The organism is Kitasatospora sp. NPDC059747 (assembly GCF_042732955.1).
Taxonomy (GTDB): Bacteria; Actinomycetota; Actinomycetes; order Streptomycetales; family Streptomycetaceae; genus Kitasatospora.
Genome location: NZ_JBHWGV010000004.1, coordinates 56,391 through 112,784 on the forward strand (window position 1 = coordinate 56,391; position 56,394 = coordinate 112,784).

57 protein-coding genes (1 of these 57 cut by a window edge) are annotated in these 56,394 nt (G+C 70.2%); 48 read left to right on the forward strand and 9 right to left on the reverse strand.

Translation table 11 applies throughout. The features are described 5' to 3' along the window. Positions 1-765: 765 nt before the first annotated feature. The 10 genes from rpoB to ACFV4G_RS03050 all read left to right on the forward strand — a co-directional run bounded on the left by rpoB (position 766) and on the right by ACFV4G_RS03050 (position 16,385). Positions 766-4,242, forward strand: a complete 3,477-nt coding sequence (rpoB, locus tag ACFV4G_RS03005; RefSeq protein ID WP_329930352.1) for a DNA-directed RNA polymerase subunit beta — start codon at positions 766-768, stop codon at positions 4,240-4,242. Between the two features lie 99 nt (positions 4,243-4,341). Continuing rightward, entirely contained in the window at positions 4,342-8,235 is a 3,894-nt protein-coding gene (locus ACFV4G_RS03010) for a DNA-directed RNA polymerase subunit beta' (protein WP_380435857.1), read from the forward strand. Between the two features lie 182 nt (positions 8,236-8,417). After that, positions 8,418-9,095, forward strand: coding sequence for a DUF4097 family beta strand repeat-containing protein (locus ACFV4G_RS03015; RefSeq protein WP_380435859.1), 678 nt, complete (start codon positions 8,418-8,420; stop codon positions 9,093-9,095). 169 nt (positions 9,096-9,264) lie between these two features. Further along, complete coding sequence (locus ACFV4G_RS03020; protein WP_380435861.1) at positions 9,265-10,401, forward strand: sensor histidine kinase; 1,137 nt, start codon at positions 9,265-9,267, stop codon at positions 10,399-10,401. Beyond that, positions 10,398-11,078 (forward strand): response regulator, encoded by a 681-nt coding sequence (locus tag ACFV4G_RS03025; RefSeq protein WP_380435863.1) that lies wholly within the window; start codon positions 10,398-10,400, stop codon positions 11,076-11,078. Before ACFV4G_RS03020 ends, ACFV4G_RS03025 begins: the two co-directional genes overlap by 4 nt. Positions 11,079-11,209: 131 nt before the next feature. Further along, a complete protein-coding gene (locus tag ACFV4G_RS03030) occupies positions 11,210-11,839 on the forward strand; it encodes a hypothetical protein (protein WP_380435865.1) in 630 nt (209 codons plus the stop codon). A 128-nt stretch (positions 11,840-11,967) separates the two neighbouring features. Continuing rightward, positions 11,968-12,705, forward strand: coding sequence for an NAD-dependent deacetylase (locus ACFV4G_RS03035; RefSeq protein WP_380435867.1), 738 nt, complete (start codon positions 11,968-11,970; stop codon positions 12,703-12,705). A gap of 70 nt (positions 12,706-12,775) precedes the next feature. Next, a complete protein-coding gene (locus tag ACFV4G_RS03040; RefSeq protein ID WP_380435869.1) occupies positions 12,776-13,990 on the forward strand; it encodes a cytochrome P450 in 1,215 nt (404 codons plus the stop codon). A 19-nt stretch (positions 13,991-14,009) separates the two neighbouring features. Then, positions 14,010-15,008: an ADP-ribosylglycohydrolase family protein gene (locus ACFV4G_RS03045; RefSeq protein ID WP_380435871.1), complete on the forward strand. Its 999-nt coding sequence runs from the start codon at positions 14,010-14,012 to the stop codon at positions 15,006-15,008. A gap of 99 nt (positions 15,009-15,107) precedes the next feature. Further along, the gene (locus ACFV4G_RS03050; protein ID WP_380435873.1) at positions 15,108-16,385 is read left to right on the forward strand and encodes a serpin family protein; all 1,278 of its coding nucleotides are present in this window, start codon (positions 15,108-15,110) and stop codon (positions 16,383-16,385) included. A gap of 15 nt (positions 16,386-16,400) precedes the next feature. Here ACFV4G_RS03050 and ACFV4G_RS03055 read toward each other — a convergent pair whose 3' ends face one another. The 4 genes from ACFV4G_RS03055 to ACFV4G_RS03070 form a co-directional block, all read right to left on the reverse strand. Further along, positions 16,401-17,519, reverse strand: a complete 1,119-nt coding sequence (locus tag ACFV4G_RS03055) for an ADP-ribosylglycohydrolase family protein (RefSeq protein ID WP_380435875.1) — start codon at positions 17,517-17,519, stop codon at positions 16,401-16,403. Positions 17,520-17,599: 80 nt separating this feature from the next. Continuing rightward, on the reverse strand, positions 17,600-18,880 hold the full coding sequence (locus tag ACFV4G_RS03060; RefSeq protein WP_380435877.1) for a DUF2786 domain-containing protein: 1,281 nt from the start codon (positions 18,878-18,880) through the stop codon (positions 17,600-17,602). A 218-nt stretch (positions 18,881-19,098) separates the two neighbouring features. After that, complete coding sequence (locus ACFV4G_RS03065) at positions 19,099-20,715, reverse strand: transporter (RefSeq protein ID WP_380435879.1); 1,617 nt, start codon at positions 20,713-20,715, stop codon at positions 19,099-19,101. Positions 20,716-20,788: 73 nt separating this feature from the next. Next, a complete protein-coding gene (locus ACFV4G_RS03070; protein ID WP_380435881.1) occupies positions 20,789-21,652 on the reverse strand; it encodes an ABC transporter ATP-binding protein in 864 nt (287 codons plus the stop codon). 225 nt (positions 21,653-21,877) lie between these two features. Between ACFV4G_RS03070 and ACFV4G_RS03075 the strand changes: the two genes are divergently transcribed. The 9 genes from ACFV4G_RS03075 (at position 21,878) to ACFV4G_RS03115 (ending at position 32,804) form a co-directional block, all read left to right on the forward strand. Continuing rightward, entirely contained in the window at positions 21,878-22,402 is a 525-nt protein-coding gene (locus ACFV4G_RS03075) for a DUF1707 and DUF4190 domain-containing protein (protein WP_380435883.1), read from the forward strand. A 424-nt stretch (positions 22,403-22,826) separates the two neighbouring features. Then, the gene (gene rpsL / locus ACFV4G_RS03080) at positions 22,827-23,198 is read left to right on the forward strand and encodes a 30S ribosomal protein S12 (protein WP_014144289.1); all 372 of its coding nucleotides are present in this window, start codon (positions 22,827-22,829) and stop codon (positions 23,196-23,198) included. Between the two features lie 2 nt (positions 23,199-23,200). Then, complete coding sequence (gene rpsG, locus ACFV4G_RS03085; protein ID WP_148644378.1) at positions 23,201-23,671, forward strand: 30S ribosomal protein S7; 471 nt, start codon at positions 23,201-23,203, stop codon at positions 23,669-23,671. A 39-nt stretch (positions 23,672-23,710) separates the two neighbouring features. After that, positions 23,711-25,816: an elongation factor G gene (gene fusA / locus ACFV4G_RS03090; protein WP_380435885.1), complete on the forward strand. Its 2,106-nt coding sequence runs from the start codon at positions 23,711-23,713 to the stop codon at positions 25,814-25,816. A gap of 236 nt (positions 25,817-26,052) precedes the next feature. Next, positions 26,053-27,246 carry an elongation factor Tu gene (tuf, locus tag ACFV4G_RS03095; RefSeq protein WP_380435887.1) on the forward strand — a complete coding sequence of 398 codons (1,194 nt, stop codon included), beginning with the start codon at positions 26,053-26,055 and terminating at the stop codon, positions 27,244-27,246. A 244-nt stretch (positions 27,247-27,490) separates the two neighbouring features. After that, complete coding sequence (locus ACFV4G_RS03100; protein WP_380435889.1) at positions 27,491-28,651, forward strand: acyltransferase family protein; 1,161 nt, start codon at positions 27,491-27,493, stop codon at positions 28,649-28,651. A gap of 134 nt (positions 28,652-28,785) precedes the next feature. Continuing rightward, positions 28,786-29,799: a glycosyltransferase family 2 protein gene (locus ACFV4G_RS03105; protein ID WP_380435891.1), complete on the forward strand. Its 1,014-nt coding sequence runs from the start codon at positions 28,786-28,788 to the stop codon at positions 29,797-29,799. Positions 29,800-29,883: 84 nt separating this feature from the next. After that, positions 29,884-32,313 (forward strand): hypothetical protein, encoded by a 2,430-nt coding sequence (locus ACFV4G_RS03110; RefSeq protein ID WP_380435893.1) that lies wholly within the window; start codon positions 29,884-29,886, stop codon positions 32,311-32,313. A gap of 29 nt (positions 32,314-32,342) precedes the next feature. Then, entirely contained in the window at positions 32,343-32,804 is a 462-nt protein-coding gene (locus tag ACFV4G_RS03115; protein WP_380435895.1) for a GtrA family protein, read from the forward strand. On the opposite strand, the gene ACFV4G_RS03120 is transcribed toward ACFV4G_RS03115, so the two are convergent. The 5 genes from ACFV4G_RS03120 to rfbA all read right to left on the reverse strand — a co-directional run bounded on the left by ACFV4G_RS03120 (position 32,794) and on the right by rfbA (position 37,718). Continuing rightward, entirely contained in the window at positions 32,794-33,900 is a 1,107-nt protein-coding gene (locus ACFV4G_RS03120) for an acyltransferase family protein (RefSeq protein WP_380435897.1), read from the reverse strand. The two genes, ACFV4G_RS03115 and ACFV4G_RS03120, sit on opposite strands and share 11 nt — an antisense overlap. Before the next feature lie 308 nt (positions 33,901-34,208). Next, on the reverse strand, positions 34,209-35,165 hold the full coding sequence (locus ACFV4G_RS03125; protein WP_380435899.1) for an NAD-dependent epimerase/dehydratase family protein: 957 nt from the start codon (positions 35,163-35,165) through the stop codon (positions 34,209-34,211). Positions 35,166-35,191: 26 nt separating this feature from the next. Then, positions 35,192-36,094, reverse strand: coding sequence for a glycosyltransferase family 2 protein (locus ACFV4G_RS03130; RefSeq protein ID WP_380435901.1), 903 nt, complete (start codon positions 36,092-36,094; stop codon positions 35,192-35,194). 152 nt (positions 36,095-36,246) lie between these two features. Further along, positions 36,247-36,846 (reverse strand): dTDP-4-dehydrorhamnose 3,5-epimerase, encoded by a 600-nt coding sequence (rfbC, locus tag ACFV4G_RS03135; protein WP_380435903.1) that lies wholly within the window; start codon positions 36,844-36,846, stop codon positions 36,247-36,249. Then, positions 36,843-37,718, reverse strand: a complete 876-nt coding sequence (gene rfbA, locus ACFV4G_RS03140; RefSeq protein WP_359962247.1) for a glucose-1-phosphate thymidylyltransferase RfbA — start codon at positions 37,716-37,718, stop codon at positions 36,843-36,845. The genes rfbC and rfbA overlap by 4 nt, the downstream gene beginning before the upstream one ends. 93 nt (positions 37,719-37,811) lie before the next feature. Between rfbA and rfbB the strand changes: the two genes are divergently transcribed. The 29 genes from rfbB to map form a co-directional block, all read left to right on the forward strand. Continuing rightward, positions 37,812-38,786, forward strand: coding sequence for a dTDP-glucose 4,6-dehydratase (gene rfbB, locus ACFV4G_RS03145; protein WP_380435905.1), 975 nt, complete (start codon positions 37,812-37,814; stop codon positions 38,784-38,786). Next, positions 38,783-40,099, forward strand: coding sequence for a hypothetical protein (locus ACFV4G_RS03150; protein ID WP_380435907.1), 1,317 nt, complete (start codon positions 38,783-38,785; stop codon positions 40,097-40,099). The genes rfbB and ACFV4G_RS03150 overlap by 4 nt, the downstream gene beginning before the upstream one ends. Before the next feature lie 111 nt (positions 40,100-40,210). Further along, a complete protein-coding gene (locus ACFV4G_RS03155; RefSeq protein ID WP_359962256.1) occupies positions 40,211-40,612 on the forward strand; it encodes a DUF2304 domain-containing protein in 402 nt (133 codons plus the stop codon). Continuing rightward, positions 40,609-41,388 carry a glycosyltransferase family 2 protein gene (locus tag ACFV4G_RS03160; protein WP_329927667.1) on the forward strand — a complete coding sequence of 260 codons (780 nt, stop codon included), beginning with the start codon at positions 40,609-40,611 and terminating at the stop codon, positions 41,386-41,388. The genes ACFV4G_RS03155 and ACFV4G_RS03160 overlap by 4 nt, the downstream gene beginning before the upstream one ends. A 211-nt stretch (positions 41,389-41,599) precedes the next feature. Then, complete coding sequence (locus ACFV4G_RS03165; protein WP_380435910.1) at positions 41,600-43,411, forward strand: hypothetical protein; 1,812 nt, start codon at positions 41,600-41,602, stop codon at positions 43,409-43,411. A 391-nt stretch (positions 43,412-43,802) separates the two neighbouring features. Beyond that, positions 43,803-44,111: a 30S ribosomal protein S10 gene (gene rpsJ / locus ACFV4G_RS03170; RefSeq protein WP_012785157.1), complete on the forward strand. Its 309-nt coding sequence runs from the start codon at positions 43,803-43,805 to the stop codon at positions 44,109-44,111. A gap of 14 nt (positions 44,112-44,125) precedes the next feature. Continuing rightward, positions 44,126-44,773: a 50S ribosomal protein L3 gene (gene rplC / locus ACFV4G_RS03175; protein ID WP_380435912.1), complete on the forward strand. Its 648-nt coding sequence runs from the start codon at positions 44,126-44,128 to the stop codon at positions 44,771-44,773. 4 nt (positions 44,774-44,777) lie between these two features. After that, positions 44,778-45,455 (forward strand): 50S ribosomal protein L4, encoded by a 678-nt coding sequence (rplD, locus tag ACFV4G_RS03180; protein ID WP_380435914.1) that lies wholly within the window; start codon positions 44,778-44,780, stop codon positions 45,453-45,455. Further along, complete coding sequence (gene rplW / locus ACFV4G_RS03185; RefSeq protein ID WP_063348967.1) at positions 45,455-45,775, forward strand: 50S ribosomal protein L23; 321 nt, start codon at positions 45,455-45,457, stop codon at positions 45,773-45,775. The genes rplD and rplW overlap by 1 nt, the downstream gene beginning before the upstream one ends. Positions 45,776-45,818: 43 nt before the next feature. After that, positions 45,819-46,655, forward strand: coding sequence for a 50S ribosomal protein L2 (gene rplB, locus ACFV4G_RS03190; protein WP_063348968.1), 837 nt, complete (start codon positions 45,819-45,821; stop codon positions 46,653-46,655). A gap of 11 nt (positions 46,656-46,666) precedes the next feature. Further along, positions 46,667-46,948, forward strand: coding sequence for a 30S ribosomal protein S19 (gene rpsS, locus ACFV4G_RS03195; protein WP_030055821.1), 282 nt, complete (start codon positions 46,667-46,669; stop codon positions 46,946-46,948). A 50-nt stretch (positions 46,949-46,998) separates the two neighbouring features. Further along, positions 46,999-47,346 carry a 50S ribosomal protein L22 gene (gene rplV, locus ACFV4G_RS03200; RefSeq protein WP_030055822.1) on the forward strand — a complete coding sequence of 116 codons (348 nt, stop codon included), beginning with the start codon at positions 46,999-47,001 and terminating at the stop codon, positions 47,344-47,346. Next, complete coding sequence (gene rpsC, locus ACFV4G_RS03205; RefSeq protein WP_188301636.1) at positions 47,346-48,170, forward strand: 30S ribosomal protein S3; 825 nt, start codon at positions 47,346-47,348, stop codon at positions 48,168-48,170. The genes rplV and rpsC overlap by 1 nt, the downstream gene beginning before the upstream one ends. Positions 48,171-48,175: 5 nt before the next feature. Further along, positions 48,176-48,595, forward strand: a complete 420-nt coding sequence (gene rplP, locus ACFV4G_RS03210) for a 50S ribosomal protein L16 (RefSeq protein ID WP_030055824.1) — start codon at positions 48,176-48,178, stop codon at positions 48,593-48,595. Next, positions 48,595-48,819, forward strand: a complete 225-nt coding sequence (rpmC, locus tag ACFV4G_RS03215; RefSeq protein WP_063348970.1) for a 50S ribosomal protein L29 — start codon at positions 48,595-48,597, stop codon at positions 48,817-48,819. Before rplP ends, rpmC begins: the two co-directional genes overlap by 1 nt. Then, positions 48,819-49,091, forward strand: a complete 273-nt coding sequence (gene rpsQ, locus ACFV4G_RS03220) for a 30S ribosomal protein S17 (RefSeq protein ID WP_030055826.1) — start codon at positions 48,819-48,821, stop codon at positions 49,089-49,091. The genes rpmC and rpsQ overlap by 1 nt, the downstream gene beginning before the upstream one ends. Positions 49,092-49,193: 102 nt before the next feature. Next, entirely contained in the window at positions 49,194-49,565 is a 372-nt protein-coding gene (rplN, locus tag ACFV4G_RS03225) for a 50S ribosomal protein L14 (RefSeq protein ID WP_030055827.1), read from the forward strand. Between the two features lie 15 nt (positions 49,566-49,580). Further along, entirely contained in the window at positions 49,581-49,892 is a 312-nt protein-coding gene (rplX, locus tag ACFV4G_RS03230) for a 50S ribosomal protein L24 (protein WP_030055828.1), read from the forward strand. After that, positions 49,892-50,461 (forward strand): 50S ribosomal protein L5, encoded by a 570-nt coding sequence (gene rplE / locus ACFV4G_RS03235; RefSeq protein WP_030393302.1) that lies wholly within the window; start codon positions 49,892-49,894, stop codon positions 50,459-50,461. Before rplX ends, rplE begins: the two co-directional genes overlap by 1 nt. A 4-nt stretch (positions 50,462-50,465) precedes the next feature. Beyond that, positions 50,466-50,651: a type Z 30S ribosomal protein S14 gene (locus ACFV4G_RS03240; protein ID WP_030055830.1), complete on the forward strand. Its 186-nt coding sequence runs from the start codon at positions 50,466-50,468 to the stop codon at positions 50,649-50,651. A 268-nt stretch (positions 50,652-50,919) separates the two neighbouring features. Next, the gene (gene rpsH / locus ACFV4G_RS03245; protein ID WP_030280781.1) at positions 50,920-51,327 is read left to right on the forward strand and encodes a 30S ribosomal protein S8; all 408 of its coding nucleotides are present in this window, start codon (positions 50,920-50,922) and stop codon (positions 51,325-51,327) included. Positions 51,328-51,349: 22 nt separating this feature from the next. Beyond that, entirely contained in the window at positions 51,350-51,889 is a 540-nt protein-coding gene (gene rplF, locus ACFV4G_RS03250; RefSeq protein ID WP_380435917.1) for a 50S ribosomal protein L6, read from the forward strand. A gap of 3 nt (positions 51,890-51,892) precedes the next feature. Further along, on the forward strand, positions 51,893-52,276 hold the full coding sequence (gene rplR, locus ACFV4G_RS03255) for a 50S ribosomal protein L18 (RefSeq protein ID WP_030280785.1): 384 nt from the start codon (positions 51,893-51,895) through the stop codon (positions 52,274-52,276). Positions 52,277-52,324: 48 nt separating this feature from the next. Next, entirely contained in the window at positions 52,325-52,948 is a 624-nt protein-coding gene (rpsE, locus tag ACFV4G_RS03260) for a 30S ribosomal protein S5 (RefSeq protein ID WP_030055834.1), read from the forward strand. Continuing rightward, positions 52,948-53,130: a 50S ribosomal protein L30 gene (gene rpmD, locus ACFV4G_RS03265; RefSeq protein WP_030055835.1), complete on the forward strand. Its 183-nt coding sequence runs from the start codon at positions 52,948-52,950 to the stop codon at positions 53,128-53,130. Before rpsE ends, rpmD begins: the two co-directional genes overlap by 1 nt. Before the next feature lie 2 nt (positions 53,131-53,132). Continuing rightward, positions 53,133-53,585: a 50S ribosomal protein L15 gene (gene rplO, locus ACFV4G_RS03270; RefSeq protein ID WP_380435919.1), complete on the forward strand. Its 453-nt coding sequence runs from the start codon at positions 53,133-53,135 to the stop codon at positions 53,583-53,585. A 321-nt stretch (positions 53,586-53,906) separates the two neighbouring features. Continuing rightward, positions 53,907-55,217 carry a preprotein translocase subunit SecY gene (secY, locus tag ACFV4G_RS03275; protein ID WP_380435921.1) on the forward strand — a complete coding sequence of 437 codons (1,311 nt, stop codon included), beginning with the start codon at positions 53,907-53,909 and terminating at the stop codon, positions 55,215-55,217. After that, positions 55,217-55,870, forward strand: a complete 654-nt coding sequence (locus ACFV4G_RS03280; protein ID WP_380435923.1) for an adenylate kinase — start codon at positions 55,217-55,219, stop codon at positions 55,868-55,870. Before secY ends, ACFV4G_RS03280 begins: the two co-directional genes overlap by 1 nt. Before the next feature lie 109 nt (positions 55,871-55,979). After that, on the forward strand, positions 55,980-56,394 hold the 5' portion of the coding sequence (gene map / locus ACFV4G_RS03285) for a type I methionyl aminopeptidase (protein WP_380435984.1). 425 nt of this gene lie beyond the right edge of the window; the window shows 415 of its 840 coding nt (coding positions 1-415); it begins with the start codon at positions 55,980-55,982; its stop codon lies off the right edge, out of view.

Here is a 56,394-nt window from a genome sequence, read left to right on the forward strand (position 1 = left end):
TTTTTTATATTCCACGGGCCCACGGCCGCCCTGGGGGGTGCGGGCGCCATGGACACCTTAATTTTTTCGGGGCCCCCCTCCGTGGGGGATCGGGGCGGGGCCGATCACCCTTGCGGGTGGTCGGCCCGGCCTTTTCGCGTTCCCGGCCGCAGGTCGGGACCACCGGTGTGGCCCATCGCTCACTCGGCACTGTCGGTGCCGGGGGGTATGGTGATCACCGTCATCGGGAGTAGCCCCCACCACGGCTTCTGTAACGCCGGAGGGGTTCCGATCGATGGACAGGGCGAGGTCCGCGCCGGAGGCGGGGCCCTTGACGAACCTGGCGCGGCGCGCGATTCTCAAGGCGCGAGTCCCCCCGGTTGGTTTGCGGCTGGATGCATAACCAGCGGCTCCGGCGGGAAGTGACTCCACGTGAGTTGAGCGGCCCGGCTCGGTCCGGGCCGGTGCAGTGCCCAGAGCAGTACCGGCGAGCGCCCGCGCCCGCCGGCTACCGGGAGGAGTCTCCGATTCGGTTTCCGAATCAGAGCTGGACAGCAGTGTGCCCTTTGGCTACACTGTCCCTTTGCGCTGCCTGTTAGCTGCTCCGTGACTCGTCGCCCGGAGTTTGCGTTGCCCTGAAGGGGTCTGGCACCACCTCCGCAAAGCGGCTCTGACCTGGGACTTCGGTCCCGGCGGAGGCCAGTGGCGAGGGAGGCGGGACCAAGCCCATGCAGGCCCGGCTGGTACGCGCGTAGTGAGCTCCGAGCCCTCGGAAGGACCCCCCTCTTGGCCGCGCCGCGCAACGCCTCGAACAATTCCGCCGCATCCACCGCCCCGCTCCGCGTCTCCTTCGCGAAGATCAAGGAGCCCCTCGAGGTCCCCAACCTCCTGGCCCTGCAGACCGAGAGCTTTGACTGGCTGCTCGGCAACGCGGCCTGGAAGTCCCGGGTCGAGGCGGCGCTGGAGAACGGTCAGGACGTCCCCACCAAGTCCGGTCTGGAGGAGATCTTCGAGGAGATCTCCCCGATCGAGGACTTCAGCGGGTCGATGTCCCTGACCTTCCGCGACCACCGTTTCGAGCCGCCGAAGAACTCGATTGACGAGTGCAAGGACCGTGACTTCACGTACGCGGCCCCGCTCTTCGTCACGGCCGAGTTCACCAACAACGAGACCGGTGAGATCAAGTCTCAGACGGTCTTCATGGGCGACTTCCCGCTCATGACCCACAAGGGCACGTTCGTGATCAACGGCACCGAGCGTGTCGTCGTGTCGCAGCTGGTCCGTTCCCCGGGTGTGTACTTCGACTCCACCCTGGACAAGGTCTCCGACAAGGACATCTACTCCTGCAAGGTCATCCCCTCGCGTGGTGCCTGGCTGGAGATGGAGATCGACAAGCGCGACATGGTCGGCGTCCGCATCGACCGCAAGCGCAAGCAGTCCGTCACCGTGCTGCTGAAGGCGCTCGGCTGGACCAACGAGATGATTCTCGAGGAGTTCGGCGAGTACGAGTCCATGCGCAACACCCTGGAGAAGGACCACACCCAGGGCCAGGACGACGCGCTGCTGGACATCTACCGCAAGCTGCGTCCGGGCGAGCCGCCGACGCGCGAGGCCGCGCAGACGCTTCTGGAGAACCTGTACTTCAACCCGAAGCGCTACGACCTCGCGAAGGTCGGCCGCTACAAGGTGAACCGGAAGCTGGGCAACGCCGAGTCGCTGGACTCCGGCGTGCTCACCGAGCCCGACATCATCGGTGCGATCAAGTACCTGGTGAAGCTGCACGCCGGTGAGACCGAGTGGAACGACGAGACCGGCCGCGACATCGTGGTCGAGGTCGACGACATCGACCACTTCGGCAACCGCCGCCTGCGCAACGTCGGCGAGCTCATCCAGAACCAGGTCCGTACGGGTCTCGCCCGTATGGAGCGCGTCGTGCGCGAGCGCATGACCACCCAGGACGTCGAGGCGATCACGCCGCAGACCCTGATCAACATCCGGCCGGTCGTCGCCTCCATCAAGGAGTTCTTCGGCACCAGCCAGCTGTCGCAGTTCATGGACCAGACGAACCCGCTGTCGGGCCTGACCCACAAGCGCCGTCTGTCCGCCCTCGGTCCCGGTGGTCTCTCCCGTGAGCGCGCCGGCTTCGAGGTCCGTGACGTGCACCCCTCGCACTACGGGCGCATGTGTCCGATCGAGACCCCCGAAGGCCCGAACATCGGTCTGATCGGGTCGCTCGCCTCGTACGGCCGGGTCAACGCGTTCGGCTTCATCGAGACCCCGTACCGCAAGGTCGTCGACGGTGTCGTCACCGAGCAGGTGGACTACCTCACCGCCGACGAGGAGGACCGCTACGTCATCGCCCAGGCGAACGCCCCGCTGACCGCGGACCTGCACTTCGCCGAGCCTCGCGTCCTGGTCCGCCGCCGTGGCGGCGAGATCGACTACATCCCGGGCTCCGAGATCGACTACATGGACGTCTCGCCGCGCCAGATGGTGTCGGTCGCGACCGCCATGATCCCGTTCCTCGAGCACGACGACGCCAACCGCGCGCTCATGGGCTCGAACATGATGCGCCAGGCGGTGCCGCTGCTGAAGAGCGAGGCCCCGCTGGTCGGCACCGGCATGGAGTACCGCTGCGCCGTCGACGCCGCCGACGTCATCACCGCCGAGAAGGCCGGTGTCGTCCAGGAGGTCTCGGCCGACTACGTCACCGTGGCGAACGACGACGGCACCTACACCACGTACCGCGCCGCCAAGTTCACCCGCTCGAACCAGGGCACCGCCTTCAACCAGAAGGTGCTCGTGGACGAGGGCGCCCGGGTCGAGACCGGCCAGGTCCTGGCCGACGGCCCGTGCACCGACGAGGGCGAGATGGCCCTCGGCAAGAACCTGCTCGTGGCGTTCATGTCGTGGGAGGGTCACAACTACGAGGACGCGATCATCCTGTCGCAGCGCCTCGTGCAGGACGACGTCCTCTCCTCGATCCACATCGAGGAGCACGAGGTCGACGCCCGTGACACCAAGCTCGGCCCCGAGGAGATCACCCGGGACATCCCGAACGTCTCCGAGGAGGTCCTCGCCGACCTCGACGAGCGCGGCATCATCCGCATCGGCGCCGACGTCGTCACCGGCGACATCCTGGTCGGCAAGGTCACCCCGAAGGGCGAGACCGAGCTGACCCCCGAGGAGCGCCTGCTCCGCGCGATCTTCGGTGAGAAGGCCCGTGAGGTCCGCGACACCTCGCTGAAGGTCCCGCACGGTGAGTCCGGCAAGGTCATCGGCGTCCGCGTCTTCGACCGCGAAGAGGGCGACGAGCTGCCCCCGGGCGTCAACCAGCTGGTCCGCGTCTACGTGGCCCAGAAGCGCAAGATCACCAACGGTGACAAGCTCGCCGGCCGTCACGGCAACAAGGGCGTCATCTCCAAGATCCTGCCGGTCGAGGACATGCCGTTCCTGGAGGACGGCACCCCGGTCGACATCATCCTCAACCCGCTGGGCGTCCCGTCCCGAATGAACCCCGGGCAGGTCCTGGAGATTCACCTCGGGTGGCTCGCCAAGCAGGGCTGGGACGTCTCCGGCCTCGCCGACGAGTGGGCCCAGCGCCTGCAGGCGATCGGCGCCGACACCGTCCAGGGCGGCACCAACCTCGCCACCCCGGTCTTCGACGGCGCCCGCGAGGACGAGATCACCGGCCTGCTGGACAACACCACGCTCACCCGTGACGGCGAGCGCCTGGTGAACTCCACCGGCAAGGCCCGCCTGTTCGACGGCCGCTCCGGCGAGCCGTTCCCGATGCCGGTCTCGGTCGGCTACATGTACATCCTCAAGCTGCACCACCTGGTCGACGACAAGCTGCACGCCCGTTCGACCGGTCCGTACTCGATGATCACCCAGCAGCCGCTCGGTGGTAAGGCGCAGTTCGGTGGTCAGCGCTTCGGTGAGATGGAGGTGTGGGCCCTCGAGGCGTACGGCGCGGCCTACGCGCTGCAGGAGCTGCTCACCATCAAGTCCGATGACGTGCTCGGCCGCGTGAAGGTCTACGAGGCCATCGTCAAGGGCGAGAACATCCCCGAGCCCGGCATTCCCGAGTCCTTCAAGGTCCTCATCAAGGAAATGCAGTCGCTCTGCCTCAACGTGGAGGTGCTGTCCTCGGACGGCCAGTCCATCGAGATGCGGGACTCCGACGAGGACGTCTTCCGCGCCGCCGAGGAGCTCGGCATCGACCTGTCCCGGCGCGAGCCGAGCAGCGTCGAAGAGGTCTGACGGAGGTTGGGCCGGCCCGCTGACCGGGCCGGCCCGCCCCCAGGCCCCCCTCAGACCACATGAACGACTCTCGACTTACGAAAGAGGGCTTGACGACCAGTGCTTGACGTCAACTTCTTCGACGAGCTCCGCATCGGCCTGGCCACCGCCGACGACATCCGCCAGTGGTCGCACGGCGAGGTCAAGAAGCCGGAGACCATCAACTACCGCACCCTGAAGCCCGAAAAGGACGGACTCTTCTGCGAGAAGATCTTCGGCCCCACCCGGGACTGGGAGTGCTACTGCGGTAAGTACAAGCGCGTCCGCTTCAAGGGCATCATCTGCGAGCGCTGCGGCGTCGAGGTGACCCGCGCCAAGGTGCGCCGCGAGCGGATGGGCCACATCGAGCTGGCCGCCCCGGTCACCCACATCTGGTACTTCAAGGGTGTGCCGTCCCGCCTCGGCTACCTGCTCGACCTGGCGCCGAAGGACCTCGAGAAGGTCATCTACTTCGCCGCCTACATGATCACCTGGGTCGACGACGAGCGCCGTCAGCGCGACCTGCCGTCGCTGGAGGCGCACGTCTCCGTCGAGCGCCAGCAGATCGAGAACCGCCGCGACGCCGACCTCGAAGGCCGCGCCAAGAAGGCCGAGACCGACCTGGCCGAGCTGGAGGCCGAGGGCGCCAAGGCCGACGTGCGCCGCAAGGTGCGCGAGAGCGCCGAGCGCGAGATGAAGCAGCTGCGCGACCGCGCGCAGCGCGAGCTCGACCGCCTCGACGAGGTGTGGGCCCGCTTCAAGAACCTCAAGGTCCAGGACCTCGAGGGCGACGAGCTGCTCTACCGCGAGCTGCGCGACCGCTTCGGCACCTACTTCTCCGGCTCGATGGGCGCGGCGGCCCTCAAGGACCGCCTGGAGACCTTCGACCTGGCGGAGGAGTCCGAGCGCCTGCGCGAGATCATCCGCACCGGCAAGGGCCAGAAGAAGACCCGTGCGCTCAAGCGCCTCAAGGTCGTCTCCGCGTTCCTGCAGACCACCAACAAGCCCAACGGCATGGTGCTGGACTGCGTCCCGGTCATCCCGCCGGACCTGCGTCCGATGGTGCAGCTGGACGGTGGCCGCTTCGCGACCTCCGACCTGAACGACCTGTACCGCCGCGTCATCAACCGCAACAACCGCCTGAAGCGCCTGCTCGACCTCGGTGCCCCCGAGATCATCGTGAACAACGAGAAGCGCATGCTCCAGGAGGCCGTCGACGCGCTGTTCGACAACGGCCGCCGCGGCCGTCCGGTCACCGGTCCGGGCAACCGCCCGCTGAAGTCCCTCAGCGACATGCTGAAGGGCAAGCAGGGTCGTTTCCGCCAGAACCTCCTCGGCAAGCGAGTCGACTACTCGGCCCGTTCGGTCATCGTCGTCGGCCCGCAGCTCAAGCTGCACCAGTGCGGTCTGCCGAAGGCCATGGCGCTGGAGCTCTTCAAGCCGTTCGTGATGAAGCGCCTGGTGGACCTGAACCACGCGCAGAACATCAAGTCGGCCAAGCGCATGGTCGAGCGCGCCCGCCCGGTCGTGTGGGACGTGCTCGAAGAGGTCATCGCCGAGCACCCGGTCCTGCTGAACCGTGCGCCCACCCTGCACCGCCTCGGCATCCAGGCCTTCGAGCCGCAGCTGGTCGAGGGCAAGGCCATCCAGATCCACCCGCTCGTCTGCACCGCGTTCAACGCGGACTTCGACGGTGACCAGATGGCCGTCCACCTGCCGCTCTCCGCGGAGGCGCAGGCCGAGGCCCGCATCCTGATGCTGTCCTCGAACAACATCCTGAAGCCGGCCGACGGTCGCCCCGTCACCATGCCGACCCAGGACATGGTGCTCGGTCTGTTCTTCCTGACCTCGGACCGCGACAACGTGAAGGGCGCCGGCCGCACCTTCTCGTCGACCGCCGAGGCGATCATGGCCTTCGACGCCCGCGAGCTGGACGTCCAGGCCCCGATCGAGCTGCGCCTCGGCGCCGGCACCGTCCCGCCGCGCGGCTGGACCGCCCCGGTGGACGAGGACGGCCAGTCGACCTGGTTCGAGGGCGAGCCCTTCCGCCTGGGCACCACCCTGGGCCGCGCGCTCTTCAACGAGCTGCTGCCCGAGGACTACCCGTTCGTCGACTACGAGGTGGGCAAGAAGCAGCTCTCCGCGATCGTCAACGACCTGGCGGAGCGCTACCCCAAGGTCGTCGTCGCGGCGACCCTGGACAACCTGAAGTCGGCCGGCTTCCACTGGTCGACCCGCTCGGGTGTCACCGTCTCGATCTCCGACGTCGTCGTCCCGCCGAACAAGCCCCAGATCCTGGAGGGCTACGAGGCGAAGGCGGAGAAGGTCCAGCGTCAGTACGAGCGCGGCCTGATCACCAACGACGAGCGCAAGCAGGAGCTCATCGGCATCTGGACCCAGGCGACCAACGAGGTCGCCGAGGCCATGAACGAGAACTTCCCGAAGACGAACCCCATCTTCATGATGGTCGACTCGGGTGCTCGTGGAAACATGATGCAGATGCGCCAGATCGCCGGTATGCGTGGTCTGGTGTCGAACGCCAAGAACGAGACCATCCCGCGACCCATCAAGGCGTCGTTCCGTGAGGGTCTCACCGTGCTGGAGTACTTCATCTCCACCCACGGTGCCCGTAAGGGTCTGGCCGACACCGCCCTCCGTACCGCCGACTCCGGCTACCTCACCCGTCGTCTGGTCGACGTCTCCCAGGACGTCATCATTCGCGAGGAGGACTGCGGCACCGAGCGCGGCCTGAAGCTGTCGATCGGCTCCGTGGGCGCCGACGGCGTGCTGCGCAAGGCCGACGACGTCGAGACCAGCGTCTACGCCCGCATGCTCGCCGAGGACATCACGGTCGACGGCAAGCTCCTCGCCACCGCCAACACCGACCTCGGTGACGTGCTGATGGCCGAGCTGATCCGCCACGGCATCGCCGAGGTCAAGGTCCGCTCGATCCTGACCTGTGAGTCCGCCGTCGGCACCTGTGCCTTCTGCTACGGCCGTTCGCTGGCCACCGGCAAGCTGGTCGACATCGGTGAGGCGGTCGGCATCATCGCCGCCCAGTCCATCGGTGAGCCCGGTACCCAGCTGACCATGCGTACCTTCCACACCGGTGGTGTGGCCGGTGACGACATCACCCAGGGTCTGCCGCGTGTCGTCGAGCTCTTCGAGGCCCGTACCCCCAAGGGTGTGGCCCCGATCTCGGAGGCCACCGGCCGGGCGCGGATCGAGGACACCGAGAAGACCCGCAAGATCGTCATCACGCCGGACGACGGCACCGACGAGATCGCGTACCCGGTGTCCAAGCGCGTGAAGCTGCTCGTCAGCGAGGGCGAGGCGGTCGAGGTCGGCCAGAAGCTGACCATGGGTGCCACCAACCCGCACGACGTCCTGCGCATCATGGGCCAGCGTGCCGTCCAGATCCACCTGGTCGCCGAGGTCCAGAAGGTCTACAACTCGCAGGGCGTGTCGATCCACGACAAGCACATCGAGATCATCATCCGGCAGATGCTCCGCCGCGTGACGATCATCGAGTCGGGCGACGCCGAGCTGCTCCCGGGCGAGCTCGTCGAGCGCGGCCGCTTCGAGACCGAGAACCGTCGTGTGGTTTCCGAGGGCGGTCACCCCGCCTCCGGCCGTCCGCAGCTGATGGGTATCACCAAGGCCTCGCTGGCCACCGAGTCCTGGCTGTCGGCCGCCTCCTTCCAGGAGACGACCCGGGTCCTCACCGACGCGGCGATCCACGCCAAGTCGGACCCGCTGCTGGGCCTCAAGGAGAACGTCATCCTCGGTAAGCTCATCCCGGCCGGTACGGGTCTGCCCCGCTACCGCAACATCCGGGTCGAGCCGACCGAGGAGGCCAAGGCCGCCATGTACTCGGCCGTCGGCTACGACGACTACGACCTGTCGCCCTTCGGCGCCGGCTCCGGCCAGGCGGTTCCGCTGGACGACTACGACTACGGCCCGTACACCGGCTGAGTCGAGCAGTACTGATCGCAGGGCGGTCACCCCTCACGGGGTGGCCGCCCTGCGGCGTTTCCGGGCCCGGATCCCCCGTGCGGGGGAGTGGCGAGGACCGCTCCGGGGAGGGAGGCGGGGGAGGGGGCCGCTGCGCGAGTCTTCTCGGTGTCGGGATGACGGGCTTGCGAAGGGGGCCGGGAATGAAGCGGGTACTGGGTGCGGTGGCGATCACGGGGGCCGTGCTGTTCGGGATGTCGGCGTGCCTGCCGTTCGGGGGCGGCGACGACGAGCACCGCACGGTGAGCTACGGCGTCACGGACGGCGTCCGGGAGCTGGTGGTCGAGGGGCACACCGGCGGGGTCGTCGTCACGGGCGGCGGCACCGCGGTCCAGGTGACCGAGAAGCAGAACTACAAGGGGGACGCGCCGCGCACCACGCACGAGGTGAAGGACGGCGTGCTGCGGCTGACGTACGACTGCGACGCGTGTGGCGTCGGGTACGACGTGCAGGTGCCGGCCGGGACGAAGGTCACCGTCAGGGAGACGACCGGCGGGGTGCGCCTGGTCGGGCTGGCCGCCGAGGTCGACGCGTCGGTGGACAACGGGGGCGTCGAGGCGACCGGGCTGACCTCGCCGCAGGTGCGGCTGAGCGCCACCAACGGCGGGGTGCGGGCAGACTTCGCGGCGGCCCCGACGAAGGTCGAGGCCAAGGTGTCGACCGGCGGCGTGCGGCTGAAGGTGCCGGCCGGCGCGGAGTACGCGGTGGACGCGCAGGCGGGGGTCGGCGGGGTGGACCTCGGCATCCCGTCGAAGGCGGGGGCGGCGCGCAGCATCACCGCGCGGGCCGGGACCGGTGGTGTGACGGTTTCCGGTGTCTGACCGGGCGGTCGTGGCCGGCCCCGTGCGTCCGGCCGCCCGGGCCGTCCCGGAAGTCCTGCCGGTAGGGCATGATCTTCTCCGCGGGGGCGGCGTCCCCGGGTACGGGGGAGGTACGACGGTGGAGCGCGCTGCGCGCTGGCGGGGCTGGACGGCCGGGCGGAGTCCGTATGTGCTGGACACCTTGCTGGCGCTGGCCTCGGCGGCGGTCTCGGTGTGGTCGGTCTACAACGACGACGTGGCGTGGCCCTGGTGGGTCTACCTGGTCGCGGTCTCGACCGCGCTGCCGCTGCCGTGGCGGCGCCGGTTCACGCTGACCTCGCTGGCGGCGGTCAGCGCGGCGTCGGTGGTGCTGTCGCTGGTCGCGCACTCGGCGAACCCGCAGCTGCCGCTGTACGCGGTGATCGGCATCTACACGGTGGCGGAGCGCTCCTCGGAGCGGCAGCGCTGGACGGTCTTCGCGGTCGTGGTGCTCGCCAACGTGCTGGGCACCCACTCGCCGAACGGCATGCTGTTCAGCCTGCTCACCTCGGTCGGCTCGTTCGTCTTCGGCTCGCTGGTGCGCGCCCAGCGGCAGCTGGCCCGGGTGGAGGCGGCGCGGGCCCGCGAGGCGGGCGAGCGGACGGCCAGCGAGGCGGCCAGGGCGGTGGCCGAGGAGCGGGCCCGGATCGCGCGGGAGATGCACGACATCCTGGCGCACGCCGTGTCGCTGATGGTGATCCAGGCCGAGGCCGGGCCGCTGGTGGTGCACAGCAAGCCGGAGCGGGCGATCCGCGCGTTCGACACGATCGCCGATTCCGGCCGCGACGCGATGGTCCAACTGCGGCGCGTGCTGGGAGTGTTGAAGGAGGACGGGGCGAGCCCCGAGCTGGCCCCGCAGCCGCGGCTGGCCGAACTGGCCGACGTCGCCGAGCGGGTGCGCCGGGCCGGCCTGCGGGTGGAGCTCGACCTCGCGGACGGGCTGGGCGCGGTGCCCGCCGACGTCGAGGCGGCGGCGTACCGGATCGTGCAGGAGGCGCTGACCAACACCGTCAAGCACTCCGGTGCCGACCTGGCCGCGATCCGGGTGCGCCGGGCCGGCGAGGCGCTGGAGGTCGTGGTGTCCGACAACGGCCGCGGCGTGCCGCTCGCCGCCGACCGTGCGGTGGGCGGCTGGTCCGGCGGGCGCGGGCTGGTCGGCATCCGGGAGCGGGCCGCCGCCTGCGGTGGGCGGGCCGAGGCCGGTCCGGGCCCGGCCGGCGAGGGCTTCCTGGTGACTGCCCGGCTGCCGTTGGGGCCGGCCGGGGTGGTGGAGAGGGTGGGCGGATGACGCCGATACGGGTGGTCGTCGCGGACGACCAGGAGCTGGTGCGGGCCGGGTTCGGGATGATCCTGGACGCCCAGCCGGACATCGAGGTGGTGGCGGAGGCGTGCGACGGCGCCGAGGCCGTCGAGGCCGTGCGCGAGCACGGCCCCGACGTGCTGCTGCTGGACGTCCGCATGCCGGTGATGGACGGGCTGGAGGCGGCCCGGCGGGTGTGCGCGGAGTTCCCGGCCACCAAGGTGATCATGCTGACCACCTTCGACATCGACGACTACGTCTTCGACGCGCTGTACGCGGGCGCGAGCGGCTTCCTGCTGAAGGACGTCCGCCGGGACGACCTGGCGCACGGCGTGCGGATGGTCGCCTCGGGGGAGGCGCTGCTCGCGCCCTCGGTGACGAAGCGGCTGATCGGCGAGTTCGCGGCACGCCGCCCGGGGACGGCGGAGCGGGCCGTTCGTCCGCCGTCCAAGCTGCTGGAGCAGCTGACCCTGCGCGAGCAGGAGACGCTGCGGCTGCTGGCGCGCGGGCTGTCCAACGCGGAGATCGCGGCGGAGCTGGTGGTCAGCGAGCACACCGTGAAGACGCACGTCAGCAACGTGCTGAGCAAGCTGGGGCTGCGCGACCGGGTGCACGCGGTGGTGTTCGCGTACGAGTCCGGCGCGGTGGTGGCCGGGGAGGACTAGGCCTGTCCCGGGCCCTCCCCCGCGCGGGGGAGGCGGGCAGTTCGCCGGTGCGGGCGATCCGCGACGAGGGCCCCGGCCGACAGGATCTGTGGTGTCGGAGAACGGATCACGGACACCACGGGAGAACGCAGATGAACGCCGCTCGGACCACCAGTACCCGCAGCACCCGCCTCACCGCCTACGCCGTCGTCGGGGCCCCGGCCCTGATGGCGCTGTACGGCGGCATCCGCCTCGTCCCCGGCTCCCGCGAGCCGGGCCTCGGCTGGACGACCGGACACGCTCTCATGTTCGCCGGGCTGCTGCTGTTCGCGCCGGTCTTCCTGGGGCTGCGCCGGCTGATAGCCCCGCGCGGCACGCCGGCCGGGCGGCTCGCGGCGGGCACCGTGCTGGGGGTGGCGCTCACGGGGCTGGTGGCCTCGGTGGTCCAGATCGGGATCGACCTGTACGTCGGCCTGGCATCGGCGACCAAGGACGAGCAGTCGCGGATGTTCGAGCGGATCCAGGCCGTCCCCGGCGTGCTCGAGGCCGTGTACAAGGTCGGCCCGCTGCTGTTCTACGTCGGCCTGCTGGCCCTGCTGGTCGCCGCCTCGGTGGGCGCGGCCCGGACGCTGCGCTGGTGGAGCCCGGTCCTCATGGTGGCCGGGACGCTCGCGTCGATGGTCGACCTGGCGTTCATCCCGTTGGCCGCCGCCTGCTACCTGATCGCGCTGGCCCCGCTGGCGCGCCTCGGCGCCGCACCGCGCACGGCAGCCCTGGCCTAGGGCGTGCCCTGGCGTCGCGGCACCCGGGCTGATCCGAAAGACACGCCATAGCTCGTCCGGACTCCCGGCGGCGGGGGCGCGAGGATTTTCGGTGGCCGCCGGCGGCCCCGTCGCCGTACGGTCCGGGTATGACCAAGCGTCCACTGATCGCCGTGCTCACCGGCGCGGGCATTTCGACCGACTCCGGCATCCCCGACTACCGCGGCCCGAACGGGCTCTGGCAGCGCGACCCGTCGGCCCAGAAGCTGGTCACCCTCGGCCCGTACCTGGCCGACCCCGAGGTGCGCCGCCGGGCCTGGCTGATGCGCCGGGACGCCGGCGCGCTGGCCGCCGAGCCGAACGCCGGGCACCGCGCGCTGGTCGACCTGGAGCGTTCCGGGCTGCCCGTGCGGGTGCTGACCCAGAACGTCGACGGCCTGCAGCAGCGAGCCGGCCTGCCGGCCCGCAAGGTGCTCGAACTGCACGGCACCGCACGGGAGGTGCAGTGCGCGCGCTGCCGGGTGGTCGGCGACATGGCCGAGGCGCTGGCCCGGGTCGAGGCGGGCGAGCCGGACCCGGACTGCCGGGCGTGCGGCGGGATCCTGCGCCCGCGGACGGTGATGTTCGGGGAGGCGCTGGACCCGGTGGTGCTCCAGCAGGCCGACGCGATCGCCAAGGCCTGCGACCTCTTCGTCGCGGTCGGCACCAGCCTCCAGGTCTACCCGGTGGCCTCGCTGCCGCAGATCGCGCTGGAGGGCGGCGCCCGCCTGGTCGTCGTGAACGGCGAGCCGACGCCGTTCGACGAGGCCGCGGACGAGGTGATCAGGGAGCCGATCTCCACGGCCCTCCCGGCGCTGGTGCGGAAGTTGCTCGCCGAGCACTCTTAAGGTCGGACGAACCGCCTGCATACGATGATCCTTCCGGCTGGCCCCCCTCTAGGCCTGGAGTGATCGACCGATGACGACGACGGCGAAGTTCGACCCCTGGTCGGCGGCGTTCGTGGCCCACCCGTACGACGCGTACGCCGAACTGCGCGAGCACGCGCCGGTGACGTACTACGAGCCGACGAAGCAGTGGCTCGTCTCGCGCCACGAGGACGTCAGCGCGCTCCTGCGCGACCGGCGCCTCGGGCGCACGTACACCCACCGCTTCAGCCACGAGGAGTTCGGCCGGCCCGCGCCCGACCCGGCGCACGAGCCGTTCCACACCCTCAACGACCACGGGCTGCTCGACCTGGAGGCGCCCGACCACACCCGGATCCGCCGGCTGGTCTCCAAGGCCTTCACCCCGCGCATGGTCGAGGGCCTGCGCCCGACCGTCCGGCGCCTCGCCGGGGAGCTCGTGGACGGACTGCTGGCGGACGGCGGCGGCGATCTCGTCGCCGCCGTCGCCGAGCCGCTGCCGGTCGCCGTCATCGCCGAGATGCTGGGCGTCCCGGAGGCCGACCGGCACCTGCTGCGGCCCTGGTCCGCCGACATCACCGGGATGTTCGAGCTCAACCCCACCGAGGAGGCGGCCCGGCGGGCCGTCACCGCGAGCATCGAGTTCTCCGACTACCTGCGCGCCCTGATCCGCGAGCGCCGCGCCGCCCCCGGCACCGACCTGATCAGCGCGCTCGTCCAGGCCCAGGAGGGCACCGACGCGCTCAGCGAGCAGGAGATGATCTCCACCTGCGTGCTGCTGCTCAACGCCGGCCACGAGGCCACCGTCAACACCACCGGCAACGGCTGGTGGGCGCTGTTCCGCAACCCCGGCGAACTCGCCCGGCTGCGCGGCGACGTGGACGGCCTGCTGCCCACCGCCGTCGAGGAACTGATGCGCTGGGACACCCCGCTGCAGATGTTCGAGCGCTGGGTGCTGGAGGACATCGAGGTCCGCGGCGTCACCGTCCCGCGCGGCTCCGAGATCGCCCTGCTCTTCGGGTCCGCCAACCGCGACCCGGAGCGCTTCGCCGACCCCGACCGGCTCGACCTCGGCCGCACCGACAACCCGCACGTCACCTTCGGCGCCGGAATCCACTTTTGTCTCGGCGCCCCGCTCGCCAGACTGGAGCTCACCGAGTCGTACGGCGCGCTGCTGCGCCGGGCGCCGGGCCTGCGGCTCGTCCGCGAGCCCGAGTGGCGCCCGGGCTACGTGATCCGGGGGCTGGAAGAGCTGTTGGTCGAGGTGTGACGGAAGAGGGGGAGCGGCCGTGGGCAAGGCGACGGGCACGCTGCTGGGTCTGGCGATCGGGGACGCGATCGGCCGGGTGACGGAGTTCAAGACGGTCGAGGCGATCGCGAACGACTGGCCCGACTGGCGGCAACTGCCGCTGCCGACGAAGGCGTTGATCACCGACGACACCCAGATGACGCTCGCCCTCGCCCGCGGCCTGCGCACCGCCCTCGCCCGCGGGCCGTTGACGCCCCTGCGGCTGGAGCGGCCCGTCCGCGAGGAGTTCGTCGACTGGTGGCGCTCACCGGACAACAACCGCGCCCCCGGCATGACCTGCCTGCGCGCCTGCGAGCGGCTCAGCCACGAGAAGTTCCGCTGGCAGCAGGCGAGCGACGTCGGCTCCAAGGGCTGCGGCGCCAACATGCGGGTCGCCCCGATCGGCCTGATCCGCGAGCTCGACGCCAGGCAGCACTCCGGCGCCGCGCAGCTGCAGTCCGCGCTCACCCACGGCCACCCGACCGCGCTCGCCGCGAGCGACCTCACCGCGTACGCCGTCCGCAAGCTCGCCGAGGGCGTGCCGCCGGCCGGCCTGACCGCGGTGCTGCGGGCCTACGCGCTCGCCCGGCGCGACCGGTACGACGACTTCTGGCTCGGCGACCTCGCCGACCGCTGGCTCGGCGGCTCCCCGCAGTCCGTCATCGCCCGCGGCTGGGACGACTGCCTGAAGTCGCTCGACCAGGTCGACGCCGCCCTCGCCGCGCCCGACGTCGAGGCCGACCCGTGCCTGGCCACCGGCGAGGGCTGGATCGCCGAGGAGGCCTTCGCCACCGGCCTGCTCTGCTTCCTGCTGCTGCCGGACGACCCGGTGGCCGCCGTCCGCCGCGCCGCCTACTCCAGCGGCGACTCCGACTCCCTCGCCTGCCTGACCGGCGCCTTCGCCGGCGCCCACCACGGTGAGACGGCCTGGCCGGCCGACTGGGTCGAGCGGATCGAGCACCGCGACGAGCTCCTGGAGTTCGGCGCGCTCTGGGACTGAGCCGGACGGCGGGAACCGGTGGGCGGGCGGGCGCGTCGAAGGGCCATGACGTACCGCAGCCCTCACGGAACCCGCCGTAGCTCCCGTCGCCCGGCGCCGGTGCTCCTCGCCGCCGCGCTCGCCGCCCCGCTGGTCGCGGGCTGCGGCAGCACCGGTGCCGCCACGCCCGCCGCGCCGCCGGTGCTCCGGGTGTCGGCGTCCGGCACCGGTCCCGCGGTCGATCCGGCACAGGTGACCGCCACCGCCGCCGGCACCGGCGCCCTCGGCCTGGACCTCCTCCACGCCCTCACCGCCACTCCGGACGGCGCCAGCCGCAACGTCGTGCTCTCGCCGTCCGGCCTGGCCACCCTGCTCGCGATGCTGGTGCCCGGTGCCCGCGGCACCACCGCCGACGAGCTCACCAAGGCCCTGCACACGAGCCTCACCCCGCAGCAGTACGCCCTCGCCACCGGCGCACTCGACCGCCCGGTCCAGGGCGGCGACGACGTCACGCTGCGCCGGTCCGACGACCTCTGGACCCAGCAGGGCTACCCCGTGCAGCCCGACTACCTGCAGACCCTGGCCGACGCCTTCGACACCGGGGTGCACCCCGCCGACTTCCGCAAGGATCCGGAGGGCGCCCGCAAGGCCGTCAACGCGGCCGTGGAGAAGGCCACCGACGGACGGATCAAGGACCTCTTCGCGCAGGGCCAGGTCACCGCCCAGACCCGGCTGGTCCTCACCGACGCGCTCTACCTGAAGGCGAAGTGGGCCTCCCCGTTCAAGCCGGCGCACACCGCCGACCGCCCGTTCCACAAGCTCGACGGCTCCGCCCCGAACGTGAGCACGATGGCCCAGAGCGGCAGCCTCAAGTACGCCGAGGGCTCCGGCGGGATCGTCGGCGAGCCCTGGCAGGCCGTCGAACTCCCGTACGCCGGAGGCGGGTTGGCGATGGACGTGATCGTCCCCGCGCAGGGCGGCTTCGCCGCCTTCACCAAGGGGCTCGACCAGGCCCAGCTCGACCGCATCCTCGGCGGCCTCGCCGCCAGGCCCGTCGACCTGGAGCTCCCGCGCTTCCACTTCGACACGTCCAACGAGCTCACCCCCGCCCTGCGCGCGCTCGGCGTCAGCACGGCCTTCGGCGACAAGGCCGACTTCGGCGGCATCTCCAAGGAGCCGCTCGCCGTCGGCCCGGTGGTGCAGAAGGCCACCATCGAGGTCGACGAGGAGGGCACGGTCGCGGCGGCCGGCAGCGGTGCCGGGATGGCCGGAGCGGCGGCGCCGGCCATGCACCCCGCCGAGCTGCACGTCGACCGGCCGTTCCTGTTCCTGATCCGGGACACCGCCGGCGGGGGGCCGCTCTTCCTCGGACAGGTCACCGACCCGGCGGCCGGGTAGGCCGCCGGAAGCGGCTCACCAGGCCGGGTAGCGCCCGCCGAGCGCCGGGTGGGACGGATCGCGGCTGCCGAACAGCACCAGCAGGTCGTCCGCGACCCGCAGCAGCTCCGCCCGGCCCTCGACGGCCCCCGCCCACTCGGGCGGCAGGGCCGCGGCGCCGTACGCGGCACCCGTGAGGTTGCCGCAGACGGCGCCGGTGGAGTCGCTGTCCCCGGAGTGGTTCACCGACAGCAGCAGCGCGGTGCGCACCGGGTCGGGGTCCAGGGTCGCGGCCAGCAACGAGTACACCGCGATGGCCAGGCACTCCTCGGCGATCCAGCCGAGCCCGACCCGCTCCACCGCCTCCGCCGACGGCTCCGACTCCTGCGCCACCCGCACGGCCCGGGCCAGCGCCTGCACCGTCTCCTTCGAAGCCGGCAGCTCGCGGATCTGGTCGACGGTCTCGCCGACCGCCGCCCACGGCTCGGTGCCGTTTACGAGCCGCTCGATGAGCGCCGCGAACGCGCCCGCCGCGAGGTAGCCGGTGGGGTGCCCGTGGGTCAGCTGGGCGCACTGCACGGCCAGCCCGAACGCCTGGTCCACGCCCAGCCTGGCCAGCCCGAACGGCGCCGAGCGCATCACCGTGCCGCAGCCCTTGGAGCCCGGGTTGACCGGTCCCGGCTGCCCGATCCGGGCCGGCGGCTCGAACACCGGGTGCTCGGACACCCCGCTCAGGCAGGCGTTGCCCGGCGCCCGCCGGGCGTACAGGAACGGCTGCCGCAGCAGCCAGCCGTCGTACGGGCGGGGGAGTGGCGCGGCGTCCGGCGCGGGCTGGTACTGGGTCAGCAGCCAGCGCCGGTAGGCGCCGTGGACGGCCTCCGGCACCGATCCGCCGCCGCCCGACCAGCCGCGGACGAAGCCGCGGATCAGGCCCTCGGCGGTGAACAGCGTCATCTGGGTGTCGTCGGTGACCTCGACCGTCCCGGGGCGCGCCGCGGGCGGCGGCCCGGTCACGCCGTCCGGCCCGTGCTGGTCCCGGATCTGGTGCAGCTGCTGGAACTCCACCGGCCAGCCCAGCGCGTCGCCGATCGCGCCGCCGAGCAGCGCTCCGCGCACGCGGTCGCGGTAGCCCGCGTCGGCCGCCGAATCCGTCACGTCGATCCCCCTTGTGTTCGTGGCGGACTACGTTCTATCAGGTCACCCCGGCCGTCGGGTCACCCGGCGCGAACGGCCCGCTACCGGCGGATCTCCCCGGCGCGCCCGTGCAGGGCGGCCCGGTCCGCGGCGGCACGGCCGGCCGCCCAGCCCTCGCCGTCGCTCACCCGCACGCGCTGCGACACCAGCTTCGGGAACAGCCGGCCGACCTCGTCGTCCACCGCCTCGGAGCGGGCGGCGAGGGCGGGCAACAGTCGCTCGTCCGGCAGCAGTTGCTCCTCGGTGCCGTCCTCGCGCAGGTGCCGTCCGGCGGCCGCGGCGCTGGTCGTCCGCTCGGTGGCGGCGGTCAGCCGCTCGCGGATCCGCGCCGCGTACGCGACCAGGAACGACTGCCGGAACGCCTTGGTGCGCGAGTCCCGGCCCGCGCCGGCCTTGTTGAGCGCGTGCGTGGCCTGCACCAGCAGCGAGGTGTACAGCAGCTCGACGCCGTCCAGGTCGCCGTCGAAGCCGACCACCGTGCAGAAGCCGAACTCCTTGGCCCACACCACCCGGCACCGGTTCGCCGCCGCGACCGCGTCCAGCAGCATCGTCTTCGGGCCCTCGTACGGGTTGTCCACGCCGATCCGCAGCGCCGCCGGGGCGTCGCGGTCCGCGCCGGCGGCGGCCAGCAGCGCCTCGTCGATGCTGTGCTGGGCCATCAGCTGCTGGGCCTTGGCGGTCAGCGCCTCGGCCTCCTCCGGGTACTCGGTGGACTCGGCCTTCGCGAGCAGCGCCCGGATGCGCGCCAGCATCCGCGGCTCGCCCGGCACCGGCCCGGCCGCGCCGCGCGCGGACGCGGGTGCGGAACCGGGGGCGGGCCCGACCGGGGCGATCGGGGGCAGCCGGCCCCAGGTGCGGATCAGCTCCAGGGCGGCGGTGGCGAGCGCGAAGCGGTCCAGCCGGTGGCGCTGGGCGAAGGCGGTCAGGTAGTCGTCGTCACCGGGCCACCACACCTCGGTCTCCAGCTCGCGCAGCTGCTCCTGCCAGCGCCGGTCCAGCGCGGCCGCCGGGTGGCGGCGGCCCTCGGCGGCGATCAGGTCCACGGCGAGCGCGAGGTGGACGGGCTTCAGCTCGCGCCGGACCACCCGCACCAGGTCGGCCGGGCGCCACCCCGCCGACCAGCACCGCCCGACGGCGGTGTCCGCGTACCCGAGCACCGCCCGGCTCACCGCCGGCCACTGCCCGGCCGACGCGGCCAGCAGCGACGCGCCCGTGTCCAGCGCGAGGTCCAGCAACTCGTCCGGGGCCGTCAGCACCGACCGCACCGCCTGCTCCAGCAGCGGTCCGGCGTCCCCGCCGCCCTGCTGCGCCCGCTTGCCCACGGTGTGTCCCTGCTCTCGTCGACGGCCGGTTTCCTCCAGCCATGATGCCGGAGCGCCGGGCGTCGCCGGGGGGCGCCCGAGGGGGCGGTGGGGGAACGGGCGGTCGAGCGCTGCCGGGGTGGTGGTGCGTTGGGAGCGCGGGGTGGGGGTGGGGGACGGAGCCGGACGAGCGAGCGCCCGGCCCCCGTCGTCGGGGGACCGGGCGCTCACCGCACCGCTCAGCGCTCTATGGCCTTGGCCAGGATCTCCGGGGTGCGCTCCAGCAGGCGGGCGCCCGCCATGCGGACGCCGAGGTACGCGATCAGTCCGCCGTAGACCGGCCCCGCCGCCAGCAGCGGCCAGGTGGGCCGGTCGGCGGCGAGGGCCCAGCCCAGGTAGCCGGCCACGGGCAGTGCCAGCAGCGCGACGCCGAGCATCGACCCGAACTGGTTGAGCAGCACCAGCCCGCTCTGCCCGGGTGCGGCGTTGCGCATCGGGTTGCTGTCCGCGGGCATCGTGTACGGCGCGAGCACGCTCAGCATCGAGCCGACCGCGATGCCGCAGCCCAGCAGTGCGAGGGCGAGGCCGAGCGCGGACGGCAGGTGCGCCCAGTCCCCGGTGACGACCGTCAGCACCACGGCGAGCACCAGCGTCACCGGCACCGCGTACGACAGCACCGCGTACGCCCGTCCGCGCAGCTCGTCGCGGGCGTCGGCCGGGGTGCGCAGGGTCGCGGCGATCATCCAGAACGCCGAACCGTCCATGCCGAACAGGTTGAGCATCTGCAGCCCGAGGAACATCCCGGTCGCCGCCAGCAGGTAGACGCTCGACCAGCCCTGGACCACCGACAGCACGCAGATCACCAGCGTCATGCCGATGCTGGTGAACACCGCCGCCTTGGCCCGCGGCTCGCGCCAGGCGTACCGCAGGTGGCGCTGCATCACCGCGCCGGTCCGGCCGGCCGGCAGGAAGCCCCAGCCGCGCGAGCTCTGCACCCCGCGGGCCACCTCCAGGGTCGAGGAGTCCGCGGTGACCATCAGCTCCTGGAGGCTCCGCCGCCACCAGCGCAGCAGCAGGGCGAGCAGCGCACCGGCCAGCGCCAGCTGGAGCAGCGCGAGCGCGTACCGGCCCTCGCCGGCCGTCCGGCCCGCGTCCATCGCACCGATCGGCGGGATCCAGCGCAGCACGGCGGTGATCGGCCGCAGCGGGCTGAGGTCGAGGTGTCCGTTGGCGTCGGGCCGGCCGAAGGTGCTCTGCCAGCCGACGTTGGCGCCCTGGACGAGCAGGGCGAACAGCAGTCCGCCGAAGATCGCGAAGTCCTTGCCGCGCCGGCTGGACAGCATCCGGGCGTTGCCGGCCGCGACCGCCCGGGAGAGCGTGACCAGGCAGAGCACGGCGAGCGGCACGCCGATCAGGTCGGCCGCCGCCGAGGCGCCGCCGTTCGCGCCGGACAGCGCCGCACCGGTGACGAGCACCAGGCTGACCAGCGGTCCCGGCCCGATCAGGCTGGCCAGCAGCGAGCCGCGCAGCAGCGGTCCGGGCCGCAGCGGCAGCATGGTGAGCCGGGTCGGGTCGGCGCTCTCGTCGCTGGAGAACAGGAACAGCGGGATGGCGGCCCAGCCGAGGGTGAGCACGCCGAGCAGCATCACGCCGGCGTCCCCGGAGCCGGCCACCCGGCCGTTGAGCACCGCCAGGGCGAGGGCGATCCCGGTGGCGAAGAGCAGGCCGAACACCGCTCCGACGATGTACACCCCGGCCCGGCCCCGGCTGCGCTTCAGCCCGTTGCGCAGCAGCCGCAGCTTGAGCGCCACGAGCGCGCGGACGACCGTCCCCCCGTCGGGGACGGCCGCACTCATGCGCCCACCTCGCTGCGCTCGGCAGCCGCTTCGCGCAACGCGCACCTCTTGATGGTTCGCTTCCTTCGCTCGCTCACTGCCCGCCCCCGGCGTTCCCGCCGCCGAGCCAGCCGAGCGCCTGCCCGTCGTCCTCGCGGACGCCGATCAGGTCGAGGAAGGCCTCGTGCAGGCTGCGCCCGCCCCGGACGGCGTCCAGCGGCCCGTGGGCGATGACCCGGCCGGCGTTGACGACGGCGACCCAGTCGCAGAGCTGCTCGACGAGCTCCATGACGTGGCTGGAGAAGACCACCGTCGAGCCGGCGGCCGCGTACCGCTTGAGCACGCCGCGGATGGTCTGCGCGGAGACCGGGTCGACGCCCTCGAAGGGTTCGTCGAGGAACAGCACGTCGGGGTTGTGCAGCAGCGCGGCGGCGAGGCCGATCTTCTTGCGCATGCCGGTGGAGTAGTCGGCGACGAGCTTGTCGGCGTCGGCGGCGAGGTCCAGGACGGCCAGCAGCTCCTCGGCCCGGCGGTCCACCTCGGCGCCGGGCAGGCCGCGCAGCCGCCCGTTGTACTGCAGCAGCTCGCGCCCGCTGAGCCGCTCGAACATCCGCAGGCCCTCGGGCAGGATGCCGATCCGCGCCTTGACGGCGACCGGGTCGGCCCAGACGTCGCCGCCGTGCACGAGGACGGCGCCCTGGTCGGGCCGGAGCAGGCCGGTGACCATGGAGAGCGTCGTGGTCTTGCCCGCGCCGTTCGGGCCGACCAGTCCGACGAACGCGCCGGCCGGCAGCTCCAGGCTGAGCCCGGCGACGGCGGCCTGGGTGCCGAAGTGCTTCCAGAGCCCCTGGATGCTCACCGCGGAGGCGGCGGGAGCGGCGGACGGGGTGACGGCGGAGGCGGCGGACGGGGTGGCGGGTCCGGGTGCTCCGGACGGCGGAGGCGCTGACGCCTGCATGGTTGCCTTCTCTGGTCGACGGGTCGTGCGGATCCAGCCTGTCACTCGCCGAACGGGCTGTCGTCCGAGTTGAGGATGACCTGAGTTTGTCCCCCGAACGGGTGAGGCACACCGGCTCCGGCAATCCCCTGCCGTGAACCGGCAACTACTCGGCCGCCCCGTTCGTCCGGCACTATGAGGACCAGTTGGGCGCGCGGCGCGCGCCGGGGTGTCGGGAGGCGACGGATGGCTGTGCAGCCCTGGGGTGAGCCTTCGCCGCAGTCCGGGATGAGGGCGGCGCACGCGGACCGCGACCGCACGATCGACGTGCTGAAGGCGGCGTACGCCGAGGGCCGGCTGTCGCTGGAGGAGTACGAGCAGCGCCACGAGGCGGCGGCCCACGCGCAGACCTACGGCCAGCTGTCGGTGCTGGTCGCCGACCTGCCGTCCGGGCCGGTGGTGCCGCCGGCGGCGTTCGACGGGCGCCCGGTGCCGCAGACGTTCCAGCCGTACCCGCCGCCGCCGATGCCGTACCCGCCGTACCAGGTGCGCTCCACCAACGGCCTGGCCGTCACGTCGATGGTGCTCGGCCTGTCCGGGCTGTCGCTGCCCGCGGTGATCACCGGCCACATCGCCCGCTCGCAGATCAGGCAGCGCAATCAGGACGGGGACTGGGCGGCGGTCATCGGGCTGGTGGTCGGCTACCTGGGCTCCGCGTTCTGGGCCCTGATGTTCCTGGGGGTCGTCCTGGCGGCGGGGGGCCGGGGCTGAGCGCCGGAGGGCGCCGCCGTGCCGGGCGCCGAGTGGCGTACGCCACTCCGGTGTGGTAGAGCGGCAGGAGGGCGGCTCGTCACCGGGCTGCCGTTCGCGGGACACCCCCGCGACACCCGGCCGACAGCCGCGACCTGCGGCGTTGCATTTGTTTTGACCGCGCCCCATGCGCTAGGTACGCTCTGACCTTGTGCCTGGGGTGTCCCCGGGTCCTTGTGCGTGCATGCACACCGGCCGCCGCGCCGAGCCGGAGCGCCCTCCAGCGCTCCGCGCGTAGAGCGCCGTCGCTGTACATCAGCCATGGGATTCCGTGTCGTAACAAGCCCAACACACCCGACCGCGTGGGTCGACCACGGGGTCGTGTGCGAGGGAGACACCGCAGGTTAGTTCCACCAAGCCTTGGCACACAGAAAACGGAGAAACGGTGCCTACGATCCAGCAGCTGGTCCGAAAGGGCCGGCAGGACAAGGTCGAGAAGAACAAGACTCCCGCGCTGAAGGGTTCCCCGCAGCGCCGTGGGGTCTGCACGCGTGTGTACACGACCACCCCGAAGAAGCCGAACTCGGCGCTTCGTAAGGTCGCCCGTGTGCGCCTCACCAGCGGGATCGAGGTCACCGCTTACATCCCGGGCGAGGGCCACAACCTGCAGGAGCACTCCATCGTGCTGGTGCGCGGTGGTCGTGTGAAGGACCTTCCTGGTGTCCGCTACAAGATCATCCGCGGTTCGCTCGACACCCAGGGTGTCAAGAACCGCAAGCAGGCTCGCAGCCGCTACGGCGCCAAGAAGGAGAAGTAAGAATGCCTCGTAAGGGCCCCGCCCCGAAGCGCCCGGTCATCATCGACCCGGTTTACGGCTCCCCGGTCGTCACCCAGCTGGTCAACAAGATCCTGCTGCACGGCAAGCGCTCCACCGCCGAGCGGATCGTCTACGGCGCCCTCGAGGGCGTCCGTGAGAAGACCGGCTCGGACCCGGTCGTCGCGCTGAAGCGCGCGCTGGAGAACGTCAAGCCGGCCCTCGAGGTCAAGTCCCGCCGTGTCGGTGGCGCGACCTACCAGGTTCCGGTCGAGGTCCGTCCGGGCCGCGCCAGCACCCTGGCGCTGCGCTGGATGGTCGGTTACTCCCGCGCCCGTCGCGAGAAGACCATGACCGAGCGCCTGATGAACGAGATCCTCGACGCCAGCAACGGCCTGGGCGCTTCCGTGAAGCGTCGCGAGGACACCCACAAGATGGCCGAGTCCAACAAGGCCTTCGCGCACTACCGCTGGTAGTCCGTACCCCGTCACTAGACAGAGAGAGAACGAGCCACCATGGCTGCAACCTCCCTTGACCTCGCCAGGGTCCGCAACATCGGGATCATGGCGCACATCGACGCGGGCAAGACCACCACCACCGAGCGGATCCTGTTCTACACCGGTGTCTCGTACAAGATCGGTGAGGTCCACGATGGCGCTGCCACCATGGACTGGATGGAGCAGGAGCAGGAGCGCGGCATCACGATCACGTCGGCCGCGACGACCTGTCACTGGACGGTCGACGACGTCGACAACACCATCAACATCATCGACACCCCGGGTCACGTCGACTTCACCGTCGAGGTGGAGCGTTCGCTGCGCGTCCTCGACGGTGCCGTGACGGTGTTCGACGGTGTCGCCGGTGTCGAGCCCCAGTCCGAGACCGTGTGGCGGCAGGCTGACCGCTACGGCGTCCCGCGCATCTGCTTCATCAACAAGCTGGACCGCACGGGCGCGAACTTCTTCTTCTGCGTCGACACCATCGTGGAGCGCCTCAGCGCCACCCCGCTGGTCATGCAGCTCCCGATCGGTGCCGAGGCGGACTTCAAGGGCGTTGTCGACCTTGTCCGCATGAAGGCGCTGGTCTGGTCGGCCGAGGCCGCCAAGGGCGAGATGTACGACATCGTCGACATCCCGGCCGAGCTGCAGGAGCAGGCGGACGAGTACCGCGAGACGCTGATCGACACCGTCTCCAACGTCAGCGACGAGATCATGGAGCTCGCCCTCGAGGGCGAGGAGATCCCGGTCGAGCTGCTGCAGGCCGCGATCCGCAAGGGCACCCTGAACTCGGACTTCACCCCGATCTTCTGTGGTACCGCCTTCAAGAACAAGGGCGTTCAGCCCCTGCTCGACGCGGTCGTCAAGTACCTGCCGTCGCCGCTGGACATCGAGTCCGTCGAGGGCACCAAGCCCAACGACCCGGACACCAAGATCTCCCGCAAGGCGTCGGACGACGAGCCGCTGGCCGCGCTGGCGTTCAAGATCATGTCCGACCCGCACCTGGGCAAGCTCACCTTCGTCCGGATCTACTCCGGCCGCCTGGAGTCCGGCACCTCGGTGCTGAACGCCGTCAAGGGCAAGAAGGAGCGCATCGGCAAGATCTACCGCATGCACGCGAACAAGCGTGAGGAGATCGAGTCGGTGGGCGCCGGCGACATCGTCGCCGTCATGGGCCTGAAGCAGACCACCACCGGTGAGACGCTGTCCGACGAGAAGCACCCGGTCATCCTGGAGTCCATGGACTTCCCGGCCCCGGTCATCCGCGTCGCGATCGAGCCCAAGTCCAAGGGTGACCAGGAGAAGCTGGGTGTCGCCATCCAGCGTCTCGCCGAGGAGGACCCGTCCTTCCAGGTCAACACGGACGAGGAGACCGGCCAGACCATCATCGCGGGCATGGGCGAGCTGCACCTCGAGGTGCTGGTCGACCGCATGAAGCGTGAGTTCAAGGTCGAGGCCAACGTCGGCAAGCCGCAGGTCGCCTACCGCGAGACGATCCGTTCGGCCGTCGAGCGCATCGACTACACGCACAAGAAGCAGACCGGTGGTTCGGGCCAGTTCGCGAAGATCCAGATCGCGATCGAGCCGCTCGAGCAGGCCGAGGGCTACGAGTTCGTGAACAAGGTCACCGGTGGCCGCGTGCCGAAGGAGTACATCCCTTCGGTCGACGCCGGTTGCCAGGAGGCCATGGAGTTCGGTGTGCTCGCCGGCTACCCGCTCCAGGGTGTCCGCGTCACGCTGCTCGACGGTGCGTCGCACGACGTCGACTCCTCCGAGCTCGCGTTCAAGATCGCCGGTTCGATGGCCTTCAAGGAAGGCGCCAGGAAGGCCAAGCCGGTCCTTCTTGAGCCGATGATGGCCGTCGAGGTCACCACGCCCGAGGACTACATGGGCGACGTGATCGGTGACATCAACTCTCGCCGTGGCCAGATCCGGTCCATGGACGAGCGTCACGGTGCCCGCGTCGTCACGGCGCTGGTGCCGCTCTCCGAGATGTTCGGCTACGTCGGTGATCTGCGCAGCAAGACCTCTGGTCGCGCGAGCTACTCGATGCAGTTCGACTCGTACGCCGAGGTTCCGAAGAACGTGGCGGACGACATCATCGCCAAGGCCAAGGGCGAGTAAGGACCGGCGCGAGCCGATCCCTTACCCGAGGAGGCAGTTCGTCCCGACATTCGGGACGATTGCCACCCCTTAGGCTATTAGGAGGCGACCCGGGAGGATCCGGACGGATTCTCCCGGGCCCCTCCGGCCCCCACCCGCGGGACGGTACGAGGTGTCCTCGGGCATCCCGCACCCAACCCGATAAAAGACCAACTGACGTCAGCACGGCGTACAGGAACTGTCCTCAGGAGGACTCAGTGGCGAAGGCGAAGTTCGAGCGGACGAAGCCCCACGTCAACATCGGCACCATCGGTCACATCGACCACGGTAAGACCACGCTGACCGCGGCCATCACCAAGGTGCTGCACGACGCGTACCCGGACATCAACCCCTTCACGCCGTTCGACCAGATCGACAAGGCCCCGGAGGAGCGTCAGCGCGGTATCACCATCTCGATCGCGCACGTCGAGTACCAGACCGAGGCGCGTCACTACGCCCACGTCGACTGCCCGGGTCACGCTGACTACATCAAGAACATGATCACCGGTGCCGCCCAGATGGACGGCGCCATCCTGGTGGTCGCCGCCACCGACGGCCCGATGCCGCAGACCAAGGAGCACGTCCTCCTGGCCCGCCAGGTCGGCGTCCCCTACATCGTCGTCGCCCTGAACAAGGCCGACATGGTGGACGACGAGGAGATCCTGGAGCTCGTCGAGCTCGAGGTCCGTGAGCTCCTCTCCGAGTACGAGTTCCCGGGCGACGACCTGCCGGTCGTCCGCGTCTCCGCGCTGAAGGCGCTGGAGGGCGACAAGGAGTGGGGCGAGAAGCTCCTCGGCCTGATGCACGCCGTGGACGAGGCCATCCCGACCCCGGCCCGCGCCGTGGACCAGCCGTTCCTGATGCCGATCGAGGACGTCTTCACGATCACCGGTCGTGGCACCGTCGTCACCGGCCGCATCGAGCGCGGCATCCTCAAGGTCAACGAGACTGTCGACATCATCGGCATCAAGGAGACCAAGACCACCACCACGGTCACCGGCATCGAGATGTTCCGCAAGCTGCTCGACGAGGGCCAGGCCGGTGAGAACGTCGGTCTGCTGCTCCGCGGCATCAAGCGCGAGGACGTCGAGCGCGGCCAGGTCATCATCAAGCCGGGTTCGGTTACCCCGCACACCGACTTCGAGGCCCAGGCCTACATCCTGTCGAAGGACGAGGGTGGCCGCCACACCCCGTTCTTCAACAACTACCGCCCGCAGTTCTACTTCCGCACCACCGACGTGACCGGCGTCGTGACCCTCCCCGAGGGCACCGAGATGGTCATGCCGGGCGACAACACCGGCATGACGGTCGCGCTGATCCAGCCGATCGCCATGGAGGAGGGCCTGAAGTTCGCCATCCGTGAGGGTGGCCGCACCGTCGGCGCCGGCCAGGTCACCAAGATCATCAAGTAATTGATGCTCTGACCTGCCTGCCTCGTACAGGCCAGTCCGAAGGGCCCCGCACACTCCAGGGTGTGCGGGGCCCTTCGGCGTGTCGGCTGGCATCCGGGGCACCGGTGTGGGTGGGGGCTTTCCGCGCCGGATAGACTGGGGCACCCGCAGCCGTCGCCAGAGCGAGGCTGACCGTGGCTCTCTTCGCCCCACTCGCCGAAAGCGCTCCGGAATGACCTCTGCTCCGCTTCTGACGAAGCCCTCGTTGCTCCGGCGCCGTGCCTCGGCCCGGACCGGCGAATCCGGCGCCCTCAAGCCGAAGCGCCCCCGCCTCTACGCGCTGGACGGCATGCGGCTGTTCGCCGCCCTCAGCGTGATGTCCTTCCACTGGACGGCCTACGTGGGCATCGCGGGCGTCTGGCAGGGGGTGACCCCCAAGCAGGCGCTGCCACTGGTGAACCGCATGGCGGCGTACGGCTGGCTCGGCGTCGAGCTGTTCTTCGTGATCAGCGGCTTCGTGATCTGCATGAGCTGCTGGGGGAAGCGACCGGGCGAGTTCTTCGTCTCCCGGGTGGTCCGGCTCTACCCGGCCTACTGGGCCGGCATCGCGCTGACCAGCCTGGTGGTGCTCAACTTCAAGCACTTCGCCCGGCTCGGTGCCGCGGACGGGCTCAACCTGACCACGATCCTCGGCAACCTGACGATGCTGCAGACCCCGCTCGGGATGCGGCACGTCGACGGCGTGTACTGGACCCTCTGGGTCGAGATGCGGTTCTACCTGCTGTTCGCCATCGTCGTGGCGACCGGCCTCACCTACCGCAAGGTGGTGGCGTTCTGCGGGATCTGGACCATCTTCGCGGTCCTCGCCCCGCAGGCCGGGATACCGCTGCTGACCACGATGGCCATGCCGAACGAGTCGCCGTTCTTCATCGCCGGTGTCGGCATGTTCCTCATGTACAAGTTCGGGTCGAACCTGCTGCTCTGGGGCATCGTCGGCTTCTCCTGGATCCTCGCGCTGACCAGGCTGAACTCCATCAAGGACATGTACGTCAACGTCCTCGGCCACCCGCTCTCCTGGAACGTCATGGCGGCCGCGGTCACGCTGGCGTTCCTGCTGGTCCTGGGCGCGGCACTGGGCTGGTTCGACTGGGTGCAGTGGAAGTGGCTGACCGTCGCGGGCGCGCTGACCTACCCGCTGTACCTGATCCACCAGGAGGTCGGCTGGACGCTGATCCACTTCCTCCTCACCCGGGGCCTCGGCGTCAAGGCGGCCCTGCTCGCGGCGCTGGCCACGGTCCTGGTCACCGCCTGGCTGATCCACCGGCTGGTCGAGAAGCCGCTGTCGAAGGTCCTCAAGAAGGCCCTGGACCGGTCCATGGCGACCCTGCGCCAGGTCTCGGACGAACCTGCCCCCCGCCGCCCCTGAACGGTGGGCCCCTCGATGAATGCTCCGCCCAAGAAGCATTCATCGAGAGGTAAAAACCTGCTGCTAGCCTGGCCGTCACCAGGGCCCCGGCACTGATCGAACATCCCCATTCACAAGGAAACAGGCGACAACTGATGTTCACCGCAGCTGTATCGGCAGAGCCGGAGGCCACCAGGCCGGCGCCGCTGTTGTCGGTCGTCATGCCGATCTACAACGAGCAGGAGGCGCTGCCCCTGACCGTTGAGCGGCTGCGTCCGATCCTCGACGACCTCGGCATCAGCTACGAGGTCGTCGGCATCGACGACGGCAGTACCGACGCGACCCCGGCGCTCATGCAGAAGATCCACCAGGACTGGCCGGAGTTCCGCATCGTCCGCTTCGCGCGCAACTCCGGGCACCAGGCGGCGCTGACCGCGGGCATCCACCGCGCCTTCGGCGACTACGTCGTGTCGATCGACGCCGACCTGCAGGACCCGCCGGAGAAGATCCCCGAGATGCTCTCGCTCGCGCGCGAGCAGAACCTCGACATCGTCTACGGCGTGCGCGGCGACCGCGGCACCGACACCGTGTTCAAGCGGCGCACGGCCGGCGCCTACTACTGGCTGATGCGCAAGCTCGTCGGCAAGAAGATGCCCAACCAGGCCGGTGACTTCCGCCTGCTCAGCCGGGCCGCCGTCGAGGCCCTGAAGGCGCTGCCCGAGCACCAGCCGGTCTACCGCCTGCTCGTGCCGTGGCTGGGCTTCCCGAGCGGCGAGGTCGTCTACGTGCGCGAGGAGCGGGTCGCCGGCAGCACCCACTACCCGCTGTCGAAGATGCTTCGCCTGGCCATCGACAGCATCACCAACTTCTCGGCCGCCCCGCTGCGGCTCGCCACCTGGCTCGGCGTGCTGAGCTTCGTGCTCTGCTTCGGCCTCGGCGTCTACACCACCGTCGCGTACGCGCTCGGCAAGACCGTGCCCGGCTGGTCCTCGCTGTTCATCGGGATGCTCTTCCTCGGCGCCGTCCAGCTGATCTGCATGGGTCTGCTCGGCGAGTACGTCGGCCGGATCTACTCGGCGGCCCAGGCGCGACCGGCCTACTTCGTGGGCTACGACTCGGCCGACGGCCGCAGCGCGAAGCCGGCGAAGGTCTCCGAGTTCGTGGCGTGAGCGCGAGTCCGGTCCCGCCCGGACCGGACTCCGCCACCGACCGCCGTGACCCCGACGCCGAGCCCGCAGGAGAAAGAACACGCGATGGGCACCACTGACAGCACCGCACCCGCTCTCGGGACGCCGTCCGCGGCCGAGGGGCGGGTCGGCGCGTCGGTGTCCGGCACCGCCCGGCCCGGCACCGGCGCGCGACTGGTGCGGTTCCTGCCGGCGCTGGCCGCGTACGCCCTGCTGGTGGCCCTGCTCCTGGCCTCGGACACCTCCGTCTCGGACGTCGCGCGCTACACCTTCTACGTGCTCTGGGGCGTCCTGCTGCCGGGCACCCTGGTGTTCCGGGCCCTGCGCCGCCGGCCGCACACCCTGGTCGAGGACCTCGCCTTCGGCGCCGTCGTCGGTCTCGTGCTGGAGCTGGCGGCCTGGGCGGTCCTGGTCGGGCTCGGCCTCCAGTCGGCCGCCACGGCGTGGCCGCTCGCCGTGGTGGTCCCGTTCCTCGCAGTGCCGCGGCTGCGGCGGCACTGGTTCCCGCGCGGGTACCGGCGGACCTCGACGGGCTGGAACTGGTCCGTCGCCGGCATCGTCGGCCTCACGAGCGCCTACCTCTACGCGGCCGTCCTCAGCCGCAACCCGATCATCCCGGACACCGAGACCACCCGGCAGTACATCGACCTGCCGTACCTGCTCTCGCTGGCCGGCAACGCGAAGAACAACTTCCCGCTGACCTTCCCGCAGGCGGCGGGGGAGCCGCTGCACTACCACTGGTTCACCTTCGCGCACATGGCGATGACCGACCTGGTCGGCCACATCGACCTGCCGGTGGTCCAGATGCGGCTGATGGTGCCCGCGCTGGTCGCCCTCGCGATGGTGATCACCGCGGTGGTGGGGCACCGGCTGTCCGGCCGGGCCTGGGCCGGGCCGGTCGCGGCGCTGCTGGTGTTCGCGGTCGGCGAGTTCAACGCGGTCTACCCGAACAACACCCCCAACTGGACCTTCGGCGCGCCGCTGGTGCCGCTGATGTCCTGGGCGAGCCTGTCGCTGACCTACAGCCAGCCGCTGCTGATGGCGCTGATCGGCGTGATCGCGGACGTGCTGCGCGGCCGCGGCGACGAGGACGCGAGCGACGCGAACGAGGACGCGGACGGGGACGCCGGCGGTGCCGCGCGGGACCGGGCGCCGCTGCTCGGCCGGGGCGCCTACGTCCTGGTCGCGCTGTTCGCGCTGGCCTCCAGCGCGGCCAAGGCGAGCTCACTGCCCGTCACCCTGGCGGGCCTGGCCTTCGCGGGCCTGATGGTGCTCATCGGCACCCGGCGGATCCCGTGGGCGATCGTCCGGCTCGGCGCGATCGTGGCCGGAGCCCAACTGTTCGCCACCGCCGTGCTGTTCAAGTTCGAGAGCTACGGCCTGGAGGTCGTGCCCTTCGGCAACGTCCAGAAGTACTGGGCCGACCCCGCGCACACCAGGACCGCGGTGACGCAGGCGGTGGTCGTCGCGGCGACCCTGATCGCCTTCCTGCTCAACCACCAGCTCCGCCTGGTGGGCATGGTCCCGTTGATCTGGCGGCGCCGGCTGCGGCTGGAGCAGTCCCAGTGGTTCCTGCTCGGCGGCGCCCTGGCCGGCCCGGCGGTCTACCTGGTGGTCAACGGCTTCAACGCCAGCTACTTCACCCTGGCCGGGCTGCCGTTCGGCGTGCTGCTGTCGGCCTGGGGCTACTGCGAGGTCTTCGAGCGGGCCGCGCTGCCCGCCCGGGGCAAGGCCGCGCTCGCGGTCGGCACGCTCTCCTTCGTGGGCCTGCTGACGTACGGCATCTACCACTACGCGGGGGACTGGGCGGCCTTCGCGCTCAAGGCGGTCGGCGACGCCAAGGGCACCAAGTCGTACACCCCGCTGGTGCCCGCACTGGCCGCCGCGGCCGCGCTCGCCGCCGTCGCCGTCGTCGTCGGACTGCTCTGGCGGGCGGCCGGGCGGGCGCTGCCCGGGCTGCGCCGGCGCGGCGGGCTGGTGCTCCTCACGGGCGCGCTCGTGGCCGGTGCGCCGTCGCTGCTGCTCGACGTCCAGCAGTCGAAGCACGTCGTCTGGGACGGCGCCTGGCCGCTGCCGGCCGGCCAGGTCGAGGCCGCGCGCTGGGTGCGTGCGCACAGCCGCCCGACCGACGTCCTGGTCACCAACGACCACTGCCGCTCCGAGAACGACTGGGCGGTCCCGGGCCAGAACTGCTGGAACTCGCTCTCGTTCTGGCTCAGTGCCTACTCCGAGCGCTCGGTGCTCGTGGAGGGCTGGGCGTACTCGCCGCGGCTGATGTCGGAGAAGTCCGCCAGCTTCTGGGACCAGCCGCTGCTCAAGTTCAACGACGACGCGATCCACCACCCGACCGCCGACATCCTCCGGGAGCTGCGGGACCGGTACCACGTCCGGTACCTGGTGGCGGACCGCAAGCCGGCTCCGGAGTCGCCGCTCCTGAAGTCCCTCGCCACCCCCGTCTTCGACAACGGCCGGGTGGCCGTGTACGAGCTCTCCTGACCCGACAAGCAGATCGCATGGGTTCCCACATGGTTTCCACCAACGAGTCGACCGACGCGGCCACGGTGCCGGACGCCGCGGAGCAGGGCTCCGCCGGCGGCGGCAAGGCCAACCGCCAGATCCCGTCCTTCCTGGTCATCGGGGTGCTGAGCACGCTGTTCTACCTCGGGCTGTACGTCGTGGCCCGGATGGTGGTCAACCCCCAGGCCGCCAACCTGATCGCGCTCGCGGTGAGCGCCGTCGCCAACACCGCCGCCAACCGGCGGTTCACCTTCGGGATCACCGGCAGCGAGGGGGCGCTGCGCCACCAGCTGCAGGGGGCCGTCGCGTTCGTGATCGGGCTCGCGCTGAGCTCCGGCGTGCTCGCCCTGCTCGACGTGGCGGCCCCGCACGCCTCCAAGGTCGTCGAGGTCGGCGGCCTGATCGTGGCGAACGGCCTGGCCACCGTGGTCCGCTTCCTGCTGATGAAGGTGTGGGTCTTCAAGAAGTGATGCGGGCGGCCGAGCCGTCCCGGTCGGCGCTGCGGCGCAGCGGCCGGGGCGTCCAGCCGCGCAGCCGCGTGGCCGGTTCCTCGACGAGGTGCCAGGAGAGGGCGGCCAGCACGCCCGTCACGGTGAGCGCGCAGGCCAGGAAGCCTGGCCGGCCGTACGCGGCGCAGCCGACCAGGGCCAGGGCCTGCTCGACGGGGAAGCCGTAGATGTAGACCCCGTACGAGTAGTCGCCGATCCCGTCGAGGCGCCGGCACCAGCGGGGGAGCCGGGCCGCGGCCCAGAACAGCAGGTAGACCAGGGCCGGTTGGCCGAGGGCGCCGAAGCCGCCCCAGCGGAGCGTGGCGGCCAGCGCCACGGCGGAGGCCAGGGCGAGGCGGTCGTCCACCGGTATGCGTTCGGCGTGGAGCCGGCAGGCGGTGCCGAGCAGGAACGTGAAGGCCAGGACGGCGGCGAGGTGCCAGGTGAGCCGGCCGAGGAGCGGCAGGGTGGCGCCCGGTCCGCCGGCCGGGGGCACGTCCGGGGGCAGGTCGGTGGCGCCGGAGAGGATCAGTACCCAGAGCGCGAGCGCCAGCGCGGGGACGGCGGCCGGCCGCCGCAGCAGCCCGGCCAGGGCGAGCAGGGCGGCCAGGAGGTAGCACAGGAGCTCGTACTTGAGCGACCACAGGGCGCCGTTGAGGCTGCCGTCGAAGTTCGTCCCGGCGCGGATGCCCGTGGCGATGACTCCGGAGACGTCCCAGCCCGCGGTCGGGCTGCTGCTGCCGAGGCTGGTGACGTAGCTGAGCGGTCCGTCCGAGCGGTCCCAGAAGCCGGTGAGGGTGCCGTGCTGCCACCGGTAGAGCACGGGCATCAGGACGGCGGCGGACAGGAGCAGCGAGACCCAGAGCCCGGGGACGATCCGCAGGGCGCGGTGCCAGACGAACCGCAGGGTGCCGAGGCGCCGGGCGCTGCCGGTGATGACGAAACCGGAGATCGCGAAGAAGCCGAGGACCGCGCTCTTGCCCAGGTCGGTCTGCTGCCCGCTCCAGGACCACAGCGGGTCCTGGCGGCCCCAGCCGAGCGGGTAGACGTGCGACACCACCACGGTGGCGGCGAGCACCAGGCGCAGCGCCCCGAAGGCGTTCGCCCGGCCGGCGGTCAGGTCGGCGAAGGTCCCGCGCCGGAAACGCTCTCCGATGGCTCCCCCTCGTGCGCGGATGCGGGTGCGGGGGGGGGGGGGGGGGGGGGGGGGGCGCGGGGGCGGGCGGGGGGGGGGGGGGGGGCCCCGCGGCGGGGGGGGGGGGGGGCCGCCCCCCCCCCCCCCCACCTCTCCTGTTTCGGCGGCCTCTTCTTCGGCCTCGTGGGCGGGGGGGTGTGGGTCTCCCTCCCCCCCCCCCCCCCCCCCCCCCCGGGACGACGGGTCGGCCGTTATGCGACCGGCGCGGTGCTCTGGGCGGTCCACAGCTCGCGGACGGCCTCGCGCAGGGTGCGGCGGGGGGTCCAGCCGAGGCTGTCGCGGGCGACGGTGACGTCGAGCTGCTGCCACTCGGTCTCCGGGCCGGTGCCGTCGGGGGCCGGGACCTCGGTGATCTCGGTGGGCACGCCGCTCTCCTCGATCAGGAGCTCGACCAGGTGGCGGGCGGTGGAGGCGGAGCCGGTGCCGACGTTGACGACCGGCGGGGCCGAGCGGTCGGCGGCGGCCAGCAGGACGGCGTCGAGGGTGTCGGTGAGGTCGACGAAGTCGCGCAGGGCGGTGAGCGGCTGCAGCGAGAGCTGCGCGGTCTCGCCGGCCGCGCGGGCGGCGTCGAGCTTGGCGGCCATGACGCCGAGCAGGCTGTGGCCGGGCTGGCCGGCGCCGACGACGTTGCCGAGCCGCAGCACGACGCCGGAGATCCGGCCGGCCTCGACGGCGCGCACGACGGCCTCGGTGGCGGCGAGCTTGAGCTTGCCGTACTCCATGACCGGGGCGGCCGGGTCGCTCTCGCGCTGGCTGGTGCCGACCGGGGCCATGCCGTACTCGTGGACGGTGCCGAGGTGGACCAGGCGGGCGGGGGAGGCCATGGCGGCGACGGCCTCGATCAGCCGCTCGGTGAGGACGACGTTGGCCTGGTACATCTGCTCGTCGTTCAGGCCCCACATGCCGCCGGCCGCGTTGACGACGGTGTCGATCCGCTCGCGGTCGAGCAGCGCGGTGAGCTCGGCGGGGTCGCCGTTGGAGAGGTCGAAGGCGACGAACCGGCCGGGCGCCGGCTCGGCCGGGGCCTTGCGGGCGAGGCTGAGCACCTCGGCGCCCTGCGCCAGGAGGCGGGCGCCGAGCACCCGGCCGATGAAGCCGGTGCCACCGAGGACGGCCACCCGGGCCGGTGCCGTGTGCGGAGCGGTCATTGCGGGGACTCCAGGGGGTTCGTGGGTCAGCGGGGACGGCGGGCCGTGCTGGTGGCGTTGCGCAGCAGGGCCTTCGCACCGTCCCACTGGCCGGCGCGCATCGCGCCCGGGACCAGGGTGAGGGCGTGGATGCGGGCGGACAGGTGGATCCGGGCGGCGCGCGCCGCCCGCGGCCAGCCCTGCGCGTCGAGGCGGTCGGCGGCGTCGAGGAAGTAGCGCCGGGCCTCGGTGAAGCGGGTGCCGCTGAACGCGGACGAGGAGGAGATGCTGACGGCGTGCCGGCGGTACTGGAAGGCGCGGACGTCGTCGATGACCATCTGCTCGCCGGCCTGGAGGAGGTCGATGACCAGGGCGAGGTCCTGGATGATCTCCAGGTTGTCGCGGAAGCCGGTGGTCCGCACGGCCTCGGTGCGCCAGCAGATGGACGGGAAGTAGAGCCAGTTGCCCTTGAGCAGGCTGACGGCGAGCTCCTCGCCGTCCATCAGGACGCGGCCCTGCGCCTTGGGCGCGTAGATGCGGCGCTTGGACTCGTCGGCGAGCGAGGTGCTCGGCCGGCCGTCGCTGCCGATGACCTGGACGCCGGGCTGGATCATCGCGACGCCGGGGTGCTGGGCGAGGATCGAGCGGATCGTGGCCACGTAGTTGGGCAGCATCACGTCGTCGGTGCCCATGAACATCATGTGCTCGTGCTCGGCCATGCCCAGGCACTTGCGGTAGTTGCCGGTGACGCCGAGGTTCTGCTCGTTGCGGAAGTACCGCACCCGCGGGTCGCCGAGCTCCGCGAACCACTCCGGGACCCCGGGCTCCTTGCCGTCGTCCACGACGGTCAGCCGCCAGTCCGGGTCGGTCTGGGCCAGGACGCTGCGGACCGCCTCCTGCATCAGTGCGACGTCGCCGTAGTACGGAAGCAGGATTTCCAGAGTGGTCATGGTGGAGGCACATCCGGTGGTCGGGTTCGGGGCCTGCGGGCGGGAGCACGACCCCGCGGCGGGCCCATCATACTGAGCCCCGCGCGGCCCCCCGCCGACGGCGATGCCCGGACCGGGGCCGCTGCGGGCGGCCGGTCCGGGCACCGGTCGGTTCAGTTGGTGCGCAGGCCCTCGGTGTACGCCAGGCACTGCCGGTAGTCCGGCAGCAGGCCGCTCGCGATCGCCTCGGCGAGCGTGGGCGCGGCCGCGTCGCGGGCCGACAGCTGGGGGGCGTCGGCGGGCCACTCGATGCCGAGGTCCGGGTCGAGCGGGTGCACCGCGTGCTCGCCGGTCGGGTTGTACGTCTCGGAGCAGACGTACGACAGGGTGGCGTCGTCGGTCAGCGCGCAGAAGCCGTGGCCGACGCCCTCGGGGATGTAGACGGACTTACGTTCGGCATCGTCGAGGCGGACGAACTCCCACTTCCCGAAGGCGGGGGAGCCCACCCGCAGGTCGACGACCACGTCCAGGACGGCGCCGCGCACGCAGCTGACGTACTTGGCCTGGCCGGGCGGGACGTCGGCGAAGTGGATGCCGCGCACGACGTCCTTGGCCGACACCGACAGGTTGCCCTGGGCGAGCCGCAGCGGGTGGCCGACGACCTCCTCCAGGCGGTCGAAGCGGTACCACTCCATGAACAGGCCGCGCGGGTCGCCGTGCTGCTGCGGGGTGACCTCGAAGGCGCCGGGGATGGACAGTTCGCGGAACTTCACTTGGCCGCCTCCTCGTCGAGCAGCGCGACCAGGTAGTCGCCGTAGCCGCTCTTGCGCAGCGGCTCGGCCAGCTCGCGCAGCTGCTCGGCGTCGATCAGGCCGGCCCGCCAGGCGGCCTCCTCGATGCAGCCGATCTTGAAGCCCTGGCGCTCCTCGATGACCCGGACGAACTCCGAGGCCTGGACCATCGAGACGAACGTGCCGGTGTCCAGCCAGGCGGTGCCGCGGTCGAGGACGGTGACGTGCAGCTCGCCGAGCTTGAGGTACTCCTCGTTGACGGCGGTGATCTCCAGCTCGCCGCGGGCGCTCGGGGTCAGGCCGCGGGAGATCTCCACGACGCGGTTGTCGTAGAAGTAGAGGCCGGGCACGGCGTAGCGGGACTTCGGGGCGTCCGGCTTCTCCTCGATGGAGATGACCTGGCCGTTGTCGTCGAACTCGACGACGCCGTAGGCGGTCGGGTCGGCGACCGGGTAGGCGAACACCATGCCGCCCTTGGGGTCGGTGCGCTGGGCGAGCCGGGTGCCGAGGCCGCTGCCGTGGAAGATGTTGTCGCCCAGGATCAGCGCGACCGGCTCGTCGCCGATGAAGTCGGCGCCGAGGACGAAGGCCTGGGCGATGCCCTCGGGCTTCTCCTGGACGGCGTACTCCAGCTTCAGGCCGAACTGGGAGCCGTCGCCGAGCAGGCGCTGGAACTGCTCCTGGTCCTGGGGGGTGGTAATGATCAGGATCTCGCTGATCCCCGCCATGACCAGGGTCGACAGCGGGTAGTAGATCATCGGCTTGTCGAAGACCGGGAGGAGCTGCTTCGAGACAGCCCGGGTCAGCGGCCAGAGTCGGGAGCCGGTGCCGCCGGCCAAGAGGATTCCACGCATGCCGAGCAGCTTATGTGAGGTCCGGGGGCGCTCCGGAAGCCCCCGTCGGCCCGGGGTCCGGGGTTCGATTCACCCCGGTAGACTGCCCGCACTATGCGCATCCTCGTCACCGGCGGCGCCGGCTTCATCGGTTCAGAGTTCGTCCGCCAGCTGCTCGGCGCCGACGCAACGGATCAGATCACCGTCTTCGACAAGCTCACCTACTCGGGCGTCGAGGCCAACCTGGCCCCGGTCGCCGACCACAGCGGCTACGCCTTCGTGCGCGGCGACATCTGCGACGCCGACGCCGTCGACCAGGTGATGCCCGGACACGACGTGGTCGTGCACTTCGCGGCCGAGTCGCACGTCGACCGCTCGATCGAGGGCGCCGGCCCGTTCGTGGTGACCAACGTCCTCGGCACCCAGGTGCTGCTGGACGCGGCCCGCAAGCACGGCGTCGCCCGCTTCGTCCACGTCTCCACCGACGAGGTGTACGGCTCGATCTCCGAGGGCTCGTGGACCGAGGAGTGGCCGCTCGCCCCGAACTCCCCGTACTCCGCCTCCAAGGCCGGTTCCGACCTGCTGGCGCTCGCCTACCACCGCACCCACGGCATGGACGTGGTGGTCACCCGCTGCTCCAACAACTACGGGCACTACCAGTTCCCGGAGAAGGTCATCCCGCTGTTCACCACGAACCTGCTGGACGGCAAGAAGGTGCCGCTGTACGGCACCGGCGGCAACATCCGCGACTGGCTGCACGTCTCCGACCACTGCCGCGGCATCGAGCTCGCCATGCGCAAGGGCCGCGCCGGCGAGGTCTACAACATCGGCGGCGGCACCGAGCTGACCAACAAGGAGCTCACCGAGCTGCTGCTCCAGGCCGCGGGCGCCGACTGGTCGTCCGTGGAGCCGGTCGCCGACCGCAAGGGCCACGACCTGCGCTACTCGCTGGACATCACCAAGATCAGCGAGGAGCTCGGCTACGCCCCGCAGGTCCGCTTCGAGGACGGCCTCGCGGCCACCATCGCCTGGTACCGCGAGAACCGCGCCTGGTGGGAGCCGCTGAAGGCCAAGGCCGCGCTGCGATGACGAACCCGGTGGCCAGGCTGCTGGGGGCGCTGCCCCCCGGCGTGCGGCTCGTCGCGGGGGGCACCGTCGTGCTCGGTGCCTCCTCGTACATCTTCCTGGCGCTCGCCGGGCACGGCCTGGACACCACGCAGGTGGCCGGCGTCTCCATGCTGTGGACGCTGGTCATGTCGGTCGGGTACGGCCTGTTCTCGCCGGTCGAGCTGGAGCTGAACCGGCTGGTGGCCGCCCGCGACGTGGCCGGCCACGGCCCCGGCCCGGCCATCCGCCGGGTGCTGCTGGCCACCGCCGCCGTGCTGGCCGTCGTGCTGGCCGGCGTCGCGGTGGCGGCCCGCCCGATCGCGGACCGCTTCTTCTCCGGCGACATCGGCCTGGTGGCCGGCATGGGCGGCGCCCTGGTCGGCCTGGCCGTCAGCTCGGTGGCCCGCGGCGCGCTGGCCGGCCTCGGCCGGTTCGGCTCCTACGGCCTCCAGCTGGGCGTCGACGGCGGTCTGCGGATCGGCCTGGCCGCGCTGATCCCGCTGTTCGGCGTGCACTCGGCGTTCGCGTTCAGCCTGATCCTCGTGGTGGCGCCGCTCGCCGCCTCGGTGATCGGGATGCGCTCGGTGCTCGCCGACCGGCGCGGCGGCCCGGCCCCGGCCTGGCGCGACGTCGTCACCGGGCTCGGCCTGCTGACCGGCTCGACGCTGCTCGCGCAGCTCATGGTCAACGCCGCGGTGGTGAGCGTGGGCGTGCTCTCGCCCTCCTCCAAGGCGCTGATCGCCGCGCTGCTCAACGCGGTGGTGCTGGCCCGGGTGCCGCTCTTCGCGTACGCGGCCATCCAGGCCTCGCTGGTCTCCTCGCTGTCCGGCGCCGCGGCGGCCGGCAACCACGGGGAGTTCCGCAAGGTCCTGCTGCGCACCGGCGGCATCGTCGCCCTGATGTGCACCGCGGCCGGCGTGCCGACGGTGATCCTCGGCCCGTGGGCGATCCGGCTGTTCTTCAAGGCGCAGGACGTGCTCGGCTCGGCCGACTTCCTGTGGCTGTCGCTCGGCACGCTCTGCTACATGCTCGCGACCGTCTTCGGCCAGGCGCTGCTCTCGCTCGGCCGCCACCAGCGGCAGCTGCTGTCCTGGCTGGCCGGCACGGTGGTGCTCGTCGCCGTCACCGCGGTGCCGGGGGCGATCGCGACCCGCGTCGAACTGGCCTACCTGGCTGGTGCCGCGGTGAGCGCTGCTGCCATGCTGTGGGCGCTCGCGCGGTCCCTGACGGCTCCGGCCGCGACCGCCGTGGAACCGGGTGCAACCATGGCGGCGCGTCAGTCGTCAGAAGTCTGACACCATCTGCGCGGGCCCCGTACAACCGGCGGCGGCAGTCCGTTCCGCCGCGCCTTTTAAACTGTCATTACTCTGGCCACGCCACACAGCCGCTGAAAGGCGCTCCCCGTCGTGCATCTCACCGTCATCACTTCGATCACCGGCGTGCTGGTGCTCGTCTACATCCTGGAGCTGCTGCGCCGACAGCAGCTCCGGGAGAAGTACGCGGCGATCTGGCTCGCGATCGGCGTCGTCGTCGCGCCGCTCGGGTTCTTCCCGACGATCCTGGACTCCACCGCCCGCCGGCTCGGCATCGCCTCCGGCGTCAGCCTGGTCCTGTTCGCGGGCTTCATCCTGGTGCTGATGGTCTCGCTGCACCTGAGCTGGGAGGCCTCCCGGCTGGAGGCCGAGACCCGCACGCTGGCCGAGGACGTCGCGATGATGCGCGCCTACCTGGCCGAGCACCACGACTACCCGATCGCGCGCAGCAACAACGACGCCGCCAAGGCGAACGACCCCGGGGTGACGGCATGATCGACGGCAAGCGGGTACTGATCATCCTCCCGGCCTGGAACGAGGCCGAGGGGCTGCCCAAGATCCTGCGGGAGATCCAGCAGAAGCTGCCCGGCGTCGACACCCTGGTCGTCGACGACGGCTCGGTGGACGACACCGCGGCCGTCGCCGCCGCGCACGGCTCCAAGGTCGCCCAGCTGCCCTACAACCTGGGCGTCGGCGGCGCGATGCGCTTCGGCTACCGCTACGCGCACCTGCACGACTACGACATCGCGCTGCAGTGCGACGCCGACGGCCAGCACGACCCGTCGTACGTGCCGACGCTGATCGCCAAGCTGGACGAGGCGGACCTGGTCATCGGGGCCCGCTTCGCCGGCGAGGGCTCGTACAAGGTGCGCGGCCCGCGCTCCTGGGCGATGAAGCTGCTCTCCGTGGTGCTGTCCCGGGTCGCCCGCACGCGGCTCACCGACACCACCTCGGGCTTCAAGGCCTGCAACAAGCCGATGATCGAGTTCTTCTCCCAGTGGTACCCGGTCGAGTACCTGGGCGACACGATCGAGAGCATGGTCGGCGCCGCCCGCTGCGGTTTCGTGATCCGGCAGGTGCCGGTCGCGATGCGCGAGCGGACCACCGGCACGCCCAGCGCCTCCCCGATCAAGGCGACGATCTACCTCGCCCGGGCCGGCCTGGTCCTGCTGCTGGCGATGATCCGCCGGATGCCCAAGCACCTCAAGCTGATCCAGCCGGCCACCAAGAAGGCCGCGGCACCGCGCCGCGAACTGGCCGGCCGTAGCTGATCACGGCGCGTGACCGCCGGGCCCGTACCCCGTGACCGAACGGGTGGGGCCCGGCATCGGCTTGCTAGCGTGTCGGGCGTGGACGTCCCGTCGGCTTTCCGGGGATGTTCCGTGGCGACCGGGTGCCCCCCGGCCGGCGCCCGCCGACCCCGCTCGCCCGGCGAGCCGGCCCGACCTGCGGCAGAGTGCCGCTTCACGGAAGCGAATTGACATGACGGATTTGGCACCGGACGTCGTCGGCGCCCCCTCCAGCACGCCCGGCGGCGCCAGAGGCGCGTCGTCCGGAGAGACGACGACGGCCCGGGCGGGCGGCCGCTTCGAGCGCTGGACCGAGAAGCGCTGGTTCCTCCCGCTGGGGGAGGGCGTGGTCAGCGTCGTCGTCGCCCTCGGGTTCATGCTGCTGTGCACGCACATCAGCGTCAATCCCGTCACCCGGATCGGCCAGGTCAGCGGCCTCGCCAAGATCCAGCAGTACGCGGCGCTGCTCGGCATCCCCGTCCTCGCGGTGCTGCTGTTCCTCGCCTACCGCGGCACGCTGCGCTACTACCAGGTCGCGCAGCGCCTGGCGTGCGCGGCCGTCGCGGGCCTCGGCACCGGTGTCGTCGCCGGCGGCATCGTGGTCGCGCTGCACGGCACCCCGTGGGGCCTGGGCGGCCAGGAGGGCGACCCCGGCAACCTCATGGGCATGGCCAACGACATGATGCGCGGCAAGGGCCTGCCGGGGGTCTACCCCCCGCTGTTCCCCGCCCTGCTCGCGGTCTGGGCCAAGCTCTTCCACCACGGCGTCGCCGGCGTGGGCCACGCGCTCAAGGACCTGCAGCTGATCCTCAGCGCGCTGGTGGGGCCGATGGCCTACCTCTCGTGGCGGATGCTGCTGCGCCCGTTCTGGGCGATGGCCGTCGCCGTGCCGACCTCGATCGTCTTCCTCGACCCGATCCGCCCGTACAGCCACGGCTCGATGCTGGTGCTGCTGCCGCTGCTGGCGGCCTGCTTCCGTGAGATCCGCCGCGCCGACGAGCTCTCGGTCCGTTCCGCGGTGCTGCGCGGCCTCGGCTTCGGCGCCGCGTTCGGCGTGATGTTCCTCTGGTACTCGGGCTGGTACCTGTGGGCCGCGCCCGGCTCGTTCATCCTCGGCCTGATGCTGTTCCCGTGGCGGCGGGGCCGGGTCGCGATCAAGCGCGCGCTCGTGTTCCTCGGCACCCTGCTGGTCACCGCCGCCGTGATCGGCGCGCCGCTGCTGTACCAGCTGGTCCGCCTGGGCGCCACGACGATGGACCGCTACGCGTACATCAACACCTACATCGACCCGGCGTACGTCATGGGCTGGGCCTCCGACCGCGCCGGAGACCTGACCTACCACGACTACCCGGCATCGGGCGAGCTGGCCGGCCAGACCGGTTTCGGCGTCCTGCTGCTCCTGGGCGTGGGCATCGGCGTGGGCCTCGGCCTGCGCAACGTCGTGGTCCGCACCGCGGGCTTCGTGCTCGCCGGCGCCTGGCTGCTGCGCTTCTGGTTCGCCTCCCACATGGAGCACACCCAGGCCGTCCAGCTGTACCCGCGCACCACCTGGATCATCTTCTACTGCCTGATCATCCTGGCCGTCCTCGGCGTGATGCTCACGTACGAGCGCGTCTTCGGCTGGATCCGCGGCACGCTGGAGGAGGTCGCCCCGGCCCGGGCCGCCCGGATCTCGCCGCGCGTGCTGTCCCAGCTGGCCGCCGGCCTGATCTGCGCGATCGCCCTGTTCGCCACCATGGGCGGCTCGTGGTCGGCCAACCGCTTCATGCCGTCCACCAACCCGGGCGTCGAGGACATGGGCCTGGACGCGCTGCGTGCCCACCTCCAGCAGCTGGACAACGGGAAGTGCCCCAAGTACTCGCCGTACAACGGGAAGCAGGCCTGCAACCCGATCAACATGAACCTGTCCGAGTACACCTTCGGGCCGGACCAGAAGAAGCTCTACTGCGCCAACGCGACCTCGAAGGAGTACGACGTCGTGTGCGGCCGCCCGCCGAAGGACTGACCCCCAACGGGTGACGATCGGGGCCGGTGAGGTACACCTCACCGGCCCCGATTGGCATCCGGGCTGCTCCATGTGGCAGTATGTCCAAGTTGCTCGGTTGAGTGCCGATGCTGCGCGCCTCCCGCCGGGAGGACCGGAAGCGAGTCCCAGGTACTCGTCGTTCCCGTGATGGCCGTCAAGCGTGAGTTCTACGCCACGGCAGCTGCGGGGCGAAAGTACGGGAATCTTCCGGGAAGCGTGAGCGGGGTCTCGGCCCGGCTCCCCCACCCCGAAATCTTGAAACCGACGAGTTCTTCGCCGGTTTTTTGCAAGCGCGAGTGCGACACGCCCGAGCGCGGGGGTCGGAGAGGGAGTCGTGCGGCAACTAAGGACAAAGGACTACTGAGTAGCCATGGCGGGACAGAAGATCCGCATCCGGCTCAAGGCCTACGACCACGAGGTCATCGACTCCTCGGCGAAGAAGATCGTCGAGACGGTGATTCGTACTGGTGCGCAGGTCGCGGGCCCGGTGCCGCTGCCCACTGAGAAGAACGTGTACTGCGTCATCCGCTCGCCGCACAAGTACAAGGACTCGCGCGAGCACTTCGAGATGCGCACTCACAAGCGTCTGATCGACATCCTCGACCCCACGCCGAAGACGGTTGACTCGCTCATGCGTCTCGACCTGCCGGCGGGCGTCGACATCGAGATCAAGCTCTGAGAGGCGCACCGAAGATGGCTAAGCAGATTAAGGGCATCCTGGGCGAGAAGCTCGGCATGACCCAGGTCTGGGACGAGAACAACCGGATCGTTCCGGTGACCGTCGTCAAGGCTGGGCCCAATGTCGTGACCCAGGTCCACACCGCCGACAGCCCGGCCGGCTACGACGCCGTCCAGATCGGCTTCGGCGAGATCGACCCGCGCAAGGTGAACAAGCCCCTCGCGGGTCACTTCGCCAAGGCCGGTGTCACCCCCCGCCGCCACCTGGTCGAGCTCCGTACCGCGGACGCCTCCGAGTACACCCTCGGCCAGGAGATCACCGCGGAGCTGTTCGAGGCGGGTGTCAAGGTCGACGTGACCGGCACCTCCAAGGGCAAGGGCTTCGCCGGTGTCATGAAGCGCCACAACTTCCGGGGCCTCGGCGCCGGTCACGGTGTGCAGCGCAAGCACCGCTCGCCCGGCTCGATCGGTGGCTGCGCCACCCCGGGTCGCGTGTTCAAGGGCGTGAGGATGGCCGGCCGGATGGGCCACGAGCGTGTGACCACCCAGAACCTGACCATCCATGCCGTTGACGCGGAGAAGGGGCTGCTCCTGATCAAGGGCGCAATCCCGGGCCCGAACGGCGGCCTCGTCCTCGTCCGCACCGCGGCGAAGGGGCTGTGAGGATATGAGCACCATTGACATCCTGTCGCCCTCGGGCGACAAGACCGGCAGCCTCGAGCTGCCGGCCGAGATCTTCGACGCGAAGGTCAGCGTTCCGCTGATGCACCAGGTCGTCGTGGCGCAGCTCGCTGCGGCCCGTCAGGGCACCCACAAGACCAAGACTCGTGCCGAGGTCCGCGGTGGCGGCAAGAAGCCGTACCGCCAGAAGGGCACCGGCCGCGCCCGTCAGGGCTCGACCCGCGCCCCGCAGTTCGCCGGCGGTGGCGTCGTGCACGGTCCCGTGCCGCGCGACTACTCGCAGCGGACCCCGAAGAAGATGATCGCCGCCGCCCTGCGCGGTGCGCTCACCGACCGGGCCCGCCACAACCGCATCCACGTCGTCACCGACGTGGTCGCGACCGAGGCGCCGTCGACCAAGGCCGCCAAGGGTCTGTTCGGCAAGATCACCGAGCGCAAGAACATCCTCCTCGTCGTCGAGCGTGCCGACGAGCTGGGTCTGAAGAGCGCCCGGAACCTGCCGCACGTGCACATCCTGGACGCCGGTCAGCTGAACACCTACGACGTGCTCGTCTCCGACGACGTGGTCTTCACCCAGGCCGCCTTCGAGCGTTTCGTGGCGGGTCCCGCCGCGTCCGCCAAGGCCGTGGCTGCTGAGGGCGAGCTCGAAGGGAGCGCCGCCTGATGGCTGCAGAGATCACGAGCAAGACGTTCACGGACCCCCGTGACGTCCTGGTGAAGCCGGTCATCTCGGAGAAGAGCTACTCGCTCCTCGACGAGAACAAGTACACGTTCGTCGTGTCGCCCGGTGCCAACAAGACCCAGATCAAGCAGGCCGTCGAGGCGGTCTTCTCGGTCAAGGTCGAGTCCGTCAACACGCTCAACCGTCAGGGCAAGCGCAAGCGCTCCAAGACGGGCTTTGGCAAGCGCAAGGACACCAAGCGCGCCATCGTGACGCTGGCTGAGGGCAACCGCATCGACATCTTCGGTGGTCCGGTCTCCTAACGGAGATCGTGATCGTCGATAAGGACGAGGACGAGAGAGCCAAATGGGCATCCGCAAGTACAAGCCGACTACGCCGGGCCGTCGTGGCTCCAGCGTGGCCGACTTCGTAGAGATCACGCGGTCCACGCCGGAGAAGTCGCTGGTTCGCCCCCTGCACAGCAAGGGCGGCCGTAACAACGCCGGTCGGATCACCGTTCGCCACCAGGGTGGCGGTCACAAGCGCGCCTACCGCGTGATCGACTTCCGTCGTCACGACAAGGACGGCGTGCCGGCCAAGGTCGCGCACATCGAGTACGACCCGAACCGCACCGCGCGCATCGCGCTCCTGCACTACGCGGACGGCGAGAAGCGCTACATCATCGCGCCGCGCGGCATCGCGCAGGGTGACCGGATCGAGAACGGCGCTGGCGCCGACATCAAGCCGGGCAACAACCTGCCGCTTCGCAACATCCCGGTCGGTACCACCATCCACGCGGTGGAGCTGCGTCCCGGTGGCGGTGCCAAGATGGCCCGCTCCGCCGGTGCCGGCATCCAGCTGCTCGCGCGTGAGGGCAAGATGGCGCACCTGCGCATGCCCTCCGGCGAGATCCGCCTGGTCGACGCGCGCTGCCGCGCCACCGTCGGCGAGGTCGGCAACGCCGAGCAGTCGAACATCAACTGGGGCAAGGCCGGCCGTATGCGCTGGAAGGGCGTCCGCCCGACCGTGCGTGGTGTCGCCATGAACCCGATCGACCACCCGCACGGTGGTGGTGAGGGTAAGACCTCTGGTGGCCGCCACCCGGTCTCGCCGTGGGGCCAGAAGGAGGGTCGCACTCGTAGCCCGAAGAAGGCTTCGAACGCCCTCATCGTGCGCCGCCGCAAGACCAACAAGAAGCGCTAGGAGCAGGTCAGATGCCGCGCAGTCTCAAGAAGGGCCCCTTCATCGACGGCCACCTTCTCAAGAAGGTGGACGCGCAGAACGAGGCGGGTACCCAGAACGTCATCAAGACCTGGTCCCGTCGCTCCGTGATCTTCCCGGCCATGCTCGGCCACACGATCGCGGTGCACGATGGCCGTAAGCACGTCCCGGTGTTCGTCACCGAGTCGATGGTCGGCCACAAGCTCGGCGAGTTCGCGCCGACGCGTACCTTCCGCGGTCACGTCAAGGACGACCGCAAGTCGAAGCGTCGCTAGTCGCCAGCGAGATTACCGACTCAATGACTTACACCAGCAAGGGGACAACCATGGAAGCCAGGGCCCAGGCGCGGTACATCCGCGTCACGCCCATGAAGGCCCGCCGCGTGGTGGACCTCATCCGTGGCCTGCCGGCCACGGAGGCCCAGGCCGTCCTGCGTTTCGCTCCGCAGGCCGCCACCGTGCCCGTCGGCAAGGTGCTCGACAGCGCCATTGCCAACGCCGCGCACAACTACAACCACTCCAACGTGGACGACCTCGTCATCAGCGAGGCGTACGTTGACGAGGGCCCGACCCTGAAGCGGTTCCGTCCGCGTGCGCAGGGTCGTGCCTACCGGATCCGCAAGCGGACCAGCCACATCACCGTGGTCGTCAGCAGCAAGGAAGGGACCCGGTAATGGGCCAGAAGGTTAACCCGCACGGGTTCCGCCTCGGCATCAGCACGGACTTCAAGTCCCGCTGGTACGCCGACAAGCTGTACAAGGACTACGTCAAGGAAGACGTCGCCATTCGTCGCATGATGACGAAGGGCATGGAGCGCGCCGGCATCTCCAAGGTCGAGATCGAGCGCACCCGCGACCGCGTCCGCGTTGACATCCACACCGCTCGCCCCGGCATCGTCATCGGCCGCCGTGGCACCGAGGCCGACCGCATCCGCGGCGACCTCGAGAAGCTGACCGGCAAGCAGGTCCAGCTGAACATCCTCGAGGTCAAGAACCCCGAGCTGGACGCCCAGCTCGTGGCTCAGGGCGTCGCGGAGCAGCTGTCCTCCCGCGTCTCCTTCCGCCGTGCCATGCGCAAGTCGATGCAGGGCACCATGAAGTCCGGCGCCAAGGGCATCAAGGTCCAGTGCTCCGGTCGTCTCGGCGGCGCCGAGATGAGCCGTTCGGAGTTCTACCGCGAGGGCCGTGTGCCGCTGCACACCCTGCGCGCGAACGTCGACTACGGCTTCTTCGAGGCCAAGACGACCTTCGGCCGCATCGGTGTGAAGGTCTGGATCTACAAGGGCGACGTCAAGAACATCGCCGAGGTCCGCGCTGAGAACGCCGCTGCCCGCTCGGGCAACCGCCCGGCCCGTCCCGAGGGTGGTCGTCCCGCCCGCGGTGGCGAGCGCCGTGGTGGCGAGCGCGGTGGCCGTGGCCGTCGCCCCGCCGCTGCCGAGGCCCCCGCGGCCGCGGCCGCCGAGGCTCCGGCTGCCGAGAACACCGGAACGGAGGCCTGACCGTCATGCTGATCCCCCGTCGGGTCAAGCACCGCAAGCAGCACCACCCCAAGCGCCGCGGCGCTGCCAAGGGTGGCACCGAGCTCGCGTTCGGCGAGTACGGCATCCAGGCCGTCACCCCGGCCTACGTGACGAACCGGCAGATCGAGTCCGCTCGTATCGCCGTCACCCGTCACATCAAGCGTGGCGGCAAGGTCTGGATCAACATCTACCCGGACCGTCCGCTCACCAAGAAGCCGGCCGAGACCCGCATGGGTTCCGGTAAGGGTTCGCCCGAGTGGTGGATCGCGAACGTGCACCCGGGTCGGGTCATGTTCGAGCTGTCGTACCCCAACGAGAAGGTGGCTCGTGAGGCGCTGACCCGCGCTGCTCACAAGCTCCCGATGAAGTGCCGGATCATCCGGCGCGAGGCAGGTGAGAGCTGATGTCGGCCGGCACCAAGGCTGCTGACCTCCGCGAGCTGGACAACGAGGGTCTCGTTGCCAAGCTCCGTGAGGCCAAGGAGGAGCTGTTCAACCTCCGCTTCCAGGCGGCGACCGGGCAGCTCGACAACCACGGACGGCTCAAGCTCGTCCGTAAGGACATCGCGCGGATCTACACCCTGATGCGCGAGCGCGAGCTGGGCATCGAGACGGTGGAGAACGCCTGATGACTGAGAACACCAACGAGACGCGCGGTTTCCGCAAGACCCGTGAGGGTCTCGTCGTCAGCGACAAGATGGACAAGACCGTCGTCGTCGCCGTCGAGGACCGCGTCAAGCACGCTCTGTACGGCAAGGTCATCCGCCGTACGAACAAGCTGAAGGCGCACGACGAGGCGAACGCCTGCGGCATCGGCGACCGGGTCCTCCTCGCGGAGACCCGCCCGCTGTCCGCGACGAAGCGCTGGCGCGTCGTCGAGATCCTCGAGAAGGCCAAGTAACGAAGTTGATGCGGTACGGCCGTATGTGCACCAGGTCCCGTGCGGGCGCTGGTGTGAGCAGCGGCCGGCCCGTCAGCTCTCGTTGACGATCAGGAGAAAGCTGTGATCCAGCAGGAGTCGCGACTGCGAGTCGCCGACAACACGGGCGCGAAGGAAATCCTTTGCATCCGCGTTCTCGGTGGTTCCGGTCGCCGCTACGCCGGCATCGGGGACGTCATCGTCGCGACCGTCAAGGACGCGATCCCCGGCGGTTCGGTGAAGAAGGGTGACGTCGTCAAGTGCGTCGTCGTCCGTACCGTGAAGTCGCGCCGTCGTCCCGACGGTTCGTACATCCGGTTCGACGAGAACGCCGCCGTCGTCCTCAAGAACACCGAGGGTGACCCCCGTGGCACCCGCATCTTCGGCCCGGTGGGCCGCGAGCTGCGCGACAAGAAGTTCATGAAGATCATCTCGCTTGCGCCGGAGGTGCTCTAACCCATGGCGAACAGCATGAAGATCAAGAAGGGTGACCTGGTTCAGGTCATCACCGGCAAGGACCGCGGCAAGCAGGGCAAGGTCATCCAGGCCATGCCCGCCGAGAACAAGGTCCTGGTCGAGGGTGTGAACCGGGTCAAGAAGCACACCAAGCCGGGCCCGGGCACTCAGGGTGGCATCGTCACCGTCGAGGCCCCGGTGCACGTCTCCAACGTCCAGCTGGTCGTGGAGAAGGACGGCAAGAAGGTCGTCACCCGCGTTGGCTACCGCTTCGATGACGAGGGCAACAAGATCCGCGTTGCCAAGCGAACCGGTGAGGACATCTGATGTCTGAGACGACTGTTGAGAAGGTGACCCCCCGTCTCAAGGAGCGTTACAACTCCGAGATCAAGGGTCAGCTGCAGGAGCAGTTCTCGTACGAGAACGTCATGCTGACGCCCGGCCTGGTCAAGGTCGTCGTCAACATGGGTGTCGGCGAGGCCGCCCGTGACAGCAAGCTGATCGAGGGCGCGATCCGCGACCTGACCGCGATCACCGGTCAGAAGCCGGCCGTGACCAAGGCCCGTAAGTCCATCGCGCAGTTCAAGCTGCGCGAGGGCCAGCCGATCGGCACCCACGTCACCCTCCGCGGTGACCGCATGTGGGAGTTCCTGGACCGTCTGGTGTCGCTGGCCCTGCCGCGTATCCGTGACTTCCGTGGCCTCTCCCCGAAGCAGTTCGACGGCCGTGGCAACTACACGTTCGGTCTGACCGAGCAGGTCATGTTCCACGAGATCGACCAGGACAAGGTCGACCGTCAGCGCGGTATGGACATCACCGTCGTGACCACCGCTCAGACCGACGACGAGGGCCGGGCGCTCCTGCGCGCTCTGGGCTTCCCGTTCAAGGAGGCGTGAGCCAATGGCGAAGAAGTCCCTCATCGCGAAGTCCGAGCGCAAGCCGAAGTTCGGCGTCCGGGCCTACACCCGGTGCCAGCGCTGCGGCCGTCCGCACTCGGTGTACCGCAAGTTCGGCCTCTGCCGTGTCTGCCTTCGTGAGATGGCGCACCGCGGCGAGCTGCCGGGCGTGACCAAGAGCTCCTGGTAGTCCAGAGCTTTAGGCACCGCTAGCGACGCAGAGGTGCCCGGCCCCACATCAGCCCGTTTTGGGCTCCCGTACGGATTCCCGTAAGGTTGTGGGGTCGGGCCCCCTGCCACGGCTTCCCCATGGATGCCCGTGGCCCTTCTCTGGGAGGGCTCGCACCCAGTCTTACGACGCCGCAGGTCCCCTGCGTCTGTGCCCCCGCCGCACTCCTCGGAGTGCGGCGGGGGGACCTGGCGCGGAGAAACCACGGCGAGAGAGGCCTGAGGCCATCATGACCATGACCGACCCCATCGCAGACATGCTCACTCGTCTGCGTAACGCGAACTCGGCGTACCACGACTCCGTGGCGATGCCGGCGAGCAAGATCAAGGCGCACGTCGCCCAGATCCTGCAGCAGGAGGGGTACATCTCCTCCTACAAGGTTGAGGAGCCGGCCGAGGGCGAGGTCGGCAAGAAGCTGACCATCGAGCTCAAGTTCGGTCCCAACCGTGAGCGCTCCATTGCCGGCATCAAGCGCATCAGCAAGCCGGGTCTGCGCGTTTACGCAAAGTCCACCAACCTGCCGAAGGTGCTCGGCGGCCTGGGCGTGGCGATCATCTCCACGTCCTCGGGTCTCCTCACCGACAAGCAGGCCGCCAAGAAGGGCGTAGGCGGAGAAGTTCTCGCCTACGTCTGGTAATTCGGGAAACGGAGGTACAGCAATGTCGCGCATTGGACGGCTGCCCATCCAGGTCCCCGCTGGCGTGGACGTCACCATCGATGGCCAGGCGATCTCGGTGAAGGGCCCCAAGGGTTCCCTCACTCACGTCGTCGCCGCGCCGATCGAGATCGGTAAGGGCGAGGACGGCACGCTGCTCGTCACCCGCCCCAACGACGAGCGTCTGTCGAAGGCCCTGCACGGTCTTTCCCGCACGCTGGTGGCGAACATGATCACCGGCGTGACCGCGGGCTACCGCAAGTCGCTGGAGATCAGCGGTGTCGGCTACCGAGTTCTGGCGAAGGGCTCCGACATGGAGTTCCAGCTGGGCTACAGCCACCCGATCCTGGTCGAGGCCCCCGAGGGCATCTCCTTCGTCGTCGAGTCGGCCACCAAGTTCCACGTGGACGGCATCGACAAGCAGAAGGTCGGCGAGGTCGCCGCGAAGATCCGCAAGCTGCGCAAGCCGGACCCGTACAAGGCCAAGGGTGTCAAGTACGCGGGCGAGGTCATCCGCCGCAAGGTCGGAAAGAGTGGTAAGTAAGCGATGAGTGTCTCTGTCAAGATCGGCAAGGGCAACGCCTACAAGAGCGCCGCTCGCAAGCGCCGCGCGATCCGCGTTCGCAAGCGCGTCGTCGGCACCGAGGTGCGTCCGCGCCTCGTTGTGACGCGTTCGAACCGTCACATGGTCGCCCAGGTCATCGACGACGCCAAGGGTCACACCCTGGCGTCGGCGTCCACCCTCGACGTGTCCATCAAGGGCGCCGAGGGCGACAAGACCGAGCTGGCCAAGAAGGTCGGGAGCCTGGTCGCCGAGCGCGCCAAGGCCGCCGGCATCGAGTCGGTCGTCTTCGACCGCGCGGGCAACCGGTACGCCGGCCGCATCGCCGCCCTGGCGGACGCGGCCCGCGAGGCCGGGCTCGACTTCTAAGCCGCTCGTCGACTCAGTCGACGGACGTAATCGAGAGAGGTAATTCCAATGGCTGGACCCCAGCGCCGCGGTAGCGGCGCCGGCGGTGGCACCGGCGGTGGCGAGCGGCGCGACCGTAAGCGTGACGACCGGGGCAACGCCCCCGCCGTCGAGAAGACCGCTTACGTCGAGCGCGTTGTCGCGATCAACCGTGTCGCCAAGGTTGTCAAGGGTGGTCGTCGCTTCTCCTTCACCGCGCTGGTCGTGGTGGGCGATGGTGACGGCACCGTGGGTGTTGGTTACGGGAAGGCGAAGGAGGTTCCGGCCGCCATCGCCAAGGGTGTTGAGGAGGCCAAGAAGAACTTCTTCAAGGTCCCCCGTATCCAGGGCACCATCCCGCACCCCATCCAGGGTGAGAAGGCCGCCGGCGTCGTGCTCCTGAAGCCCGCCGCCCCCGGTACCGGTGTTATCGCCGGTGGTCCGGTGCGCGCCGTCCTGGAGTGCGCCGGCATCCACGACATCCTGTCGAAGTCGCTCGGCTCGGACAACGCGATCAACATCGTGCACGCCACCGTGGCTGCTCTGAAGGGCCTTGTGCGCCCCGAGGAGATCGCCGCCCGTCGTGGCCTGCCGCTGGAGGACGTGGCCCCCGCCGCTCTGCTGCGGGCGCGTGCTGCTGGGGTGAGCGCCTGATGGCTCGCCTGAAGATCACGCAGACCAAGTCGTACATCGGCAGCAAGCAGAATCACCGTGACACCCTGCGTTCGCTTGGTCTCAAGCGCATGCACGACGTCGTGGTGAAGGAGGACCGTCCCGAGATCCGCGGGATGGCCCACACGGTCCGTCACCTGGTGACGGTTGAGGAGGTGGACTGATCATGGGCGACAACCCGATCAAGATCCACAACCTGCGTCCCGCCCCGGGTGCCAAGACCGACAAGATCCGCGTGGGTCGTGGTGAGGGCTCCAAGGGTAAGACCGCTGGTCGTGGCACCAAGGGCACCAAGGCCCGCTACCAGGTTCCGCAGCGCTTCGAGGGTGGCCAGATGCCGCTCCACATGCGCCTGCCGAAGCTGAAGGGCTTCAAGAACCCGTTCAAGATCACCTTCCAGGTCGTCAACCTCGACAAGCTGGCCGAGCTCTACCCGCAGGGTGGAGAGGTCACGGTCGAGGACCTGGTCGCCAAGGGCGCGGTTCGCAAGAACTCCCTCGTCAAGGTGCTCGGCACCGGCGAGATCTCGGTCGCGCTGCAGGTGACGGTCGACGCCGTCTCCGGCTCCGCCGCCGCGAAGATCACCGCCGCCGGCGGTACGGTCACCGAGCTCGTCTGAGCCCGCTGATCACAGCTCCGAACCCCGCACTTCCTCCGGGAAGTGCGGGGTTCGCGCTTTTCCGGTTCGGCCACGGACCGAAAACCGGCCGGAGTGGTCCTCGTTCTTTTGTGTGGCAAATCCGGGCATCCCGTACCCCGTGAGTGGGGGAGGGGCCGTACGCGCTTCTTCCGAGTGGCTGCGCACTGTTAGAGTCCGTGGAGTTCCCTTGTAGGCTGCGCGTAGGCTCGCCTGTGCCGTCTGTACGGGGGCCCGAACCGCAAACTCCCCATTCAGGACCGACCCTCCCGCCGACGACGTGCGGGAGGCGCAGGAGGCACCGTGCTCAGTGCGTTCGCGCGGGCGTTCCAGACGCCCGACCTGCGCAAGAAGCTGCTGTTCACGCTGGGCATCATGGTGCTGTTCCGGCTGGGCTCGCACATCCCGATTCCCGGCGTGAGTTTCACGGCCGTGAACGAGTGCGTGAAGGAGACCAAGAACAGCGGCCTCTTCGGGCTCGTCAACCTGTTCAGTGGTGGCGCGCTTCTTCAGCTCACGATCTTCGCGCTCGGCATCATGCCGTACATCACGGCCAGCATCATCCTCCAGCTCCTCACCGTCGTGATCCCGCGACTCGAGGCGCTGAAGAAGGAGGGCCAGGCCGGTACGGCGAAGATCACCCAGTACACCCGCTACCTGACCATCGCGCTCGCCGTGCTCCAGGGCACCGGCATCGTCGCGACGGCCTCCAGCGGTGCGCTGTTCTCCGGCTGCCCGCTGGCGAACCAGATCGTGCCGGACACCGGGGTGTTCCGGGTCGCCGTCATGGTGCTCACCATGACCGCCGGCACCACCGTCATCATGTGGCTGGGCGAGCTGATCACCGACCGCGGCATCGGCAACGGCATGTCGCTGCTGATCTTCACCTCGATCGCGGCGCAGTTCCCCTCCAACATGTGGGCGATCAAGCAGTCCGGCACCATCGGTGGCGGCTGGGTCGAGTTCCTCTCCGTCGTGGCCGTCGGCGTCATCGTTGTGATGCTGGTCATCTTCGTCGAGCAGGCCCAGCGCCGGATCCCGGTGCAGTACGCGAAGCGCATGATCGGCCGCCGCGCGTTCGGCGGCACCTCGACCTACATCCCGCTCAAGGTGAACCAGGCCGGTGTCATCCCGGTCATCTTCGCCTCGTCGCTGCTGTACATCCCCGCCCTGGTGGTCCAGCTGACCAACAGCCAGGCCGGCTGGGCGACCTGGATCCGGACGAACTTCGTCAAGGGTGACCACCCGATCTACATGGCCACCTACTTCCTGCTGATCGTCTTCTTCGCCTTCTTCTACGTCGCGATCTCCTTCAACCCCGAAGAAGTTGCCGACAATATGAAGAAGTATGGTGGCTTCATCCCGGGCATCCGGGCCGGCCGGCCGACGGCCGAGTACCTGAACTACGTGCTGACCCGGATCACGTGGCCGGGTTCGCTCTACCTGGGCCTGATCGCGTTGATCCCGATGATCGCCCTGGTCGCCTTCGGACAGCAGACCAACTTCCCGTTCGGCGGCACCAGCGTTCTCATCGTCGTCGGCGTCGGACTCGAAACTGTGAAGCAGATCGAGAGCCAGCTCCAGCAGCGCAATTACGAAGGGTTCCTCCGCTGATGCGTATCGTCCTCGTTGGTCCTCCCGGGGCCGGGAAGGGTACTCAGGCGCACCTGCTCGCCAAGACCCTGTCCATCCCCCACATCTCCACCGGAGACCTGTTCCGCGCCAACATCGGCCAGGGCACCCCGCTGGGGCTCGAGGCCAAGAGCTACATGGACGCGGGTCGCCTGGTGCCGGACGAGGTGACCATCGGGATGGCCAAGGACCGGATGCTGCAGGCGGACGCCGCGAACGGCTTCCTGCTCGACGGCTTCCCCCGCAACCTGGGCCAGGCGAAGGCGCTGGACGAGTTCCTCGTCGAGCAGGGCATCACGCTCGATGGCGTGCTGGACCTGGAGGTCCCCGAGGACGAGGTCGTCCGCCGGATCGCCGGCCGGCGCCTGTGCCGCAACGACGGCGGCCACGTGTTCCACGTGGACTACAACCCGCCGAAGGTCGCGGGCGTCTGCGACGAGTGCGGCGGCGAGCTGTACCAGCGCTCGGACGACACCGAGGAGAAGGTGCGCACGCGCCTGGAGGTCTACCACACGGAGACCGAGCCGATCATCGACTACTACGTCCAGCAGGGCCTGGTGGCGACGATCTCGGCGCTCGGCAAGGTGGACGAGGTGACGCAGCGCGCGATCGAGGCGCTGAAGCAGGACAGCTGAGTTTTTTAGCGACGTACGTACGGCCGCGCTCCCTATCCCGGGCAGCGCGGCCGTACGGCGTCGTACGGTGGTACGCAGTGGCAAACGGAACGTGGAAGGCGTGACCCTGATGGTGGAGATCAAGACCCCCGAGCAGATCGCGAAGATGCGAGCGGCCGGGCTGGTCGTCGCCGAAGCGCTGAAGGCCTGCCGTGAGGCGGTCGCCCCGGGGGTGACGACCCAGGAGCTGAACGACGTCGCGGACAAGGTGATCACCGACCACGGCGCCACCTCCAACTTCCGCGCGCACCACGGCGGCCTGTGGTTCCCGGGCGTGATCTGCGCCTCGGTGAACAACGAGGTCGTGCACGGCATCCCCGGCGACCGGGTGCTGCAGGAGGGCGACATCATCTCGATCGACTGCGGCGCCATCCTGGACGGCTGGCACGGCGACGCGGCGATCACCGTCGCCGTCGGCGAGGTCCGCCTCGAGGTCGAGATGCTGAGCCGGGTGACCGAGGGCTCGATGTGGGCCGGCATCGCCC

Coding starts and splice junctions, on each gene's coding strand:
- ACFV4G_RS03015 (WP_380435859.1), top strand. CDS start 8,418: ATGAAGCGGGTACTGGGTGCGGTGGCGATCACGGGGGCCGTGCTGTTC.
- ACFV4G_RS03025 (WP_380435863.1), top strand. CDS start 10,398: ATGACGCCGATACGGGTGGTCGTCGCGGACGACCAGGAGCTGGTGCGG.
- ACFV4G_RS03030 (WP_380435865.1), top strand. CDS start 11,210: ATGAACGCCGCTCGGACCACCAGTACCCGCAGCACCCGCCTCACCGCC.
- ACFV4G_RS03035 (WP_380435867.1), top strand. CDS start 11,968: ATGACCAAGCGTCCACTGATCGCCGTGCTCACCGGCGCGGGCATTTCG.
- ACFV4G_RS03040 (WP_380435869.1), top strand. CDS start 12,776: ATGACGACGACGGCGAAGTTCGACCCCTGGTCGGCGGCGTTCGTGGCC.
- ACFV4G_RS03065 (WP_380435879.1), bottom strand. CDS start 20,715: ATGAGTGCGGCCGTCCCCGACGGGGGGACGGTCGTCCGCGCGCTCGTG.
- ACFV4G_RS03070 (WP_380435881.1), bottom strand. CDS start 21,652: ATGCAGGCGTCAGCGCCTCCGCCGTCCGGAGCACCCGGACCCGCCACC.
- ACFV4G_RS03075 (WP_380435883.1), top strand. CDS start 21,878: ATGGCTGTGCAGCCCTGGGGTGAGCCTTCGCCGCAGTCCGGGATGAGG.
- rpsG (WP_148644378.1), top strand. CDS start 23,201: ATGCCTCGTAAGGGCCCCGCCCCGAAGCGCCCGGTCATCATCGACCCG.
- fusA (WP_380435885.1), top strand. CDS start 23,711: ATGGCTGCAACCTCCCTTGACCTCGCCAGGGTCCGCAACATCGGGATC.
- ACFV4G_RS03105 (WP_380435891.1), top strand. CDS start 28,786: ATGTTCACCGCAGCTGTATCGGCAGAGCCGGAGGCCACCAGGCCGGCG.
- ACFV4G_RS03110 (WP_380435893.1), top strand. CDS start 29,884: ATGGGCACCACTGACAGCACCGCACCCGCTCTCGGGACGCCGTCCGCG.
- ACFV4G_RS03115 (WP_380435895.1), top strand. CDS start 32,343: ATGGTTTCCACCAACGAGTCGACCGACGCGGCCACGGTGCCGGACGCC.
- ACFV4G_RS03125 (WP_380435899.1), bottom strand. CDS start 35,165: ATGACCGCTCCGCACACGGCACCGGCCCGGGTGGCCGTCCTCGGTGGC.
- ACFV4G_RS03130 (WP_380435901.1), bottom strand. CDS start 36,094: ATGACCACTCTGGAAATCCTGCTTCCGTACTACGGCGACGTCGCACTG.
- rfbA (WP_359962247.1), bottom strand. CDS start 37,718: ATGCGTGGAATCCTCTTGGCCGGCGGCACCGGCTCCCGACTCTGGCCG.
- rfbB (WP_380435905.1), top strand. CDS start 37,812: ATGCGCATCCTCGTCACCGGCGGCGCCGGCTTCATCGGTTCAGAGTTC.
- ACFV4G_RS03150 (WP_380435907.1), top strand. CDS start 38,783: ATGACGAACCCGGTGGCCAGGCTGCTGGGGGCGCTGCCCCCCGGCGTG.
- ACFV4G_RS03160 (WP_329927667.1), top strand. CDS start 40,609: ATGATCGACGGCAAGCGGGTACTGATCATCCTCCCGGCCTGGAACGAG.
- ACFV4G_RS03165 (WP_380435910.1), top strand. CDS start 41,600: ATGACGGATTTGGCACCGGACGTCGTCGGCGCCCCCTCCAGCACGCCC.
- rpsJ (WP_012785157.1), top strand. CDS start 43,803: ATGGCGGGACAGAAGATCCGCATCCGGCTCAAGGCCTACGACCACGAG.
- rplC (WP_380435912.1), top strand. CDS start 44,126: ATGGCTAAGCAGATTAAGGGCATCCTGGGCGAGAAGCTCGGCATGACC.
- rplD (WP_380435914.1), top strand. CDS start 44,778: ATGAGCACCATTGACATCCTGTCGCCCTCGGGCGACAAGACCGGCAGC.
- rplW (WP_063348967.1), top strand. CDS start 45,455: ATGGCTGCAGAGATCACGAGCAAGACGTTCACGGACCCCCGTGACGTC.
- rplB (WP_063348968.1), top strand. CDS start 45,819: ATGGGCATCCGCAAGTACAAGCCGACTACGCCGGGCCGTCGTGGCTCC.
- rpsS (WP_030055821.1), top strand. CDS start 46,667: ATGCCGCGCAGTCTCAAGAAGGGCCCCTTCATCGACGGCCACCTTCTC.
- rplV (WP_030055822.1), top strand. CDS start 46,999: ATGGAAGCCAGGGCCCAGGCGCGGTACATCCGCGTCACGCCCATGAAG.
- rpsC (WP_188301636.1), top strand. CDS start 47,346: ATGGGCCAGAAGGTTAACCCGCACGGGTTCCGCCTCGGCATCAGCACG.
- rplP (WP_030055824.1), top strand. CDS start 48,176: ATGCTGATCCCCCGTCGGGTCAAGCACCGCAAGCAGCACCACCCCAAG.
- rpmC (WP_063348970.1), top strand. CDS start 48,595: ATGTCGGCCGGCACCAAGGCTGCTGACCTCCGCGAGCTGGACAACGAG.
- rpsQ (WP_030055826.1), top strand. CDS start 48,819: ATGACTGAGAACACCAACGAGACGCGCGGTTTCCGCAAGACCCGTGAG.
- rplX (WP_030055828.1), top strand. CDS start 49,581: ATGAAGATCAAGAAGGGTGACCTGGTTCAGGTCATCACCGGCAAGGAC.
- rplE (WP_030393302.1), top strand. CDS start 49,892: ATGTCTGAGACGACTGTTGAGAAGGTGACCCCCCGTCTCAAGGAGCGT.
- ACFV4G_RS03240 (WP_030055830.1), top strand. CDS start 50,466: ATGGCGAAGAAGTCCCTCATCGCGAAGTCCGAGCGCAAGCCGAAGTTC.
- rpsH (WP_030280781.1), top strand. CDS start 50,920: ATGACCATGACCGACCCCATCGCAGACATGCTCACTCGTCTGCGTAAC.
- rplF (WP_380435917.1), top strand. CDS start 51,350: ATGTCGCGCATTGGACGGCTGCCCATCCAGGTCCCCGCTGGCGTGGAC.
- rplR (WP_030280785.1), top strand. CDS start 51,893: ATGAGTGTCTCTGTCAAGATCGGCAAGGGCAACGCCTACAAGAGCGCC.
- rpsE (WP_030055834.1), top strand. CDS start 52,325: ATGGCTGGACCCCAGCGCCGCGGTAGCGGCGCCGGCGGTGGCACCGGC.
- rpmD (WP_030055835.1), top strand. CDS start 52,948: ATGGCTCGCCTGAAGATCACGCAGACCAAGTCGTACATCGGCAGCAAG.
- rplO (WP_380435919.1), top strand. CDS start 53,133: ATGGGCGACAACCCGATCAAGATCCACAACCTGCGTCCCGCCCCGGGT.
- ACFV4G_RS03280 (WP_380435923.1), top strand. CDS start 55,217: ATGCGTATCGTCCTCGTTGGTCCTCCCGGGGCCGGGAAGGGTACTCAG.